Source organism: Micromonospora sp. HK10, assembly GCF_000982955.1.
In the GTDB taxonomy this organism is placed as follows: Bacteria; Actinomycetota; Actinomycetes; order Mycobacteriales; family Micromonosporaceae; genus Micromonospora.
Genome location: NZ_KQ058867.1, coordinates 1 through 49428, shown reverse-complemented (window position 1 = coordinate 49428; position 49428 = coordinate 1). Strand labels below are relative to the sequence as shown.

Here is a 49428-nt window from a genome sequence, read left to right as displayed (position 1 = left end):
CGACTCACGGGGCTTGATGACGGAAACGCAACCCGCCTGATGACGGGAACGATTCACCGGGCGTGATGACGGAAACGACTCACCCGGCCGCTGCTCGTGCGCCCGGGTGAGTCAGCTACGACATCAAGCCGGTAGGCGCTCACCCGTTGGTGGTCGGCCGAGCCGCCGGGTCAGGCCCGGCAGGCCCGCCCCCGCCCCGGTACGGCGCCCGGCAAGCCCCGCCCCCGTACGGCGCCCCGCAAGCCCGCCCCCGCCCCGTACGGCGCCCGGCAAGCCCACCCGCGCCCCGGTACGGCGCCCGGCAAGCCCGCCGCCGCCGGTACGGCGCCCCGCAAGCCGCCCCCGCCCCGTACGGCGCCCGGCAAGCCCCCCGCCGGTACGGCGTCCGGTCAGCGGTCCAGGCGGCAGCAGCAGGCAGACACAGCGGGCCCGTCCACGCTCAGTGGTCGGCGCTGTTCCAGTCCCGGCCCTCGCCGACCGACACCTCCAGCGGCACCGACAGCGGGTACGCCTCGCCCATCTGCGTACGGACCAGGGACTCCAGGGCCTCCCGCTCGCCGGGAGCGACCTCGAAGACCAGTTCGTCGTGCACCTGCAGCAGCATCCGGGAGCGCAGCCCGCCCTCGCGCAGTGCGGTGTCGACGTGCAGCATGGCGACCTTGATGATGTCGGCCGCGGAGCCCTGGATCGGGGCGTTGAGGGCCATCCGCTCGGCGATCTCCCGCCGCTGCCGGTTGTCGCTGACCAGGTCGGGCAGGTAGCGGCGGCGGCCCAGGATGGTGGAGGTGTAGCCGTCCTGACGGGCCCGGGCCACCACCTCGTGCAGGTAGTCGCGCACCCCGCCGAAGCCGGCGAAGTAGTTCTCCATCAGCCCGCGCGCCTCCTCGGTGCTGATCCCGAGCTGCTGGGACAGGCCGAACGCGCTCAGCCCGTACGCCAGGCCGTAGTTCATCGCCTTGATCTTGCGACGCTGGTCGGCGGTGACCTGGTCGACCGGGACGGCGAAGACCGACGAGGCGGTGGCGGCGTGGAAGTCGTGCCCGGAGTTGAACGCCTCGATCAGCGCGTCGTCCGAGGACAGGTGCGCCATGATCCGCATTTCGATCTGGCTGTAGTCGGCGGTGAGCAGGCAGTCGTAGCCCTCGCCGACGATGAAGGCGCGCCGGATCCGCCGCCCCTCCTCGGTGCGGATCGGGATGTTCTGCAGGTTCGGCTCGGTCGAGGAGAGCCGGCCGGTGGCCGCCACCGTCTGGTTGAAGGTGGTGTGGATCCGGGCGTCGTCGGAGACCGACTTGAGCAGCCCGTCGACGGTCGACTTGAGCTTGGCCACGTCGCGGTGGCGCAGCAGGTGCTCGAGCACCGGATGGGGCTGCTGCGCGTAGAGCCACTGCAAGGCGTCCGCGTCGGTGGTGTAGCCGGTCTTGATCTTCTTGGTCTTGGGCAGGCCCAGCTCGCCGAAGAGGATCTCCTGGAGCTGCTTGGGCGAGCCCAGGTTGAACTCCCGCCCGACCGCCGCGTACGCGCCCTGGGCGGCGGCCTTCACCTCGGCGGCGAAGTGCGCCTCCAGCTCGGAGAGGTAGTCGGTGTCGGCGGCGATGCCGGTGCGCTCCATCGCGGCGAGCACCCGCATCAGCGGCAGCTCCACGCCGGCCATCAGCCGGGCGGACTGCTCGCCGTCGCGGGACAGCTCGGCGTCGATCGCGTCGGCCAGGTCGAGGGTGGCCCGGGCCTGGAGCATCAGGTTCTGCTCGGCCTCGCCGTCGTCGCCCAGGCCGTCCAGGGTGAGCTGGCCGGTCTCCGGCGCGTCGACCCGCAGCTCTCGGTGCAGGTAGCGCAGCGCCAGGTCGGTCAGGTCGTAGGAGCGCTGGTCGGGGCGGGCCAGGTAGGCGGCGATCTGGGTGTCGCGGGAGATGCCCCGCAGGTCCCAGCCGTGCGCCGCGAAGGCCAGCACGGCCGGCTTGCTGTCGTGCAGCACCTTGGGCCGGGTGTCGTCGGCCAGCCAGCCGGCCAGCGCGGCCTCGTCGGCGGGGTCGAGGGTCGCCGGGTCGAACCAGGCCGCCGCGCCGCCCGTCGTGGCCAGCGCCATCCCGGTCACGGTGGCGGTGTGCCGGCGGTTCGGGCCGGTGTCGAGCTTGGCGGCCAGCCCGACCGGGGTGCCGGCCGGGGCGTGCGTGCCCAGCCAGCCGGCGAGCGCCCCCGGCTCGGTGAGCTTCTCGCCGGCCAGGTCGAAGCCGGCCTCGGCCTCCGGCTCGACGGCCTCGAGGTACTGGTAGAGCCGGTCGCGCAGGATCCGGAACTGCAGGGTGTCGAAGACCTGGTGCACCGCCTCCCGGTCCCAGCCCGGCCAGCGGGCGTCCTCGGGGCGCAGCGGCAGCTCCAGGTCGGTGACCAGGCAGTTGATCTCGTAGTTGCGGATCACCCGGGACAGCTGGGCGCGCAGGTTGTCGCCGGCCTTGCCCTTGATGTCGTCGGCGTGGGCGACCACGCCCTCGGCCCCGCCGTACAGGTTGATCCACTTTGCGGCGGTCTTCGGGCCGACGTTGTCCACCCCGGAGAGGTTGTCGCTGGTCTCGCCCACCAGGGCGGCCAGGTCCCGGTAGCGCTCGGGGCCCACACCGTACTTCGCCTCGACCGCGGCCGGGTCCATCCGGACCAGGTCGGAGACGCCCTTGCGCGGGTAGAGCACGGTGACCCGGTCGCCGACGAGCTGGAAGGCGTCCCGGTCACCGGTGGTGATCAGCACCTCCATGCCCTGGTCGCGGGCCTGGCAGGCGAGGGTGGCGAGGACGTCGTCGGCCTCGTAGCCCTCCTTCTCCACCACCGGCACGCGCAGCGCGGCGAGGACCTCCTTGACCAGGCTGACCTGGCCCTTGAAGTCGGTCGGGGTCTCGCTGCGGCCGGCCTTGTAGTCGGCGTACTTGTCGGTGCGGAAGGAACGGCGGGAGACGTCGAAGGCCACCACGATGTGGGTGGGCTGCTCGTCGCGGAGCACGTTGATCAGCATGGAGGTGAAGCCGTAGACAGCGTTGGTCGGCTGCCCCGTGGAGGTGGAGAAGTTCTCCACCGGCAGGGCGAAGAACGCCCGGTATGCCAGGGAGTGTCCGTCGACGAGGAGCAGGCGCGGCGTCGTAGCTGTCACGGCAGCGACTCTAGCCCGTACGCCCGACAACCCGGCGGACGGCGGCGCCGGTAAAAGCGGCGGCCGGCCGCCCCCGAAGGGACGGCCGGCCGCCGCCGGTACGACCTCAGGCCACGCCGAGGTACGCCTCCTTGACCGCCGGGTCGTGCAGCAGGTCCCGGCCGGTACCCTCCTTGACGATCCGGCCGGTCTCCAGCACGTAGCCCCGGTGGGCGCGGGAGAGCGCCTGCTGGGCGTTCTGCTCCACCAGCAGGATCGTGGTGCCCTGCTCGTTGATCCGGGTGATGATCTCGAAGATCTGCTGGATCAGCATCGGCGCGAGCCCCATCGAGGGCTCGTCGAGCAGCAGCAGCCGCGGGCGGGCCATCAGCGCCCGGCCCACCGCCAGCATCTGCTGCTCACCGCCGGAGAGCGTCCCACCGTGCTGCTTGCGCCGCTCGGCGAGCCGGGGGAAGAGGTCCATGACCATCTTCATGTCCTCGGCGATGCCTGCCCGGTCCCGCCGGGTGTACGCGCCCATCTCGAGGTTTTCCACGACGGTCATCCCGGGGAAGACGCCCCGCCCCTCGGGCGCCTGCCCGATGCCCCGGACCACCCGCAGATCGGCCCGCATCCGGGTGACGTCGGTGCCGTCGAAGACGATCGAGCCCGACGCCACCGGGCGCAGCCCGGAGATGGCCCGCATGGTGGTGGTCTTGCCGGCGCCGTTCGCGCCGATCAGGGCCACCACCTCGCCCTCGTTGACCGTCAGGCTGATCCCGTGCAGCGCCTGGATCCGCCCGTACAGCAGGGTCAGGTCCTTGATCTCAAGCAGCATCGGTCGGCACCCCCAGGTACGCGGCGATCACCTTCGGATCCTCCCGGACCTCGGCCGGCAGGCCCTCGGCGATCTTCTTGCCGAACTCCAGCACCACGATCCGGTCGGTCACGCCCATGACGAGTCGCATGTCGTGCTCGATCAGCAGCACCGTGGTGCCATTGTCGCGGATCTTCCGGATCAGGCCGAGCAGTTCCTCCTTCTCCGCCGGGGTGAAGCCGGCCGCCGGCTCGTCCAGGCAGAGCAGGGTGGGGTCGGTGGCCAGGGCCCGGGCGATCTCCAGCCGGCGCTGCTCGCCGTACGAGAGGTTGCGGGCCAGGTCCCCGGCGCGGCGCTCGATGCCGACGAAGCGCAGCAGCTCGTACGCCTTGTCGCGGCCCTGCCGCTCCTCCCGCCAGTGCCGCGGCAGCCGCAGCATCGCGGAGATCACGCTGGTCTTGTGGTGGGCGTCCGCGCCCACCATCACGTTCTCCAGCGCGGTCATCTCCGGGAAGAGCCGGATGTTCTGGAACGTCCGGGCGATGCCCGCCTTGGTGATCCAGGACCGGCGCTTGCCGTTGGTCCGCTGCCCCTTGAACCGGATCTCGCCCTCGGTGGGCCGGTAGACCCCCGTCATGGCGTTGAAGCAGGTGGTCTTGCCGGCGCCGTTCGGGCCGATCAGGCCGAGGATCTCCCCCTTGTAGAGGGTGAACGCGACGTCGTTCAGCGCGACCACGCCGCCGAAGCGGAGGGTGACGTGGTCGACCTCCAGCAGCGGCTCCCGCCCGGCCGGCGCGGTCGCGCCGGGGGTGGGCTCCACCGGCGTGTCCGCGCCGGACGCCGGCGGGGTGCCGACGGTGGCGCGACCGTCGTCGGCGATGTCCCGCTCGCTGGTCTCGTCCCGCTCGCTGTGCATCTGCGGCTCACTCATTGGGCACCGTCTCCTGGGGAACCACTTCCTTGCGCCGGTCGGCGAACTCCGCCGCGCGGCGCCGGTTGGGCACCAGACCCTGCGGCCGGAAGATCATCATCACGATGACCACCAGGCCGAAGACCAGGATCCGGTATTCCGCCGCGTCGAACTCGACACCGATCAGGTCGCCCACGCCCCGCAGCCACTCCGGCAGGTACCAGGTGATCGCGCCACCGGCGATCGCGCCCTTGATGTTGCCCGCGCCGCCGAGGATGACCGCGGCGAGCACCAGGATCGAGTTCTCCAGCAGGAAGCTGTCCGAGTTGATGAACGTCTGCTTGCCGGCGAAGATCGCGCCGGTCAGACCGCCGACCGCCGCGCCGATGGCGAACGCCCACAGCTTGTACTTGAACGTCGGCACACCCATGATCTCGGCGGCGTCCTCGTCCTCGCGGATCGCCACCCAGGCCCGGCCGACCCGACTGTTTACCAGGTTCCGCATCGCGAAGATGATCACGATGATCACCGTGAGGATCAGCCAGTAGTAGGGCTTCGAGCTCTCCACGCCGAACAGCGGGTGGCCGTCCGAGCCGGTGCCCGGCGGGTGCGGGATCTGCGGGATGCCCCGCTGGCCCTGCGCGATGCCCTCGTTGCGGGCCGCGTAGAGGCGGATCATCTCGGCGAAGCCGAGGGTCACGATGGCCAGGTAGTCACCGCGCAGCCGCAGCGTCGGGCCACCGAGGATCACCCCGGAGATCATGGCCACCGCGATCGCCACCGGCACCGCCGCCAGCCACGGCCAGTTGGTGCCCAACCGGCTCTCCGGCGAGGTCAGCAGCGCCACCGTGTACGCGCCGACCGCGTAGAAGCCGAAGTAGCCCAGGTCGAGCAGGCCGGCGAAGCCGACCACGACGTTCAGGCCCACCGCCAGCAGCACGAAGACCGAGGTGTCGAAGAGCACCGTCGCGAAGTCGGAGCGGGTGGTGTAGAAGGCGAAGTAGTCGCTGCCGATCGGGAAGCCGAGGTACTCGTAGAACCACCGGTTGGGCAGGATGTAGAGGAAGACCACCAGGGCGGCCAGGCCGACCCAGCGGACCTGCTTCGGCATCGCGTCCCAGCGGGTACGGAACGCCGCCGTGCGGCTCTTCTTGTCCGAGGTGGCGGTCATGCGCGCGCCCTCCCGAGAGACTCGCCGAGCAGGCCGGTCGGCCGGAACATCAACAGCACGATCAGCAGCACGAAACCGGTGAAGTCCTTCCAGTCTCCACCGAACAGGCCGGAGGCGTAGTTCTCCACCACCCCGAGCAGCAGGCCACCGAGCAGCGCGCCGCGCAGGTTGCCGATGCCGCCGAGCACCGCGGCCGAGAAGGCCTTGAGCCCGATCAGGAAGCCGACGTTGAACTTGGTGAAGCCGAACCGGATATCCCACAGCAGCGCGGCCACGCCGGCCATCAGGCCGCCGAGGATGAACACCAGCAGGATGACCCGGTTCTTGTTGACGCCCATCAGGGCGGCGGTGTCCGCGTCCTGGGCCACGGCGCGGATGCCCCGGCCGAGCCGGCTGCGGTTCACGAACTGGTCCAGGCTGATCATCATGATCAACGTGACCCCGAGGATCAGCAGCTGGAGGTTGGTCACGTCGGCCCCGAAGAGGGTGAAGACCGTCTTCTGCGGGATCATGTCCGGCATGCCGAACGGCGCCCGCTCGGTGCCGATGCCGAAGGACTCGGAGAGCACGAACGAGGCGCCGATCGCGGTGATGAGGAAGGCCAGCGGCGGGGCGTTACGGCGCCGCAGTGGCCGGTAGGCGACCAGCTCCACCACCACGGCGGTGGATGCCGAGGCGACCATCGCGACGGCGAGCCCGGCGAGGACCGCCACGATCAGCGGGCCGAACGCGGGGGCAGGGGTGTTCTGGTTGTGACCCAGCGCCTCCCAGGTCCACAGGGCGGTGAAGGTACCGACCATGAAGACCTCGGAGTGGGCAAAGTTGATCAGACGCAGGACGCCGTACACCAGGGTGTAGCCGAGCGCGACGAGCGCGTAGATCGCGCCCTGTTCCAGCCCGGTGATGGTCAGCGCCGGGAAGTTCCCGAAGAGCTCATCGAAGTTCAAGTGGGGGCTCCAACTGTGCGGCCAAGCGGTGCGGCCGGGAGGAAACTCCCGGCCGCACGCCTGGCGTCCCGTGGCGGGACCGGACCAACCCGGTCAGGCCTTGGGGATCTCGATCTCGGGGACGACCTGGCCCGCGTTCACCTTGAACGCCCAGACGATGACCTGGGCCGGGTCCAGCTCGCCGTTGGACTCGAACTTGTAGGTCACGCCGGTGGCACCGCCGGTGCCGCTGTAGCTGCTGATGAAGGCGTTCAGGTCGGCCCGGCTGGACTTACCGGCCTTGATGCCCTCGAGCATGATCTTGGTGATGTCGAAGGACACGTCGGCGTAGGTGCCCGGGTCCACGTTGAACTTCGTCTTGTAGTCGGTCGGGAAGGTGCCCTTGGCCTTGGTGGCCGGGGCGCACGGGCAGGTGAGGATGGTGCCCTCGGCGACCTGCTGACCGGCGACCTTGATGAAGTTGGCGTCGTTCACGCCGTCACCGGCGATCATGGTGCCCTTCCAGCCCGCGCCCTTGAGCTGCTTGAGCAGCAGGCCGGCCTCGGTGTAGTAGCCACCGAAGAAGAGGGCGGTCGCGCCGCTGCTGGTGATCTTGGTGACCACGGCGGAGAAGTTGGTCTGCTTGACCTGGATCTTGTCGTAGCCGGCCGGGGTGCCGATGACCTTCTTGACCTCGTCGGCCAGGCCCGCGCCGTACGCCGACTGGTCGTCGACGACGTACACCTTCTCGGCCTTCAGCACGTCCTTGATGTAGCGACCGGCGGCCGGGCCCTGGGAGGTGTCGTTACCCACGCCGCGGTGGAAGACCTTCCAGCCCTTGCTGCTCAGGCTCGGGCGGGTCGCCGACGGGGTGATGGTCGGCAGGCCGGCCGCGTCGAAGATCGGGTCCGCCACCTCGGACTCGCCGGAGAAGCCGGGGCCGATGATGCCGACGACCTTGCTGTCGCCGACCGCCTGCTGGGCCAGGGCCGGGGCCTTGGCCGGGTCGCCCTGGGAGTCGTACTGCTCCAGCTTGACCTGGCAGTCCTTGTTCTCGCTGTTGTACTGCTCGATGGCCAGCTGGGTGCCGTTGCGCATGTGGATGCCGAGACCCGCAGCGTCACCCGTCAGCGCGCCGAAGAAGCCGATCTTCAGGTCGCAGGCAGCCTTCCCGCCGCCGCCGGCCTCACTGTCGCCGCTGTCGGCCTTGCAGGCCGCGCCACTGAAAACGAGCGCGCCGATGGCCACGCCACCGAGCACCCGAGCGAGCTTCTGCCTCACGGCTCGTACCCTCCTCCGTCCGATGCCCGGACCACCCACCGCGAATTGGACCTTGCGAGGCTGGCCGGACCGACCGCGATCCCGGTCTGGGGCGGGACGTTATCCCACTTCCCGGGCACGCCGGAATAGCTAGGAGGAGGGGTTGACCTAACCGTTACGTTGAGTGGCCGATTTCATGGATGTGCTGTAACACACCCCAGCCCGTCACAGGACAAATCGTACAGTTGATGACGGCAAAGCCCTTGTCGGAAAGCAATCAGTTCGGGTTCCACGGCCCCCGCGCCGACCAGAGCCGCGCTCGCCTGCCATCGTCCACCACCAGCAGAGCAACGTCGCTCGATCCCGTCACCGCCACCGCCCGCTCGGCCCCGCCCGGCACCGCCACCGGCAGGCCGACCGGTGACCAGGAGTCACCGTCGCGGGAGAGCCAGCCGGTCGGGCCGGCGGCCGGCAGCACCAGCACCCCGCCGGCGACCTCGGCCAGCCCCGACACCCCGCCGCCTCCCGCGCCGAACGCGCCGCCGCCCCGCCAGCGCCCGCCCTCCTCCACCCAGGCACCCAACCGGTCACCCCGGCGACCCACCGCCACCGTCCGCTCCCCCACCGGGGCCACCCGTTGCAGATCCGCGCCGCCGTCCGCGGCCGGCAGCACCGCGCGCCGCCAGGTCCGCCCGTCCGCCGAGGCCCACGCCGCCGGCTGAGTGCCGGTACGCCCCGGCGGCAGCATCGAGCCCACCAGCAGCCACCCCGACGGGGTGCCGATGCCGTCCGCCACCCACGGCCGCCCCGCCCCGTCGGCGGCCAGCCCCGGCACCGCGCTGACCAGCGCGAAGTCCGTCCCGTCCGGGGACACCCAGGCCGCCGCCCCGGTGGCCCGGTTGCCCGAGATCAGCCACCCGCGCGGCCCGCCGGCGATCCGCCCCACGTTGACCGCGTCCGGCCCGCCGAAGACCTCGAACTCGGCCGGCACCTCCACCAGGGAGCCGTCGTCGGCCGCCCGCCAGGTGCTGATCCGGGGATTGCCGTGCACCCCGCCGCTCTTGCCCCCCACCGCGGCCAGCCGACCGTCCCGGCAGCCCGCCGCCGTCAGCAGGTTCTCCTCGCCGTACGGGCTGCGCGGCACCGGGCGCAGCGCCGTCCAGGTGACCGCGTCGGGGCTGCTCCAGGCCGCCGGCCGGGTGCCACCAGCGGCATCCACCACCGCACCGACCACGAACCAGCGGCCGGCACACGCCGTGGCGTCGCGCAGCGCCAGCCGGCCCGGGGCACCGGGCGGGACCGGCAGGGTGACCGGTTGCCAGCCCGGCCGGACCGGTGCGGGCGTGGGCACGGGCGCGGCCCGGCCCGCCGGGCGGCAGGCGGCGAGCAGCAGCACGAGCAGGCCGAACACCGCCACACCGCGCCGCATGGCGGCGATCGTATCGACCCCCGCCGACACCGGGGAACCCGCCGCCCGGCGGGTCCGCCGCGGTATCCGGACGGTCATCGTCCCGGCACCGGCGCACCGGTCGGCCCGCCTCGCGGGCCGGCGGAGGTCAGGACGCGGGCTGGGCCACCTCGCCGCCGGCGGTCTCCGCGAGGATCCGCTCGGCGACCTCCTTCATGGTCATCCGGTGGTCCATCGCGGTGCGCTGGATCCACTTGAACGCCTGCGGCTCGGTCATCCCGTAGGTGGTCATCAGCGCGCCCTTGGCCCGCTCGACGGTCTTGCGGATCTCCAGCCGGTCGGTCAGGCCGGCGACCTCGGCCTCCAGCGCGGCGATCTCCGAGTAGCGCGACAGCGCGATCTCCACGGCCGGCACCAGGTCGCTCTTCTGGAACGGCTTGACCAGGTACGCCATCGCGCCGGCCGCCCGGGCGCGCTCCACCAGGTCGCGCTGGCTGAACGCGGTCAGGATGATCACGGGGGCGATCCGGGCGCCGGCGATCCGCTCGGCGGCGGCCAACCCATCCATGATCGGCATCTTGATGTCGAGGATGACCAGATCCGGCTTCAACTCCTCGGCGAGCCGCACGGCGGTCTCGCCGTCACCGGCCTCGCCGGCCACCTCGTAGCCCTCTTCGACCAGCATCTCGGCCAGGTCCAGCCGGATGAGCGCCTCGTCCTCGGCGATCAGAACGCGCTTGCGCTCGGCGTCCGCCTGCATCTCGCCCACGAGCCACTCCCACCGGTTCGAACTCGACACCCGCCCTGCCGGGTGTCGCCGCCCCTAGCCTAGTGGGTAACCTGTTGGAGCCGAACTACAGAAGCCCCTGTAGCCCAACCGGCAGAGGCGCGATTCTCAAAAGATCGACAGTGTGGGTTCGAATCCCACCGGGGGCACAACTTGTCATACGGGTGTACGAAACTGACCTGGTGCATCCACCCGAGATACGCGCTCGCGCACGAAGCCTGTACCTCGCCGGCGCGACGGTCGCCGAGGCCGCCCGCGCTGTCGGATTGTCCTATCCGACCGTCCGGCACTGGTGCAAGGAGCGTCCCGAGCCGAGGCAGCGGAGCACTGCGGAGCGGTGTTTCCGCTGCCGAGCAGGTGTCGACGATCCGCCAGATCCGGCGCAGTATGCCTATCTCCTCGGCCTCTACCTCGGCGACGGTCACCTCGTCGTGGGCCGGGTGCCGGTCCTTCGGGTCTTCTGCGCCGACGCCTGGCCGGACCTGATCGCCGCCTGCGAGGACGCGATGAGGGCGGTCCTGGCCAGGTCCGTGCAGCGGGTCCAGAAGCGAGGGTGCGTCGCCGTGCAGAGTTACGGGATGCACTGGCCCTGCCTGTTCCCGCAGCACGGGCCGGGCAAAAAGCACGACCGCCCGATCGTCCTGGCCGACTGGCAGCGGCCTGTCGTTGAGGCGTACCCCGGCGACTTCCTGCGCGGCCTCTTCCATTCCGACGGCTGCCGGGTCAGCAACCGGGTGACCGTGCGAGGCAAGCGGTACGTCTATCCGCGCTACATGTTCGTCAACGAGTCGACCGACATCATGCGCCTGTGCCAGCAGGCCCTCGACCGGCTCGGCATCGCCTGGCGGATGAACCGCCGCAATTCACTGTCGGTGGCCCGCCGGGAGGCGGTCGCCGCGCTGGACCGCCACGTCGGCCCGAAGTCCTGACCGGACGAGGCCGCTGACGCGCGACCGACAGCGGCAGGCGTCAGATCCGCGACAGCGCCCGCGCGAGATCCGCCCGCAGGTCCTCCGGGTCCTCCAGCCCGACCGAGACGCGCAGCAGCCCGCCGGAGGGCTTGGCGTCGCCCTCGACCGGCCGGTGAGTGAGCGAGGCCGGGTGCTGGATCAGCGTGTCCACGCCGCCGAGCGACACCGCGTGGGTGATCAGCTCGCAGGCGTCGGCGACGGCGGCCGCGGCGGGCGCGCCGCCGCGTACCTCGAAGGCGAGCAGGCTGCCGGGTCCGGCGAGCTGCCGGCCGACGAGCCCGGCCGGGTCGTGCAGCGACGGGTGGTGGACCCGCTCGACGGCCGGGTGGCCGGCCAGCCAGGCGGCGAGCTTCTCGGCGCCGGCCTGCTGGGCGCGGACCCGCAGTGGCAGGGTCTGCAGGCCGCGGTGCAGCAGGTAGGCGCCGAGCGGGTGCAGGACGGCGCCGGTGACGGCGCGGACCTGGCGCAGCCGGGTGGCCCAGGTGGGGTCGCAGGCGACCACGCCGGCCAGGACGTCGCCGTGACCGCCGATGCTCTTGGTGGCGCTGTGCAGGACGAGCGCGGCGCCGTGCCGGGCGGGCTGCTGGAGCACCGGGGTGGCGACGGTGTTGTCGACCAGCAGTGGGACGTCGCCGGCGGCGGTGGCCAGGGCGGCGATGTCGACCAGGTCGAGGGTGGGGTTGGCCGGGGTCTCGACCACCACCAGCGCGGTGTCCGGTCGGATCGCGGCGGCCACCTCGTCGGGTCGGGCCCAGCTGACCTCGGTGCCGAGCAGGCCGGTGGCGAGGACGTGGTCGGTGCCGCCGTAGAGGGGGCGGACGGCGACGACGTGGCGCTTGCCGTCCCGGGTGGCGGCGAGCAGGGTGGCGGTGAGGGCGGCCATGCCGCTGGCGAACGCGACGGCCTCGGCGGTGCCCTCGAGTTCGGCGAGGGCGGTCTCGAAGCGGGCCACCGTGGGGTTCCAGAGCCGCTGGTAGACGGCGCTGGCGCCGGCCGGGAGGGTGCCGCCGGTGGCGAGGGCCTCGTACGCGTCGCCGCCGCCCTGGACCGAGGGCAGCGGGTTGGTGGTGGAGAGGTCGATCGGCGGCACGTGGGCGCCGAGGCCGGCGAGGTCGTCGCGCCCGGCGTGCACGGCTCTGGTGTCCACGGCGGTCATGGCCGGAAGCGTCGAACATCAGCCGTGCTGAGGGCAATAGCAGCGAAGAAGATTCTGCGAAATGCTCTTTTGATGCAGCGAGGTTCGGCGGATGATGCTCGCATGCCCCTCGCACCGAATGATGTACGGCCGCCGTTCGCGGCCCTCGACGACGTGGACCGCGCCATCCTGACCGAGCTGGCGGCGGACGGCCGGCTGCCGAACAACGCCCTGGCCGAACGGGTCGGGGTGGCCCCGTCGACGTGCCTGACCCGGACCCGGGCGCTGCGCGAGTGCGGGGCGATCCGCGGGTTCCACGCGGAGGTCGACCCGGCGGCGGTGGGCCTGCCGTTGCAGGCGCTGGTGTCGGTGCGGCTGACGGCGCACGAGCGGGCGGCGGTGGACGCGTTCCGGGCCCGCTCGGTACGCCTGCCGGGCGTGGTGTCGGTGTTCCACGTGGCCGGCGCGGAGGACTACGTGCTGCACGTGCGGGCCGCCTCGGGGGACGCGCTGCGGGACTTCGTGCTGGACCACCTGGCGGTGGATCCGGCGGTGCAGCACACCCAGACCAGCCTGATCTTCGAGCAGGCCCGGGGAATGGGATAGCCCACCCAGCGGAACAATCCCGGCCCGCGGCGGGTTGCACCACGCTGTGATCGACGTACCCCTGTCTGTTCTTGATCTTGCCCCGGTGGCCGCGAGCGGCAGCGCCGGCGAGGCCCTGCGGCACACCACCGAGCTGGCCCGCCGCACCGAGGAGCTGGGCTACCGCCGGTTCTGGGTGGCCGAGCACCACAACATGCCGGCGATCGCCAGCTCCGCCCCGGCGGTGCTGCTCGCCCACCTCGCCGCGCACACCTCCACGATCCGGCTCGGCTCCGGCGGGGTGATGCTGCCCAACCACGCGCCGCTGGTGGTGGCGGAGCAGTTCGGCACCCTGGAGGCGCTGCACCCGGGCCGGATCGACCTGGGCATCGGTCGGGCGCCCGGCACCGACCAGGTGACCGCGCTGGCGCTGCGCCGCACCATGGAGGGCCTGTCCGCCGAGCACTTCCCGCGCGAGCTGGCCGACCTGATGAACTACTTTAGCGGCGCCGAGCCCGGCCCGATCACCGCCACCCCCGGAAAGGGGCAGTCGCCGCAGGTCTGGCTGCTCGGCTCCAGCGGGTTCAGCGCCCAGCTCGCCGGCCTGCTCGGGCTGCCGTTCTCGTTCGCGCACCACTTCAGCGCGCAGAACACGATCCCCGCCCTCCAGCTCTACCGGCAGCACTTCCGGCCGTCGCAGTGGCTTGATCGGCCGTACGCCATGGTCGCCGTCAACGCGGTCTGCGCGGAGACCGACGAGCGGGCCGAGTGGCTGGCCGGGCCGGCCGGGCTGTCGTTCCTGAAGCTGCGCTCGGGGCGCCCGGAACCGCTCGCCTCGCCCGAGGAGGCGGCGGCCTACCCGTACTCGGAGTTCGAGCGGGAGTTCGTCGCGCAGCGGCGGGAGGGGCAGGCGACCGGCTCGCCGGAGACGGTGGCCCGGCAGCTCGGGGCGCTGCTGGAGCGCACCGGCGCGGACGAGTTGATGCTCACCACGATGGTGTACGACGTCGCCGACCGGGTCCGCTCGTTCGAGCTGATCGCCGAGCAGGTCGCCGGTGGCCTGCGCCAGAGCCGCTGAAACACGCTCTTCATAGCCACGTCACCCCAGCGTCGCCGAGCCGGCCTAACGTGGTGTCCGGTGGTGGTACGGCATTCCCGGTCGGGACGGGTCGGGAATGCCGCGGTGTGGAGCACCGGGCCGCCGGTCGCGGATTCCGCGGCCGGCGGCCCGGTGCCTGCTTTCGTGGGTCCGGCGCCGGCAAGCCGGGCCGGGCCGTCGAGCCGGTCGTGGCCCGGCACCGCCAGGCTGGGCCGGCCCGGCCGGCCTCACGGTCAACGCAGGTAGATGTTCGGCGCGGGCGGGGTCGACATGCCGTCGCCGAGGTGGAACCCGGGGTGCGGCGGCTGGTTGTAGGCGGTGTTCTGCCAGGCGATGGCGACCCGGTACTGCGGGTCGTGCATGAGGGTGGGCAGTCGCACGCCGGTCGGGGTGGGCGTGCTGTAGATGCGTAGCGCGCTGCTGTCGCTGGTGCGCCAGATGACCTCCTCGCGCCAGTCGCCGAGGATGTCGCCGGAGAGCGCCGGGGTGGACTTGGTGCCGTTGTTGGACGCCACCCCGCTGCCGGTGAGCAGCCGGGTCTCGCCGCCCGTGCCGTACTTGTCGATCTTGGTGGCGTCGAGCAGCTCGCGGACCGGATCGCCGTCCCACCAGACCAGGAAGTTGGCCGAGGAGGGCTTGCGGCCCACGTTCTGGCCCCGGGTGTTGAGCAGGCCGTCGACGGCCGAGGACCAGGACTCGGCCCCCGGACTGCCGGCCCAGACATCGTCGGAGACGCCCCGGCCGTTGTCGCCGTTCGGCGCGGTCTGCCACAGGATCTGGCCGGTGCGCGCGTCCGCCATCCAGGAGCTGGGCTTGCTGCCGTCCTCGTCGACCTTGAAAACCTCCAGCCCGGCGCGGGCCGGGTCGAGGTCGCCGACGTGCATGGCGTCGCCGTGGCCGTTGCCGGTCGACCAGAGGATCCGGCCGGTGTCGTCGATGGTGACGGCGCCGTACACGATCTCCTGGCGGCCGTCGTTGTCGACGTCGGCGACGGACAGGTTGTGGTTGCCCTGGCCGGCGGCGGCGCCGTTGCCGCTGGCGTTGGAGTCGAAGGTCCAGCGCTTGCGCAGCGTGCCGTCGCGGAAGTCCCAGGCGGCGATGACCGCGCGGGTGTAGTAGCCACGCGCCATGATCAGCGAGGGGCGCTGCCCGTCCAGGTACGCGGTGGCGGCCAGGAACCGGTCGACCCGGTTGCCGTACGAGTCGCCCCAGGACGAGACGGTGCCGCGCGGCGGGTCGTAGTCGACGGTGGAGAGGGCCGCGCCGGTGCGGCCGTCGAACATGGTCAGGTACTCGGGGCCGGCGAGCACGTAGCCGCTGGAGTTGCGGTAGTCGGCGGAGCCGGAGCCGATCATCTGGCCGGTGCCGGAGCGGGTGCCGTCGGCGGTCTTCATGGCCACCTCGGCGTCGCCGTCGCCGTCGTAGTCGTACACCTGGAACTGGGTGTAGTGGGCGCCGGCGCGGATGTTGCGGCCGAGGTCGATGCGCCACAGCCGGGCGCCGGCGAGGGTGTACGCGTCGACGTAGACGTTGCCGGTGTAGCCGGACTGGGAGTTGTCCTTGGCGTTGGACGGGTCCCACTTGAGCACGATCTCGTACCGGCCGTCGCCGTCGAGGTCACCGACGCTGGCGTCGTTCGCCGAGTAGCTGTAGGCCTCCCCGGCCGGCGTGGTGCCCCCGGGCGGGGCCTGGATCGGCACGTCCAGGTAGCCGTTGGTGAACTGCAGCGCCGGGGCGGACGCCGCCTGCTCCGCGCCGTCGACCACCGGCCGGACGGTGTACGCCGTTCCGGCGACGGCGCCGCTGTCGAGGTAGCTGGTGGCGCCGGTGATCGGGCTGCTGTTGACCTTCGTGGCGCCGCGGTAGAGGTTGAACGACACCCCGGCGGTCTCGGTGCCGAGCAGCCGCCAGGAGACCAGGTTGCCGCTGCCGGAGCGGACGCTGATCAGCCCCCGGTCGAGCTTCTCCATCTGCTTGGCGCCTGCCGGCGGGGTGGTGGGTGGCGGCGTGGTGGGGGGCGGCGTCGTCGGAGGCGGCGTGGTGGGAGGCGGCGTGGTGGTGGGCGGGGCACTGGTCGGTGTGGTCGCGCCGGTGCAGGTGGTGCCGTTGAGCGCGAAGCTCGCCGGGGCCGGGTTGCTGGCGTTGTTCCAGGAGGCGTTGAAGCCGAAGTTCGCGGTGCCGCCGGTACCGATCGTGGCGTTGTAGCCGGCGTCGCGCGCGGAGACCTGGCTGCCGGACTGGCTGACGGTGGCGTTCCAGGCCTGACCGACCTGCTGGCCGGCGGCGAAGGCCCAGGTGAGCGTCCAGCCGTTCACCGGGTCGCCGAGGTTGGTGATGGTGACGTCGGCGCCGAAGCCGCCGCCCCACTGGTTGGTGACCCGGTAGTCGACCCGGCAACCGGCGGCGGCGGCCGAGGCGGCCACCGTGGTGAGGGTGCCGGTGACGAGGGCGGTCGCCGCGACCGCGGCGAGCAGCGCGGTCCGGCGACGGGGTGTGATGGGGTGCACGGGGATGCCTTTCGCGGAGATCGAGCCCGCGACGCAGCGCGCCGGCCTGCCCGGGCCGGCGGGAGCGGTGCGTCGCGCTGACGGGACGCCACTGATCGACGTCGGTGATTCGACTCCGCGCGGGACCAGCCTAGGACAACGCTTTCCGGCCGCACAACCGGCCCCGCCCTGGCCCCCGGCTGCCGGATGCGGCCCGAACCGCGCCCCGAGCCGGTCAGCCGTCGACGGCGGCGGCCAGCGACCGCGACCCGACACCCCCGGACGCCGGGTCCTCGGCGGCGCTCACGCCACCCGGACCGGGCACGGCACTCACGGCGGTGGCCGGGTCGGCGGTGGCCGGGTTGGCGGACGCCGGCGCGGCGGCCGCGACGACGGCTCGGGCCCGGCGGGTCCGGCGCAGTGCCCGGGCCGCCAGCGCCAGCGCGGCCAGCCAGCCGGCGCCGAGCACCGCGTAGACCAGCGCCGGCACGGGACCGCCCAACTCGCCCGCGCGCAGCAGGGTCCGGGCGTTGGTCAGCACGATCACCCCGCCGATGGCGGCGCCGAGCAGCTGCGCGGGCACGATGCGGACCAGCCAGGCGGCGATCGGGGCGGCGATCAGGCCGCCGATCAGCAGCGCCGCCACGGTGGGCAGCAGGAACCCCTCGGTGCCGAGACCGATGAGGAACCCGGCGCTGGCCGCACCGGCGACCACGAACTCCGCGGTGTCCACCGAGCCGATCACGGTACGCGGGGCCAGCCGGCCGGAGACCAGCAGCGCCGGGGTGGCGACCGGGCCCCAGCCCCCGCCGCCGGTGGCGTCGACGAAGCCGGCGACCAGGCCGAGCGGGGCGAGGAAGCGGCCCCGCAGCCGGCCGGCCGCCCGGTGCGGTCGCAGCGGCCGGGCGAAGCGGATCAGCAGGTAGCCACCGAGCGTGCACAGGATGGCGGCCATCCAGGGCGCGGCGGCTTCGGTCGAGACGGAGCTGAGCACGGTGGCACCGGCGAACGCGCCGGCCGCACCGGGCAGCGCGATCCGGGCGACCACCCGCCAGTCGACGTTGCCGAACCGCCAGTGCGAGATTCCGGCCGCGAGGGTGGTGCCGATCTCGGCCAGGTGCACCGAGGCGGACGCGGCGGCCGGCGCGACCCCGGCGAAGAGCAGCAGCGTCGAGGAGGTCAGCCCGTACGCCATGCCGAGCGCGCCGTCGACCAGCTGCGCGGCGAGCCCGACCAGGGCGAGGATCAGCAGCTTGCGCACCGGGGCCCCCGAACTTTTCGGTATCTCCTATCGACTTGGTCGACAATGCGGCACGGGGGGCGCTCCGGTCAAGTACCTGATCGGTGGGTGGGACGGGCCGGGTCGGTCAGCTCCAGGCGGCCGGGTCGGCGGCCAGCTCGTTCACCCGGGCCGGCAGCGTGCCGGCGGCCACGTCGGCGAGGGTGACCAGCTCCAGGATCTCCCGCTCGCTGGCCCGCAGCGCGATCCACACGTCCTGCAGCGAACGGGCCGCGCCGTGGTAGCCGAGCTGCTCCGGGCGCTGGCCACGGATGTGCGCGAGCGGGCCGTCGATCACCCGGATCACCTCGGCCAGGGAGATCTCCGCCGCCGCCCGGGCCAGCCAGTAGCCACCCTCGGGGCCGCGCTGCGCGTGCACGATCCCGCCCCGGCGCAGCTGCAACAGGATGCTCTCGAGGAACTTCGGGGGGATGTCCTGGGCGCGGGCGATCTGCTCGGCCGTCACCGGTCGGCGTCGTCCGGTCGCCGCCCCCTCGGCCGTCGAGGCCAGCTCGGCAGCCGCACGGAGGGCGTAGTCGACCCGGGCGGAGAGACGCATGCCGGACAGGTTAGTCGGCTGATCGTCCGGCCGGTGCCGCGGCCCTCGACCGAACGGCCACGGCCGCGCCGGGCCGCCCGGTCAGGCGCCCACCCGGCGCAGCAGCCCCTCCTGCACGGCGCTGGCGATGTGCCGGCCGTCGGTGGTGAACATGCGGCCGGTGGCCAGGCCACGGGCGCCGGAGGCGGACGGGCTCCAGCAGTCGTAGAGGAACCACTCGTCGGCACGGAAGGGCCGGTGGAACCAGAGCGCGTGGTCCAGGCTCGCGCCGACCACCCCGCCGGGGCCCCAGACCTCGCCGTGCACCGACAGCACCGAGTCGAGCAGGGTGAGGTCGGAGGCGTACGCCAGGGCGCAGGCGTGCAGCAGCGGATCGTCGGGCAGCTTGCCGTCGAGGCGCATCCAGACCCGCTGGTGCGGCTCGGCGGGCCGGTCGCCGGGGCGTACCCAGCCGGGCTCGCCGACGTAGCGCACATCGATCGGGCGCGGGATCTGTCCCCAGATGCCGAGCCGCTCCGGATAGCGGGCGAGCCGGTCGGCCATGGTGGGGACCTCGTCCGGGGCGGGCACGTCCGGCGGCACCGGCGCGTGATGGTCCAGCCCTTCCTCCTGCCGCTGGAACGAGGCCGACATGAAGAAGATCGGCTTGTCGTGCTGGAGGGCGACCGCACGGCGCACCGAGAAGGAGCGGCCGTCCCGGACGTTCTCCACCTGGTACTCGATCGGCTCGGCGGGGTCGCCGGGACGGACGAAGTAGCCGTGCAGGGAATGCACGAAGCGCTCCGGATCGACGGTCCGTCCGGCGGCGACCAGGGCCTGGCCGGCGACCTGCCCGCCGTACACCCGCTGCGGACCGACCGGAGGACTCATCCCCCGGAAGGTCATCTCGCCGGTGTGCGCGAGGTCCAGCACCTCCAGCAGCTGGTCGACCGCGGCCTGACCGGTCGCCACCGGGCGTTCGCTCACCGCGCCGCCCCGGGTCGCGGGCACGCGGCCCGCCCGGCCGGCGCGCTGCCCGCACTCAGCGCAGCGCCCGCACTCAGCGCAACACCCGCGGTCAGCGCAGCGCCCGCACTCATTGCAGCGCCCGCGCTCGGCGCAGCGCCCGCACTCATTGCAGCGCCCGCACTCATTGCAGCGCCCGTGCGGAGGCGGCGTCGACCAGCGAGCCGAGCTGGTGCACGCGCAGCGTGTTGGTGGAGCCGGGGGTGCCGGGCGGGCTGCCCGCCACGATCACCACGTAGTCGCCGGGGTTGGCCCGGTTGAGCCCGAGCAGCGCCTGGTCGACCTGACGGAACATGTCGTCGGTGTGCTCGACGAACGGCATCAGGAACGTCTCGACGCCCCAGGAGAGGGCGAGCTGGTTACGCACCTCGGGCACCGGGGTGAAGGCCAGCAGCGGCAGGTCGCAGTGCAGCCGGGCGAGCCGCTTGACGGTGTCGCCGGTCTGCGAGAAGGCGACCATGGCCTTCGCGCCGATGGCGCGGGCGATCGAGGAGGCGGCGACGGTGAGCGCGCCGCCGTGCGTACGCGGGTCGTGCTGGAGCCGGGGCACGCCGATCGAGCCGGACTCGGTGGTCTGGATGATCTTCGCCATGGTGCTGACGGTGAGCACCGGGTACTTGCCGACGCTGGTCTCGCCGGAGAGCATCACCGCGTCGGCGCCGTCGAGCACCGCGTTGGCCACGTCGGAGGCCTCGGCGCGGGTCGGCCGCGAGTTCTCGATCATCGAGTCGAGCATCTGGGTGGCCACGATGACCGGCTTGGCGTTCTCCCGGCACAGCTGCACGGCGCGCTTCTGCACCAGCGGCACCTGGTCCAGCGGCAGCTCGACGCCGAGGTCGCCGCGGGCGACCATGACCCCGTCGAAGGCGAGCACGATCGCCTCCAGGTGGTCGACCGCCTCGGGCTTCTCGACCTTGGCCAGCACCGGGCGCTGCACGCCCTCCTCGGCCATGATCGAGTGCACCAGCTTGATGTCGTCGGCCGAGCGGACGAAGGACAGGGCGATCAGATCCACCCCCAGGCCGAGCGCGAAACGCAGGTCCTCGGCGTCCTTGTCCGACATGGCCGGGACGCTGACCGCCACGTTCGGCAGCGAGACGCCCTTGTTGTTGGAGACCGGGCCGCCCTCGGTGACCAGGACCCGGATGTCGTTGCCGGTGACGTCGCTGACCTCCACGGCCACCCGGCCGTCGTCGATCAGCAGCCGGTCACCCGGCTTCACCTCCTGCGGCAGCTTCCGATAGGTGCAGGAGACCCGCTCCTTGCTGCCCACGATGTCGTCGCTGGTGATCACCACGGAGTCGCCGGTGCGCCACTCGTGCGGGCCGTCGGCGAACCGGCCGAGACGGATCTTGGGGCCCTGCAGGTCGGCGAGCACCGCCACCGGCTGCCCGGCGGCGTCGGCCGCCTCGCGCACCAGCCGGTACACCGTCTCGTGGTCGGCGTGACTGCCGTGGCTGAAGTTGAGCCTCGCTACGTTCATGCCCGCCTCGACCAGACCCCGGATGCGCTCCGGGGACGAGGTGGCGGGACCGAGGGTGCAGACGATCTTCGCGCGGCGTGTCACGCCCATCAGGCTAGTCTCTCCTCCGGATCGACCCGGCGGCCGACCCCTTTCGGACTGCGGAACAGTTGTCCGACGACGCGCGACTCGCGCGCGGTGGGCGGTGAACAACCGCACCGGAACGTCGTGTGGGTGGCGGGCATCGGCGACCGCGCGGCGGAAATCGTACCGCCCGCCGTCAGGTCCCTGGCCGGGTGCTCCCGGTGATCGACCGGGGTCGGGCGGCCGACGACCGGCACGGGCCACGGGCGGGCCGGGCACGGGCGGGCCGGGCACGGGCGGGCCGGGCACGGGCGGGCCGGGCCGGCGACTCCGCTCAGCGTTGCTTGGCGGCCAGCGGGAACTCCAGCGAGCCGGCCGGGCAGAGGAAGGTCAGCACGTCCACCCGGTAGAGCCCGGCCTGCACGGCCGGGTCGGCCTCCATCACGCTGCGGACGTCGTCCACCGAGCCGGTGCGGGCCAGGCCGAAGCCGATCGGCGGGTCCGGCTCGCGGGCCGGCCCGTCGACTGAGCCGTCGACCAGGATGAAGCCGCGCCGTTGCAGCGCCTGCATGTGGTGCAGGTGCTCGGCCTGCAGCCGCTGCACGGTCTCCTCGGGCAGCGCCCGACCGGACGGCCCCGGATAGAGCACGATGCACTCGTAGGTGTCGAGCGCGAAGTCGACCTGCGGCGTCGCGGCCATGGCGCACCTCCTTCACGTCCGTCCCGCCTCCGGCACAGCGTCGCACGGCACGCACCGCCCCCGGGGCCGCTCGGTGCAACTGCCCCGTACCGGCCGGACCGCCGGCCCGACGGAGCCGGCGGCGGCCCGGGACGACCGGCAGCGGACCGGCGGCTCGGGACGACCGGCAGCGGACCGGCGGGCGTACGCGGGCCGCCCGCCGGTCCGGGACCGATCAGAGGGCGAAGCAGTTGGGGCGGATCGCGGCGCCCGCGAGCGCCTGCCGGACGATCGAGTACGTGGTGCCGTCGAGGACCAGGCCGAGGTGGCCGACCACCCGCAGCGGGCACGCGCCCTGCACCAGGACGTTGGTCGCGCCGTCGAGGAGGGTGGCGGTGCCGATCGGCTGCACCAGTTCGTCCTGCCAGGTCCGCACGGTGGTCCAGCGCACCGCGCCCGGGGTGTCGTCGCCGGCGTTGAGTTCGGCCAGGAAGGCCGACCCGGCGCTCATCTGCTGGCAGGCGACGATGCCGACGCAGCTACCCAGGCCGAGGAAGTTGATGAGGTTGGCGACGTAGGTGCCCCGCTGCGGGGTGCCCAGGCTGATGTAGTGGTCGACCTTGTCGGCGCCGCCGAGGAAGTTGATGTACCAGCGGCTGACTAGGCCGCCCTCCGAGTGGGTCACCAGGTCCACCTTGGCGGCCCCGGTGGCGGCCCGGACCTGGTCCAGGTAGTACGACAGGGCGCGGGCGGACTCGCGGATGTCGCCGAAGCCGAGGTTCGGCAGTTGGTAGATCGACACCCGGTAGCCGTCGGCCCGCAGCCGGGCGGCGATCGGCTCGTACGCGATGGAGATGCCGATCAGGCCGCCGACCACGACGACCGGATTGGCGCCGGCCGCGGCGAGCGGCAGGTCGGCCGGATCGGCGGCTGTGGGGACGGTGGTCGTGGTGGCGGCTGCGCGCTGGGGCGACGCGGCCTGGGCGGCGACGGCGGGAACCAGCAGGGCGGTGACGGCGGTGGTGGCGGCGAGGATCGTTCGGAGCAGCATGGCTGCACCTCCGGTGGGAGGCACCCGGGTTGACCGGGAGGAGACGGGTGGGATCCGATCGATCGTGGGAACGATGATGCGTGTCCGATTTCACACACGTCAATGAAAAGTTACGCGCGGGTAACCCGTTGTCGCGCGGGAGGCACAAACCGGCGAATCGGCACGGCCTGCGGGCCCGCCCGGCAGCCGCCGGCCCTGGCCGGCCCGCAGGGCGCGCTCAGGCGGGCCGGCTGTGAGGGCGTCCCGGCGGGCCGGCCGTGCGGCGCGCTCAGGCGGGCGGCCGTGGGGCGCGCTCAGGCGGGCCGGCCGTCCCCGTCCTGGCCGGACCGGGGCAGCGCGCGGGTCGCCTGCTCCAGCAGCTTTCCGGCATCGGTGCGGCCGTTGACCTGGAGCTCCACCTCGGCGTCGCCCACCTGCAGGCGCACGCTGACCTCGGTGCGCTGCTGATCGACCCAGGACTGGAGCAGATTGAACAGTCCCGGCAGCAGGCCCTGGGCCACCACCGCGATGATCACCGCGTCGCTGAAGCCCGGTCGGCCGCCCCGGCCCGCCGCCGGGTCCCGTACCGCCGCGCGGAACTCCGGGCGACGGTGCAGCCAGGCCAGCAGCGGCACGGCCGGCGGGCGGCCGGCACGCGGCGCCAGCAGCAGGCGGACCGGCTCTCCGGGGCGGGGCGACGATCCGGTCACCGGTCTCCTCTCCGCGGTCATCCGGCGTCCGGGCGGAACGTCGGCTTGCCGTCCACCAGGGTCAGCACGCCCCGGACCCGGAAGGTCACGTCTTCGGCGAAGGAACGGTTGCCGGTGAAGTAATTCTCCTCCACCCCGGTCGCCCGGGCCGAGCCCTGCCCGCCGTCCACCGTGGAGACCACGGCCACCGGCTTACCGCCCTCGTCGGAGAGCTCGACCTGAAGCTCCGGCACCTTCTCGATCTTCCAGGCGATCCGCTTCACGGTGTTGCCGCTGTAGTACGTGAAGGGACAGCCGGACGGATTGACCACCCGCTGCGCGGCGCAGCCGTCCAGCCAGGCCCGCACGCCCTCCTCGGCGGCCGCCTGCGCGCCCGGCGCGAGGGTCGGCCGCAGCAGGTCCGCGCCGGCCACCTGCCCCGCACCGGGCAGCGCCAGGACGACCTGCGGCGGGATCTCGGTCAGCGCGTCACGTGGGCCGGCGACCGGGTAGCTCCCGGGCAGCAGCGCCACCCGACCGCCCTCCGGGCCGGCGACCGCCGGCACCCCTGCGACGGTCAGCCCGGCCGGCCCGCCCGGCACGGAGAGCCCGGCCGGCGCGGCGGCGACCCGCCAGCGGTGGAAGAGCCCGAGGGTGGCCCGGTCGTCGCGGCGCAACGGCAGCTGCGCGGTCGCCCGCGTGCCGGCCAGGACGTAGGAGATCGTGGCGGTCGCCTCGTCGCCGTCGCGCTCGACCGCGGTCACCCGCACGTCGGTCGGCGGCTGGTAGTCCTTCGCCCCGACCATCCGGACCAGCTGTTCCTCGTTGCCGACCTCCGCACGGGCGTCCGCGGTCAGCGACCCGAGGGCGTCCCGGGCGTCGCGGTCGCCCAGGGCGTCGAAGTAGCCGTCGACCGCCGCTTCCGGCCGGTAGAACATCCACTGGGCGGCCGTGAGCGCGCCACCACCGAGGCAGCTCGCCACCACGAGCACCGCCGCCACCAGCCAGGCCCGCCGGGGTCCCGGCGACGCCGGCGCCCCGAACAGCTCGCGCCGGCGGGCCGCGCCGTCGTCGGTCGCCGCCTCGCCGACCCCGTCCGGGCCGGTGAGCTGCTCCAACCGGTCCAGGCGCAGCTCCGCCGGCGGGTGGGTGGCACAGACCGCCTCGTCCCAGCCGCTGCGTCCGGTCTCGAACGAGCGGCGCCGCTCCAGCAGGGCGCGCATGCCGGCGGCGTGGCCGGCGAGCACGGCGCCCTCGTCGGCGCGGTACTCGGCGGCGCGGACGTCGCGCCGGTGGGCGGGCAGCACCAGGAACCGCATGGTCACCAGCACCGGCCAGAAGACCAGGAAGACCACGAAGTCGGTGGCCGGATGCGGGAACCGTCGCATCAGCCAGCTGGGGATCGCGTGCACCAGCACGAGCGGCAGCCCGACCCCCCGGATGAACGCGCCGGTCACCTCGTCCCCGGTCCGCCAGTGCACCAGCTCGTGACTGAGCAGCGCCGCGATGTTCTCGTCCGGTTCGTCGAGCAGGGCGGTGCTCACCACCACGTGCCGGGCGTACGCCCGGGCGTTGGTCAGCACCGGGTCGTCCTCGATCAGCAGGCGGGGCACGTTGGGCAGGTCGAGCCGGCGGGCGCAGTCCGCGAGGAGGGGTCGCAGCCGGTCGGCCTCCCGCCGGCTGAGCCGGCGGGCGCCGGACACGGCCAGGAACCACGGCTCCAGGACCACCCGGGCCAGGGTGTAGAGGAGACCGACCAGGACGGCGGCCAGCACCACCCCGGCCAGCCCGGTCAGCAGGTTGGCCGGCTCGTCGAACGCGCCGCGCCAGGGCAGCACCAGCACGGCCAGGAAACCGACCAGGAAACCCAGCAGGAAGCAGAGGAAACCGCCGGTCAGCCCGCCCGAGCGGGTGAGGAAGGCGTCGAGCAGCGGACCGACCAGCGGCGCGTCGCGCAGCACGGCCGGCACCTGGTCGCCGGTCTGGCCGCCGCCGACGAAGAGCCCCGCCAGGCCACCCACGATGCCGAGCCAGACGGCGGCGAGCAGGGCCAGCGGCACGTAGAACCAGGTGGCCACGAACGCGCCGAGCACCCCGCGCCAGTCCCGCAGCATGCCGGCGCGCAGCCAGACCAGCGCGTTCGGATAGCCGAGCGGACGGTCGGCGAACCGCCGCTCCCACCCGGGGGTCTCCGGTTCGCCGGTGTCCGGCACGTCCGCCGGCCGGATCAGCCGTTGCTCCTCGGTGGACACTCGGGCTCCTCGTCTGGTGCGACCGACGCGGCGGGCGTGGTGCGGGAACGGTGGATCCGACGGACGGCCGGGCCGGCCCGTCGGGAGGATGCGATCGCGACAACGGCGCCGAACAGCGGAAGCGGTTACGACGACGCAGCACATTACCGTCCGCGAATGGGTGCCGCCACCACGTACCCTCCGGGTGGCGCATCGCGGCAGGTCCGGCCGGGCGGGTGTCGGATAGTTGTCCGCCGCTCCCCGGGCCCGGTCGCCGGTGCCCGGTCGGTCAGCTGCCCAGCGCGCGCACCCGGGCGATGGTCTCCTGGAGGTGCTGGCGGGCCGGCTCGCCGCCCTGCGCGGCCTGCGCGAGCGCCTGCCGGTAGGCGTCGATGACGCCGATCAGCGGCCCGGCCGCCACCCCTTCCAGAGCGCCGGCGACCAGCGCCCGCGCCTCAGCGGCGTCCTGCGCCGCCGCGGCGGCCTTGGCCTTCGCCTCGTCCAGCTTCTGGGCGGCCGCCGCCAGCCGCGTGATGATCTGCGCCGCGCTCACGCGTCCTCCCCTGCTCGCCTGCCCCGCAGCCTACGCGAGCCGGCCGGCGGCCCACGGCGGCGCGAGCAGCCTACGCGAGCCGGCCGGCAGCGCTCGGCGCGAGCGGGCCGGCACGGGTCAACGCAACAGGCGGAAGGCCACCAGGTAGAGGCAGAACAGGCCGGAGGAGAGCAGGGCACAGAGGACGAAGCCGAGCGGCACGTACCGCGCCGGCGGGGGGTCACCGCCGAGCACCGGTCGGCCCCACCGGGCCAGCACGAGCTGTCCGACGAGGAAGGACAGCAGCGGCACCCCGGCGCACGCGCCGGCGGCCACCAGGTCCAGCCCACTCACCGGCAGCGGCGAGCCGACCAGGGTGGCGAGCATCAGCACCGAGCCGGTCAGCGCGCAGGCGACGTATACCCCGACGGCGCGGCCGAGCGGCGACCAGGTGGGCAGCAGCACGGGCCGGTGCGCCAGCGCCTCGGCCTGCTGGCCGTACCGGTCGGCCTCGTCGGCGAGCTGCCGGGCCGCCGCCAGCTCCGTCGCCGCGTCACCCGCCCGGGGCCCGGGCAGCGACCCCTGGGGGTACGCCCCGACCTCCGGCCGCCCCGGCGCGGCGGCTGCGCCGCCGGTCGCCCCCGCCCCGGTAGCCGGCGGTTGCGCGGGCGACCCCGTAGCAGGCGGTTGCGCGGGCAACCCGGTAGCTGGCGGTTGCGCAGGCGACCCGGTAGCTGGCGGTTGCGCAGGCGACCTGGTAGCTGGCGGTTGCCCGGGCGACCCGGTGGCCGGCGGTCGCGCGCGCGACCCGGTGGCCGGCGGTTGCGACCCGGGCGTCGAGGGCTGCCCGGCTGACCCGGGGGCGCCGGCCGACCCGCCGGGCGGGGCGGCCACCGGGGCGGGCCGGTCCACCGGCTCCGCGGTGGTCGCCGGCGGGGCCGCTCCGATGGCCCGGCCGAGCTGCTCGAGGCGCTGCCCCTGCGCGGCGAGCCGCTGGCCGAGCTGGTCGACACCGGCCCGCAGGGCGCGCCGCTGTTCCGCCTCGGCGGCGATCGCCTGCTCCCCGCCGCGCTGCCGGGCGGACAGTTCCCGGGCCAGGGCCGCGTACTCCGGGTAGCTCACCGCTCGTCCCCGTCCCCGTCATCGTCTCCGGCGAACGGCACGATCAGGGTGGTGCGCTGGTCGTGCCGGTCGACCAGCAACGCCCGCCCGTCCCGGTGCGCGTACGCGAGATCGTGCGCGCCGAGGTGGAGTCCGAGGTCGGCGCCGGGCACGTTCAGCGCGACCAGGCAGGCCACGTCGTCGCGGTGCTGGCTGCCACCCAGGTCGTCGCCGAGCCGGCGCAGTCCACGCCACCAGCCGAGCAGGTGCACGCCGTGCGTCGGCCCGTCGCGCAGCACCGCGCGCAGGTCGTCGTGCCCGGAGCGGAACGTGACCGGGTCGGCCGCGGCCAGCACGCCCGCAGCGGCGTCCACCCCGAACACCACCAGGTAGGTCCGGATCGCGGCCAGCGGCGCCCCGCCCAGGTCGCCGGCCGCCGCACCCTTGTCCCCGGCCGCCCGGTCCGGGTCGTCGCCGGCCACCCCGCCCGGGTCGCCGACCGTCGCGGCTCGATCGCTGGCCGTCGCGGTTGGCGGGCCGGCCAGCTCGGCCAGGCAGGCGCGGAACCCGGCGGCGTCCAGGCGGCGCACCGGGTGGCCGGCCGCGGCCAGGGTCATGGCCAGGTCGTCGGCGGTGTCGGTGGTGCCCGGGACCAGCGGCGCGAAGAGGAAGCGCGCCGTGTTCGGGGCGTGCTGGCGGGCCAGGCTGAGGGTGGCCGAGCGGAGCACCTGCGCGCCGGTCGCGGCGGTGCCCACCACGGCGAGGTGCCGGCCGGGGGTGGCGTCCAGCCGGAACCCGGCGGGGCTGCCGGCCACGTCCACGGTCCGGCCCAGCAGGGCCAGCGGCGCCCCGGCGCCCGGGCGCAGCGCCGCCCAGGCGGGGTCGTCGGCGAGCCGGGGTGACTCGTACCCCCGGAAGACCGTGGGTGGCGCCGAGCCGGCCGGGCGGGCCTGGAACAGCTCGTGCCGCAGCGCGGCGAGGTCGGCGGCGGCGGCGTGCGCGTCGGGGAACCGGACCTGGGTGTTCGCGCCGGCCGCGCCGCCGGCGGTGTTGACCACGGCGGTGCCGATCGGCAGCGCCCCGGCGGGATCGCCCGACGGGTCCAGCACGGCCGCCCCGCCGGGCAGCGCCACCCGCAGCGGGAACTGGCCGAAGATCGCCTCGGCGCGGCCGTAGAGCGCCTCGATGCCGGTGGTGCTCTGGCTGGCCAGCACCAGGTGCAGGCCGTACGAGCGGCCCTTGCGGGCCACCTCCTCGAGCAGGTCGACGGCCTGCCGGGCGAGCGCGTCGTGGCCGGCGACGAGCACCTGGAACTCGTCGATCACGGTGACGATCCGGGGTGGCCGGCGCGCGGCGGGCAGGTCGGCGAGCTTGGTGACCCCGAACCGCTTGAGCAGGTCGGCCCGCCGGGTCAGCTCGTCGCTCAGCTCGCGCAGCACGGCCACGCCGTACTCGCGGTCGGACTCGATGCCGACCGCCCGGGCGTGCGGCAGCCAGGACGGATCGTGCCCGGTCGGCACGAACTCGGCGAAGCTGACCCCCTCCTTGAAGTCCAGCAGGAACAGTTGCAGCTCGGTGGGGGCGTAGCGGGCGGCCAGCCCGTAGAGCACGTCGAGCAGCAGCACCGTCTTGCCCGCGCCGGTGCGCCCGCCGACCAGCCAGTGCGGGGTGGCGTCGTCAAAGGCCACCACGACCGGTTCCCGGCCGGCACCCGGTGACGCCACCGCCGGACCGCCGGGCCCCGGCACCCGCACCGCCCGGCCGAGCACGGTACGCAGCCCCGGGCCGGATGACTCGGTCCAGCGCCGCGCCGGCAGCAGGTCGGCGAAGGTGACCGCCTCGGCCGCCCGGGTGGCCGCCGCGAGCCGGCGGGCCAGCGCCGTGACGGTGGCGTGCGACGGGTCGCCGTCGAACACCACCGGAGCGGCCAGGCCGGTGCCGTCCACACTGAACGGCGCGCCGGGCGGGTCACCGACCCGCGCGTACCGCTCGCCCAGCCGCAGCTGGGTGGTGGCGCCCAGCGGCGGCGGCGCGTCGGCCGGTCCGGCGGCCGGATAGCCGGCGAGCAGCACGCAGACGGCGGCGGCCGGCCCGGCGTGGGTGAGCGCGGCGAGCCGGGCCAGCTCGCGCGGCGGCGGTGCCGACGCGGCCACCACGAGCAGCAGTTCCTGGTCGTCCCGGACGGCCTGCTGGGCGGCGCGGGCATGCCGCTCCGCCTCGTCGAGCAGGGCGGCCATCTCGGTGACGGTGGTGGCGGTGGGGGCGAGCGCACCGGCGTCCAGCAGCGGGCGCAGCGGCAGGAAGGCGGCGCCGAACGCGGCCGGGTCGATGCCGGCGACCCGGACCGTGCCGGGCGGCGCGGCGGCGAGCAGCCGGGTCACCACGGCCCGCAGCAGCTCGCCGACGCGCGGGTCGCGGGCGTCGGCGTCGACCGCCAGGTGGGTGCCGCCGCCCAGCGGGACCAGCACCGGGAAGCCGCCGTCGAAGGTGGTCGCCTCGCCGACCCGTACCGGCACCGGGATGGCGGCGGGCCGGGCGGTGGCGGGATCGGCGGCGGCCAGGTCGGTGCCGAGCCGGGCCAGCCGGGCCACCAGTTCGGGGCTGCCGGGTGCCACCGGCGCGGCACCCGTGACCAGCCGTCGGGCGGCCTCCCAGCGGCGCACGGCCTGCCGGTGCAGGGCCAGCGCCTGCCCGTACGCCGTCGCGAGCCTGCCCACGCCTCCGCCCTCCGACGCCGTCGCGCTTGTCGATCGAGGGGAACCCTAACGGACGCCCGCCGGCCCGGCACAGTACGCGCCCGCACGCAGCGTTGGCGCACTGTTCACCCTCCGGCGGCCGTTTCCGCCGGCCGCCGTTCCCCTGGCCCGGCTTGCCTGCTCAACACAGGCAAGCGAACAGGAAGGCAAGGACGTGACCTCCTCCCCCATCTCCCGCCGCGCGGTGCTGCGCGGGGGTGCCGCCGGCGGCCTCGGCATCGTGGTGGCCGGCAGCCTGGACGCGATCGCGGGGCCGGCTGCGGCGCGGGCCGCGGTCCGCCCGGCGGTCGGCTACGGCGACCTCGTCCCGGACCCGGCCGGCCTGCTGGCCCTGCCGCCCGGCTTCTCGTACACCATCGTGGCCCAGGCGGGCGTGACCCTGCTCGAATCGGGGCAGGCCACCCCGAGCGACGCCGACGGCACCGGCTGCTTCCGCGGCCCGCACGGCTCGGTGCTGGTGAACAACCACGAGATCGGCGGCAGCGAGCCGTACCCGGTGCCGGCGCTGGCCGGGCTGACCTACGACCCGGGCGCCCGGGGCGGCACCACCACCATCGAGGTGGACGGGCAGGGCCGGCGGCTGCGCGAGTACGTCAGCGTGGCCGGCACGCACAACAACTGCGCGGGCGGTATCACCCCGTGGGGCACCTGGCTGACCTGCGAGGAGACCGAGCAGCGGGCCGGCGGCAGCTACCTGAAGGACCACGGGTACGTCTTCGAGGTGGACCCGCACGACCGGTCCGCCAACCAGAACCCGGTGCCGCTGAAGTTCCTCGGCCGCTACTCCCACGAGGCGGTGGCGGTCGACCCGTACACCCACGCGATCTACCTGACCGAGGACGCGGGCGGCCCGAACGGCCTCTACTTCCGGTGGACCCCGCCGGCCGGTTTCCGGGGCGGCAAGGGCGCGCTGCGCGCCCTGGCCCAGCGGCCCGACGGTGACACCGCGGGCCGCCTCCAGGCGATGCGCTGCCGGCGCGGCAGCCAGCACGTCGCGGACCTGTCCGAGGCCACCACCCCGGGCACCCGGTACCAGGTGGAGTGGGTGGACGTGCCCGACCGGGACGCCCGGACCGTCTCGGTGCGCAAGCAGTTCACCGACGGGCAGGTGACCCGCAGCCGCAAGCTGGAGGGCGCCTGGTGGGCCGACGGCGGGGCGTACTTCGTAGCCAGCTTCGCCCGGCACGACGACGGCAGCGTCCACGAGCACGACGGCCAGGTCTGGTACTACGACCCGCGGACCGAGACGGTGACGCTGAAGACCATCTTCGGGGTGAACAACGACCCGGACGCGGACCACGGCAACTTCGACGGCCCGGACAACATCACCGTGTCGCCGTACGGCGGGGTGATCCTGGCCGAGGACGGCGAGGGCGTGTCGCACCTGGTCGGCGTCACCGAGCAGGGCAAGGCGTACCCGCTGGCCCGCAACGAACTCAACGACAGCGAGTTCACCGGCCCGACGTTCAGCGCGGACGGGAAGATCCTGTTCGCCAACATCCAGTCGCCGGGCTACGTCTTCGCGATCACCGGCCCGTGGGGCCGGCCGAGCAACGCGCACAGCTGACCGGGGGGCGAGCGGCCGGCGGCTCCACGGGGGTCGCCGGCCGCTCGCCCGGCACTCGGCCGGACGCCACTGGTCATCCGGCCTCCAGCCGTGCCCGGCAGCGGCGGTGCGCTGTTTCCTCAGTCCTCGACCGCACAGTGGCGGTGCGCGGTTTCATCAGTCCTCGACCGCACAGTGGCGGTGCGCCATTTCATCAGTCCTCGACCGCACCGCCGGGCGACCGCCGGACGCCCTCGACAATCGCGCGGAGACCGTCCGCGTCGGCCGTGTCCGGGTCGACGAGCACGTTGACCGCGACTCCGGTTCCGGCGAGCCAGAACGCTTCGGCGTCACCGATCAGGCCCGGCCCGTCCGGGTGGGCGAAGTCGACAAGCTCCCAGGCTGCGGCGTCGCGCTCGTGGTACTCGGCGAGGAACTCACGGACCGCGGCCAGCTCGGTGAGCCGCTCACCGTGGAGCACGTGCACGCGCAGGTCAACCCGGTAGCCGTCCTCGACCTGGCGCTCCCAGACCCGGCTGACGAAGCGGACGTCCTCCCACTCGGTGGCGAAGTCCGAGGCCAGCTCCCCGATCCCGGGCGGCAGGTATCCGATGCGGAAACCGGCCAGCTCCCCGCCGTCGCGCGCCATCCTGCCTCCCGGTGCAACTCAGCCGCAGATCTTGGAAGGAAACGGCCCTCAGGAGGGCCCTCCGCTTCCAAGATCTCGCATTCTCCGGATCACCGCGACTCGGGGCGCTCCGCGACAAACACGCCGAGGCCGTGCACGCCCTCCACCCATCCCTGCGTCTGGAGCACGAGGATGGCCTGGCGAACCACTGTCGTCGAGACACCGTGCTCCGCCGTGAGCTGAGCCGTGGATGGCAACTTGTCTCCCGGCGCGAGTTCTCCTGATTCGATCTGAGTGCGGAGCTGGTCCGCGAGCTGTTCCCACTTCGGCTTGACGGGCATATGGACTCCCAGGTCTGCCCCGCCATTCGATCACGCACGACTACTCATGACAAGCAACGTGTTGTCGTCCTTGCTTTACGTGACTAGTTGTTTAAAGCTCCACCTGACCGGCTCCCAGGTCTGCAAGCCCGGAGTTGGTCTGTTCCCACGGCGCAGAGCGCTCGGCCGGCCAATCCCCGGACGGCCGAGCGTGCGTACCTGTCACCCGCACGTCGTACCCGACGGGAGGCCCGATGGGCGAGCGCACCGACGACACGTTCCCCGGTGAGCCCTTCGCTTCGGCGCAGGACATCGAGGACGCCGACGACATCCTCTTCGCGCACCCGCCGCGCCGCGTCGTCCGCTGGCTGTGCGGCTGCGGCGAGGACTACCCATGCCCGGAGGTGGCCTTCGCGCGCCTGGTCAAGGCCGCCGTGATCAATCCCGATGAGCCGGCGTGACGGCTGCCGAACTCGCGTCCTGAGCGCCGACTGCGCGTCGACGTCTCCGAGCGGTTCGGCACGCGCGCCGAACCGACGCCGCCACTCGATGATGGAGAAACGGCGGCGTGGGTCGCCCGAGCATGAGGGCCGTCGGTAGGCTCATGCCAGGGCCGACGAGGGAGGTGAACGGGATGGCAACGGCGCACGATGTCGCCGCGGCGGTGCTCTCTCACGTCGGCCAGGTCACGGCGATGAAGCTGCAGAAGCTCGTGTACTACTGCCAGGGGTGGCATCTGGCCCGGACCGGCTCGCCGTTGTTCGCCGACGCCATCGAGGCGTGGCGGGAGGGGCCGGTCGTGCCTCAGCTCTACCGGCACCACCGGAGGCAACTTCACGTCTCGGAATGGCCGCTCGGCGACGCCTCCCAGCTCACCGACGACCAGCAGGAATCAGTCCGTTGGGTGGCCCGCGAGTACGGCCGGTTCTCCGCGACCGAGCTGTCTGACATGACACACAACGAGCTGCCGTGGCGAGCGGCACGGGGGCCGCTGCCCGAGTCGGCAAGCTCCTCCGAGCCCTTGAACATCGAGCTGATGAGGACCTACTACGCACGACAGATCGCCAACACGGAGACGGCTGTCGTGCTGGCCACCGCGAACGCGTCGATCGAGGGCGAGGAGTTCGACCAGGACTGGCAGGACCGGCTGCGGGACGTCGCGTCGGGCGTGGTCAGCGCAGAAGAGCTGATCGCCGAGGAGATTGCCCGCCTGCGCGGTGACTGATCCGTACTGCCTGCCCGGCACGGACTGTCTCGTCAACAAGCTGGGCATCGAGGATCGAGCGGTCCTGCTGCCGCGCGGCCGTCACCCCGGTCCACGGCAGCCGGGGTCGGGGCCGCCGTCGGCCACCCCGCAGTGGAAGACCTCGACCGGCGCGGCCGCGACGTCGGGCACCCGGGCCACGGTGAGCAGGGCGATCCGCTTGGCCAGCGGCTCGCCGGAGTCCGGGGCGTACCGGATCAGGCCGGCCACCCCCGGGTAGCCGCCGGCCGCGTTCTGCCGCAGCACCTCGGCGTGCACCCCGGCCGGGTTGACCGCGCGGGGCTCCCAGCGGCGGCCGGTGTCGGCGTGCCGGAGCCGGGCGGCGAGGCTCTCCAGCGCCCGCACCAGCATCATCGACGCGTCGTAGGCGAGGCTCACCCGCTCGCCCACCGCCGGGCCGGCGCCGTCGCGGCAGCGCGGCGGGTCGAGCAGGTCGTCGGAGCCGATCCAGGTGAGGAAGCTGCCCCGGGCGTCGTCGCGCCGGGCCTGCGCGGCCCGCAGCGCGGCGCAGGTGGCCAGGGACGCCTTCGACACGTACGTGACCGGCAGGTTGCCGGGCGCGCTGGCGCGCAGCCCCGGGTTGGCCAGGTAGCGGTTGAACGAGTCGTCGGCGAGCAGGTGCCGGGGCGGGTCGGCGCCGCACTCGCGCAGCGCGCGCAGGAAGCCGTCCACCTCGGACCAGCGGCCGGCGAAGATGAGCACGCCCCGGTAGCCGCACTCCTGGACCAGGCGGCGGCCGGTACGCCACTCCTCGAGCCGGGTCAGCCGCGCGCCGAACCGCTCCCGCAGCCCGTCGACCAGGGTGGACACGTAGAGGTCCTCGGCCAGCGAGCTGCGCTCGCCGGTGGTCCAGTAGACGTGCGCCTCGGTCACCCGCAGCACCTGCCGGGCGTACGCCTCGAGCATCCGGGCCTGGTCCCGGTTGGGCGCGGAGATCTGCAGGTAGAGGCTGGAGTTGGTGTCCATCCGGTCGGCCGACAGGGTGGGCGCGAGCACCGGCAGGCCGACCCGGTTGAGCTCGCGCAGCGCCGCCGCGGTGCTGGTCCGGCTGTCCACCATACCGACCACGCCGAGCAGGGTCGGGTCGTCGCGGGCCAGCCCTTCGAGCATCCGGACCGCCTCGCCGGCGTGCCGCATCTGCCGGCCGGCGTTGGCCACCACGATGTGCAGCAGCGCCGCGCCGTCCGCCGCGGCGGACTCCTTGAGCAGGGCGTACTGGGCGGTCGCCATGCCCTCCAGTTCCTCGCGCTCGGAGACGTACGACTCCTCGTCGGTGCGGGTCCGGTTGCCGGTGAGGCTGCCGAGGTAGACCAGGGTCAGGTAGGGGCGGCGCCGGTCGCTGCGCCGCCACACCTCCTCCGCGGCCCGGTTCTGCGCGAAGATCCGCCGCTGTACGGCGCGCAGCCGCTGCTGGCCGGGTTCGCTGTTGAACACCTGGCCCGCGGTGTCGCTGTAGCCGACGCACTCCCCCGCGACCACCCGCACCCGCACCTGGTCGGTGGGCCAGGGACGGCAGTCCGCCGCCCAGCGCCCGTGCGCCCACAGGCCGAGCCCGGCGAGCAGGAGCAGGGCCACCGCCGCCGGCAGGAACCGCCGGGACCACCACGGCGGGTCCGGCGCCACCAGCGCCGGTGGGGCGATGCCCGGCGGGGACGCGACATCGTCGCCGTCGCTGCGCAGCACGACGAGCCAGGTACCGGCCCGGCGCAGCCGGCGGATCTCCGGCAGCGCCTCGGCCCAGTCGTCGTACGCCTCCTCGGCCTCGCGAACCGAGCGCACGGCCGCCGGTTCCGGCGGCGGGACGGCCGCTACCGCCACCACCAGCAGCGGATCGTTGCGGCCGGTCTCGTTGCGTACCTCGTCGAGCAGCCGGACCAGGGTGTGCCCGACGCCGTCGCCGGTCATCCCGTCCAGCAGCAGCACCGGGTAGGCGGTCCGCCGCCAGTCGCCGGGCCGCCAGAACCGGCGCCGGTACGCCACCCGCAGGTCCTCCAGGAACGCGTGCAGCAGCAGCTTCTCCACCTGCGCCGGATGCTCGCCGTCGCGCCAGCCGGCGGTGAGCCGCTCGGCGAAGCCGAGGAAGGTCACCGACTGCCGGGGGGCGAGATACTGCTGCCGCATGAACCAGCGGTACTGCCGGCCGACCAGTGGCACCCGGCCGGAGACCGCGATCCGGAACACCACGCTCGGCATCGCCCGGCGCAGCAGCCAGAGCAGCACCTGCAGCGCGGTGCCCAGCCCGGAGTCGCCACCGACCTGCGGGTCCTCGGTGACGCCCCGGCCCCGCCAGTCGCGCAGCCGGCGGACCAGCGCGGCCCGGCCGCTCTGCTGCGCGTCCAACCCGACCGCCAGGCTCTGGTGCATCAGCCAGTCCGCCAGCGGATAGTGCCGGAACCGCAGGCGGGCGGCGCCGAAGGCCTCCACCGACAGCTGCCGGTGCAGCTCGCGCAGCGCCGCCGGGACGTCGTCGCCGGCGGGGCGGGTGCTCAGGTCGAGGACGGCGTGCGGCACCCGCCGCCCGGCGCCCCGGCCGACGAAGCGGCGCAGCAGGGCGCCCAGCGCGCCGTCACCGGCCGGGTGGACCAGCCAGAGCAGGGGCAGCCAGCGGTCGCCGCGGCGGGGCCGCCGCAGCAGCCGGGCCAGCAGGGCGAGCAGGTCGAGGCTGCCGGCCGGCAGCCGCTCGCCCGCCGGCCGGGGCCGGGACCGGGCGGCCGGTTCACGCATGGTCACCTCCGCGTCACGACACGTACGCTCCATTGTCCGCGCGGGCGCAACGCCGGCAGGCCGTGACGGTCCAGACTGGAGGGTGGGGGCGAAGGGGCGGCCGGGGTCAGCGGGGGGCGGCGGGGTGGCGCAGCCCGTCCAGGGCGATGGCCAGCACCCGGTCGCGCTGGGCCGGCTCCGGGAACTGGTACGCCATGATCCCGCTGACCAGCCGGACCACGTCGTCGAAGCTGGCGTCCGGCCGGGCCGCCCCGGCCTGCTGGGCGCGGCGCAGCAGCGGCTCGCCCGCGGCGTAGATCTCGGTGCGGCAGCTGCGGAACACCTCGGAGTCGTGGACCAGCTCCTCGGCGAGGGCCCGCTTGGTGCCGACGTAGGCGACGAACCGGTGCAGCCAGCCGACCAGGGCGTCCCACGGCGACAGGTCCGCCAGGTCGGCGGCGGAGGCGCTGAGCGCGCGGACCTCCTCGACGTAGACCGCCTCGAACAGGTCCCGCCGGGTCGGGAAGTTGCGGTAGAGGGTGCCGATGCCGACCCCGGCGCGCCGGGCGATCTCCTCCAGCGACGCGCCGACGCCGCAGTCGCCGAAGACCTGCCGGGCGGCGGCGATCAGGGCGTCGTAGTTGCGCCGGGCGTCGGCCCGCTTCGGGCGGCGCGCGAAGACCTCTCCGAGCCGGTCGGCGCTGGCCATGACGTACGTCACCCCTCTCCCCTTGCAACCGGAGGCACCCCTCCACTACGTTAGTGGAGGCACCCCTCCGGAACTGACCGGAGCCCTGCCTCCGGATAGCGTACCCCGGATTCCGGCCGGTCCCACCCGATGGACCCGGCGCACCAGACACCGGACCCAGGAGGTCCCACCATGCCCGTCATCCGCTGATCACCGGCGATCTCGGGCCGCCACCGTCGCCAGTTCGTCCACCACGCCCCACCCGGCGCGGCGGATCCGCGCGAGCGGCCCCGGCGGGCCGATCCGGCGGCACCCCGACGGGGAGCGCCGTCGCCCGCCAGACCCTTTCCTCGTACCCGAACGGGAGCTTTTCCGTGTCCGAAACCGCCCGGCGCGACTCGCGCCGGTTGACCTTCCTCGTCCTCGCCGCCGGCGCCGGCTTCTTCGCCATGCTCCAGTCGCTGATCACGCCGGTGCTGCCCACCATCCAGCACGACCTGCACACCTCCCAGAACACCGTGACCTGGGTGCTGACCGCGTACCTCCTCTCCGCCTCGATCTTCACCCCGGTCCTCGGCCGGGTCGGCGACATGGTCGGCAAGGAGCGGACGCTGGTCGTCTCCCTCGCCGCGCTGGCGTTGGGCTGCCTGCTGGCCGCCGTGGCGCCGAGCATCGGCGTGCTCATCGCCGCCCGGGTCGTGCAGGGCATCGGCGGCGCCGTCTTCCCGCTCTCCTTCGGCATCATCCGCGACGAGTTCCCCGCCGCCCGGGTCAGCTCGGCGGTCGCCGCGATCTCGGCGATCGTCGCCGCCGGTGGCGGCCTCGGGGTCGTCCTGGCCGGCCCGATCGTCGCCACCCTCGGATACCGCTGGCTGTTCTGGATCCCGATGGTCGTGGTCGGCCTCACCGCGCTCGCGGCCCACCGTTTCGTGCCGGAGTCGCCGGTCCGTACGCCCGGCCGGATCAACTGGCTCGGCACTCTGCTGCTCTCCGGCTGGCTGGTGGCACTGCTGCTGCCGATCAGCAAGGGCGCGGCGTGGGGCTGGACGTCGGGCCGGGTCACCGGCCTGCTGCTGCTCGCCGCCGTCATCCTGGTCGGCTGGCTGGTCACCGAGACCCGCTCGGCGAACCCGCTGATCGACATGCGGATGATGCGCCTGCCCGCCGTCTGGACGACCAACCTGGTCGCCCTGCTCTACGGCGCCTCGATGTTCTCCGTCTACGCCTTCCTGCCGCAGTTCGTGCAGATCCCGCCCAGCGCCGGGTACGGCTTCGGCGCCAGCGTCACCCAGGCCGGGCTGCTGATGCTGCCCATGCTGGTCGGCATGTTCGTCGCCGGGCTCGCCGCCGGCCGGCTGGCCAGCCGGTTCAGCGCCAAAGCCCAGCTGGCCACCGGGGCCGCGTTCAACGTGCTCGCCGCGGCCATGCTGACCGTCGCGCACGACACCCGCTGGGAGATCGGCGTGGCCGGCGCGCTGGTGGGAATCGGCATCGGCCTGGCGTTCGCCTCGATGGCCAACCTGATCGTGGCCAACGTGCCGGCCGGCCAGACCGGCGTGGCGACGGGCATGAACGCCAACATCCGCACCATCGGCGGCGCGCTCGGCGCGGCGGTGGCCAGCAGCGTGATCACGGCGCACCCGCAGGCCGGCGGCCTGCCCCGGGAGGCCGGCTTCACCACCGGCTTCCTGCTGCTCACCGGCATCTCACTGGCCGCCGCGCTGGCCGCCCTGGCCGTCCCCGCCACCCGCCGGCCGACCCCGACCCGGCACGCCGAACCAACCACCCCACCCACCGGGCCCGGCCACGCGCACAACCTCGCCGCGGCCACCTCCTGACCCCTCCCACCCCACGGCGCCGCCCCCCATCACGTGGGCACCCGCGGGAGCCTCAGGCGTGCGGGCAGCCCTCGTGGTGCGGGGCCCCCCGGGCGGCGCCCGTCAGCCGGGAGCGGCGCGGCGCCCGATGAGGCGCGCAGGCCGCGCAGTCCTGGGCCGCACGGGCGGCCCGACGCGACCGGAACCGGCCGGTGCCGGGGCGGGCCACCGGGGACGGGCCGCGTCCGGCCAGCGACGACGGACCGGCCAGCGGTACGGCGGCGGCCACTGGCAGCACGCCGGACAACCCTGCCGGCCCGGGCCCGGACACGCGGCGCGCGGCGGCGAAACCGATCCGCGCCGGACGGACCACCCGGGCGGCCCTGGAGGCGACCCGGCCTACCGGACGGCGTACCGCGGGGGCGGCCAGCACCAGGGCGAGCCGGTGCCCCAGCCGGCGTTCCCGCAGCCGGTCCAGCGTGACCCCGGCGACCGCGGTGGCCACCGCGGTGATGGTGCCGGCCAGTACCAGGGTCTGCCGGGGGCCGGCGTGCTCGGAGAGCCAGCCGAGCAGGGGCGCGCCCACGGCGGCGGAGACGGAGCCGGTGACCGCGACGGCAGCCAGCACCCGGCCCCGCATGAGGTAGTCGGTGTCGAGCTGGGCCCGGGTGCCGACCGTGGTGTCGATGATCACGGCGGCGGCCGCCACCGGCAGGATCACGGCGGCGAAACTGACCGTGCCCGGCACCAGGCCGGCGACGATCTGCAGGGTGCTGGCCAGCAGGCCGGCCCCGACCAGGATGCCGTAGCCCAGCTCACGGCGGCGGGCGGCGAGCAGCGCGCCGACCACCGTGCCGACGGCGAAGACCGTGGACAGCAGGCCGTAGCCGGAGGCGCCGGCGCGCAGCGGGCCCTCGCTCATCGCCGCCATGGTCACCTGGTAGTTGCGGCCCAGGCTGCCGAGCACGAACGACAGCCCCAACGCGACCAGCACCACCGGCTGGCCGAGCAGGTAGCGGAAGCCGGCCCGGATGCCGCCGTCCGCCCGGTCCGGGCCGGTCGCCGCCGGCCCGCCGGGGTGCCGCTCCCCCTCCCGTACGGCGAACAGGGCGACGACGACCGCGACGAAGCTGGCGGCGTTGCTCGCGAAGAGCAGCGCCGGCCCGACGGCCGCCACCACGACGGCGCCCAGGCTCATGCCGAGGATCCGGCCCGCGGAGTTGGTGAGCGAACCGAGCGCCAGGGCATTGCCCAGGCTCTCCCGGTCCACCAGGGTCGAGGACCAGCGGCCCGACACCGGCCCCTCGATCGCCGAGACCGCCCCGGTGACCAGGGAGATCACGTAGATCGCCGGCAACCCGCCGGCACCGGTCACGGCGACCACGGCCAGCCCGGCCGCGAGGGCCGCGTGGGTCGCCTGGGCGGCGATCAGCAGCGGCTTGGCCGGCACCCGGTCGGCCAGCGCGCCGCCCCAGACGGAGAGCACCAGGGTGGGCAGCGCCTGGAGCAGGACGGTGAGCCCCATGGAGGTCGCCGACCCGGTGGCCGACATGACGTACCAGTTGACGCCCAGCACCTGCATCCAGGTCCCGATGACCGACACGAAGCCGGCACCGGCCCAGATCCGGTAGTTGCGGTGGCGCAGCGCGGCGAACGTGGCGCCGAGGGCCATGAGGATTTCCCGTCCAGGAGATGACACGACGAAGCCGGACCCGCACGGGTCCGGCCAGCGCACAAGTCTGGCGAGGGTCAAACCTCTTGACGACAGTTGGTGAGAGGGTTCACCGGCAGGGCCGGGCGTCGGGAACGGGCCGGCACGAACCGGACCCGGCCGGCCGACCCGAACCAGCCGGACGCGGCAGCGCGGCCCGGACCTCGGGTGCCGGTCCGGGCCGCGCTGCCGCTCGTCAGTGGGCCGCGAGCGGCTGCCGCGCCGGGTCGACCGGAGCGGGCAGGCGCCCCGTCCCACCCAGGTACGCGTGGATGGCCGCCGCGGCGGCCCGCCCCTCGGCGATCGCCCAGACGATCAGCGACGCGCCCTTGTGCATGTCGCCGGCGACGAAGACGCCGTCGGCGCCGGTCTGCCAGTCGGGTCGGGCGTCGACCGCGCCCCGCGCGTTGCGGCTCACCCCGAGCTGGGCCAGCAGCGGCTGCTCCTCGGTGCCCTCGAAGCCGATCGCCAACAGCACCAGGTCGGCCGGCAGCTCCCGCTCGGAGCCGGGCAGCACCGTGACGATCCGCCGGCCGTCGACCTTCTCCACCGTCACCTCGGCGATCCGGACCGCCCGGACCTGGCCGGTGCCGTCGTCGACGAACTCCTGCACCGCCACGGCGAAGACCCGCTCGCCGCCCTCCTCGTGCGCCGGATAGTTGCGCAGCACCCACGGCCAGGTCGGCCACGGGTCGCGGGTGCCGTCCCGCTCGGCCGGCGGCTCCGGGTAGAGATCCAGCTGGTGCACACCGGCCGCGCCCTGCCGGTGCGCCACGCCCAGGCAGTCCGCCGCGGTGTCGCCGCCGCCGATGATCACGACGTGCTTGCCGGCCGCGTCGATCGGGGTGCCGTCCGGCAGGGTGGCCAGCGCCGGCCGGCCCGCCCCGGCCGCCGCGACCACCCGGTTGGCCGCCACCAGGTGCGCCATGGCCTGGTGTACGCCGCGCAGCGCCCGCCCCGGGGTCGCCGGGGTGTCCCGGCCCTGCAGCGCGCCGCAGGCGAGCAGCACCGCGTCGTGCTCGGCGCGCAGCTGATCGGCGGTCACGTCCACGCCGACGTTCACCCCGGTCCGGAAGCGCACCCCCTCGGCGGCGAGCTGCGCCAGCCGCCGGTCGACGTGCTGCTTCTCCAGCTTGAAGTCGGGGATGCCGTACCGGAGCAGGCCGCCGAGGGCGTCGTCGCGCTCGTACACCGTGACGGTGTGCCCGGCACGGGCCAACTGCTGCGCGGCGGCCAGCCCGGCGGGGCCGGAACCGACCACGGCGACGGACCGTCCGGTGGCGACCGGCGCCGGCCGGGGCCGCAGCCCGCCACCGGCCACCGCCGCGTCGGCGATCTCCACCTCGACCTGCTTGATGGTGACCGGCTGCTGGCCGCCGAGACCGAGCACGCACGCCGCCTCGCAGGGCGCCGGGCAGAGCCGGCCGGTGAACTCGGGGAAGTTGTTGGTGGCGTGCAGCGACTCCACCGCCGCGTCCCAGTTGCCCGTACGGACCAGGTCGTTCCAGTCCGGGATGCGGTTGCCCAGCGGGCAGCCGTCGTGGCAGAACGGGACGCCGCAGTCCATGCAGCGGGTGGCCTGCTCGCGGATCAGCTCCTCGCCCGCCGGCGGGTACACCTCCCGCCAGTCCATGATCCGCACCGGCACCGGCCGGCGCGCGGGCAGCCGCCGGTCGTAGCGCAGGAAACCGTTCGGGTCAGGCACGAGCCACCTCCTGGGCGGCCGTCCGCGGGGCGGGCGGCACCGGCGCGGCCGAGGGTGCCGTGAGGGCACTCATCACCGCGTCGTCGACGTCGTGGCCGGCGGCTTCGGCGGCCCGCATGATCTCCAGCACCCGGCGGTAGTCCCGGGGCACCACGGCGGTGAACTCCTCCACCGCCTCCGGCCAGCGCTTGAGCAGCGCCTCGGCGACCGCCGAGTCGGTCTCGGCGAAGTGCCGCTGGACCAGCTCGTGCAGGCGGTCCCGCTCCTCGTCGCGCAGCGGCGACAGGTCGACCAGCTCGGTGTTGACCAGGCTGCGGTCCAGGTCGTGCACGAAGGCGGTCCCCCCGGACATGCCGGCGGCGAAGTTACGGCCGGTCGGGCCGAGCACCACCACCGCGCCGCCGGTCATGTACTCGCAGCCGTGGTCGCCGACGCCCTCGACGACGGCCGACGCGCCGGAGTTGCGCACCGCGAACCGCTCACCGACCCGACCCCGCAGGAACACCTCGCCGCCGGTCGCCCCGTACAGGATGGTGTTGCCGGCGATGATCTGGTCCTCGGCCCGCTCCCCCGGACCGGCCGCGTGATCGACGAACGGCGCGGCGGCGGCCGGACGCACCACGAGCCGGCCGCCGGAGAGGCCCTTGCCCACGTAGTCGTTGGCGTCGCCGTGCAGGCGCAGGGTCACCCCGCGCGGCAGGAACGCGCCGAACGACTGGCCGGCGGTGCCGCGCAGCAGGAACTCGATGGTGTCGTCGGGCAGGCCCGTCCCGCCGAACCGGCGGGTCACCTCGCCGCCGAGCATCGCCCCGACGCTGCGGTGCTCGTTGCGCACCGCCACCTCCACCCGGACCGGGGTGCCGTCCCGCAGCGCCGGCTTGGCCAGGGCGATGAGCTGGTTGTCCAGGGCGGCCTCCAGGCCGTGGTCCTGGGCCCGGATGCCGCGCCGGGCCGCGCCCTCGGGCAGCTCGGGCAGGTGCAGCACCCGGCTCAGGTCGAGACCGTGGCCCTTCCAGTGGTCGATCGCGCCGGTCACGTCGAGCAGCTCGGTGTGCCCGATCGCCTCCTCGATGCTGCGGAAGCCCAGCTCGGCCAGGTAGCCGCGGACCTCCTCGGCGAGGAAGAGGAAGAAGTTCTCCACGAACTCCGGCTTGCCGGTGAAGCGCTCGCGCAGCACCGGGTTCTGGGTGGCGATGCCGACCGGGCAGGTGTCCAGGTGGCAGACCCGCATCATCACGCAGCCCTCGACGATCAGCGGGGCGGTGGCGAAACCGAACTCCTCGGCGCCGAGCAGCGCCGCGATCAGCACGTCCCGGCCGGTCTTGAGCTGCCCGTCGACCTGCACGGTGACCCGGTCGCGCAGCTTGTTCAGCAGCAGCGTCTGCTGCGCCTCGGCCAGGCCCAGCTCCCAGGGGGTGCCGGCGTGCTTGAGCGAGTTGAGCGGGGACGCGCCGGTGCCGCCGTCGTGCCCGGAGATCAGGATGACGTCGGCCTTGAGCTTGGCCACGCCGGCCGCGACCGTGCCCACGCCGACCTCGCTGACCAGCTTGACGTGCACCCGGGCGGCCGGGTTGACGCACTTGAGGTCGTGCACGAGCTGGGCCAGGTCCTCGATGGAGTAGATGTCGTGGTGCGGCGGCGGGGAGATCAGGCCGACGCCCGGGGTGGCGTGCCGGGTCCGGGCGATCCACGGCCAGACCTTGTTGCCGGGCAGCTGGCCGCCCTCGCCGGGCTTGGCGCCCTGGGCCATCTTGATCTGGAGGTCGTCGGCGTTGACCAGGTATTCGCTGGTCACGCCGAACCGGCCGCTGGCGATCTGCTTGACCGCCGAGCGGCGCCGCGGGTCGTACAGCCGGTCGACGTCCTCGCCGCCCTCGCCGGTGTTGGACTTGCCACCGAGGCGGTTCATCGCGATGGCCAGGGTCTCGTGCGCCTCCGCCGAGATCGACCCGTACGACATGGCGCCGGTGGCGAACCGCTTGACGATCTCGGCGGCCGGCTCCACCTCGTCCAGCGGCACCGGCGGGCGTACGCCGGTGCGCAGGGTGAACAGGCCGCGCAGCGAGCCGGCCCGGGCGGCCAGCTCGTCGACCTTGGCGGTGTACCGCCGGAAGACGTCGTACTGCCGGCTGCGGGTGGCGTGCTGGAGCAGGAAGACCGTCTCCGGGTTGAACAGGTGCAGCTCGCCCTCGCGGCGCCACTGGTACTCGCCGCCGACGTCCAGCCGGTCGGTGACCTGCCCGCCGGGGGCCGGCCAGGCCAGCGCGTGCCGGGCGGCCACCTCGGCGTGGATCTCGGCCAGCCCGATCCCGCCGATCGTGCTCGGGGTGCCCCGGAAGTAGCGCTCGACCAGCCGGGTGTCCAGGCCGACCGCCTCGAAGACCTGCGCGCCGCAGTACGACGAGACCGTCGAGATGCCCATCTTGGACATGATCTTCAGGACGCCCTTGCCGAGCGCCTTGACGTAATTGCGGACCGCCTTCACCCGGTCGACGCCGGCCAGCACGCCGGTGGAGATCATGTCCTCGACCGACTCGAAGGCCAGGTACGGGTTGACCGCCGCGGCGCCGTACCCGATCAGCACGGCCGCGTGGTGCACCTCGCGGCAGTCGCCGGACTCGACGATCAGCGCCACCTGGGTCCGCGTCTGCTCCCGGACGAGGTGCTGGTGGACCGCGGCGGTGAGCAGCAGCGACGGGATCGGGGCGAGGTCGCCGTTGGAGTCCCGGTCGGAGAGGACCAGGATGCGTACGCCGTCCTCGATCGCCTCCGAGACGTGCCGGCAGATCTCGGTGAGCCGGGCCTTGATCCCGGCGCCGCCGTCACGGATCCGGTAGAGCCCGGAGACCCGGACCGCCTTGAAGCCGGGCAGGTCGCCGTCCTCGTCGATGGAGAGGATCTTCGCCAGCTCGTCGTTGTCGATCACCGGGTAGGGCAGCACGATCTGCCGGCAGCTCGCCGGGCCCGGGTCGAGCAGGTTGCCCTCCGGCCCGATGGTGGACGCCAGGCTGGTCACCAGCTCCTCCCGGATGGCGTCCAGCGGCGGGTTGGTGACCTGCGCGAAGAGCTGATGGAAGTAGTCGTAGAGCAGCCTCGGCCGGGTGGACAGCGGGGCGATCGGGGTGTCGGTGCCCATCGAGCCGATCGGCTCCGCGCCGGTGCGGGCCATCGGGGCGAGCAGGATCTTCAGCTCCTCCTCGGTGTAGCCGAAGGTCTGCTGCCGGCGGCGCACCGAGTCGTGGGTGTAGACGATGTGCTCGCGCGGCGGCAGCTCGTCCAGTTCGATCAGGCCCGCGTGCAGCCACTCGTCGTACGGCCGGGCGGCGGCCAGCTCGGCCTTGATCTCGTCGTCGGAGACGATCCGCCCGTTGACCGTGTCGACCAGGAACATCCGGCCCGGCTGGAGGCGGCCCTTGGCCACCACGGCGGCCGGGTCGAGGTCGAGCACGCCCGCCTCGCTGCCGAGCACCACCAGGCCGTCGGCGGTACGCCACCAGCGGCCCGGGCGCAGCCCGTTGCGGTCCAGCACCGCGCCGACGATCTCGCCGTCGGTGAAGGCGACCGAGGCGGGGCCGTCCCACGGCTCCATCAGGCTGGCGTGGAACCGGTAGAAGGAGCGCTTGTCGGCGCGCATCTGCGGGTCGTTCTCCCACGCCTCGGGGATCATCATGAGCACCGCGTGCGGCAGGCTCCGCCCGGCCAGGTGCAGCAGCTCGAGGACCTCGTCGAAGTTGGCGGAGTCGGAGGCGCCCGGGGTGCAGACCGGGAACACCCGGCGGATGTTGCCGGGCAGGTTGGGGCTGCGCAGCAGCGCCTCGCGGGCCTGCATCCAGTTCCGGTTGCCGCGGATCGTGTTGATCTCGCCGTTGTGCGCGATGAACCGGTACGGGTGGGCCAGCGGCCAGGACGGGAAGGTGTTGGTGGAGAACCGCGAGTGCACCAGCGCGATGGCGCTGACCACCCGCTCGTCGGTCAGCTCCGGGTAGAACTCGGGGAGCTGGTCGGGGGTGAGCATGCCCTTCCAGACCATGGTCCGCCCGGACAGCGACGGGAAGTACGCCGGCACGCCCCGCTCGGCGGTCTCCCGCTCGACCTGCTTGCGCAGGCAGAACGCCACCCGGTCCAGGTCGAGCCCGGTCAGCGGCGAGCCGGCCGGGCCGGCCGGCGAGTCGGTGAGCCGGTGCGCGGCCAGGAAGAGCTGCCGGACCCGGGGCAGCACCGCGAGGGCGGTCTCGCCGAGCCCGGCCGGATTGGTGGGCACCTCCCGCCAGCCGAGCACGTCGGCCCCCTCGACCAGCGCGTACTTCTCCACCACCCGGCGGGCGCGCGCCTCGGCGGCGTCGTCGTCGGGAAGGAAGACCAGACCGGTGGCGTACTGCCCGGCGGGCGGCAGGGGGAAGTCGACGACCGCGCGGAGGAAGCCGTCCGGCACCTGGATCATGATCCCGGCGCCGTCACCGGTGTTGTGCTCCGCGCCACGGGCGCCCCGGTGGTCCAACCGGCAGAGCGCCCCGAGGCCGTTCGCGACGACCTCGTGCGACCGGCGTCCGTGCAGGTCGGCCACGAACGCGACACCGCAGGCGTCGTGCTCGTACGCGGGGTCGTAGAGCCCGGCCTGCGGGGCCGACTGCGGGCTGTGAGGGTACGGAAAGGCCACCGGGCCTCCTGTCGTCACTCAGGTTGGATCATGATCGGGACGACGTCGGCCCTCTGGGGATTATTGAGTCTACGTTAGGGCGTCGGGCACAAGGCCAGTTCAGATTGATCACACTTCCAGTATCTGGGACATGTAGTCTCGCGCGGTGGATGTCGTACGCGCTGACGTGCTCGACCGGTTGGAGCGGTTCTACGACGCGGTGCCCCGGGATGCGGCCCGTGCGGAGGAATACGGCCCGCTGGTGCTCTTCGTCCGGGACGGCGACGGTTGGCCGTTCTATGCCCGGCCCCGGCGGGACGCCACCGAGCCGCCGTCGCTCGCCGACGTGACCGCGGTCCGGGCCCGGCAGCGGGAGTTGGGCCTGCCGGAGGCGTTCGAGTGGGTGCACGAGGTCACCCCGGACCTGCTCGCGGTGGCCCGCTCGGCCGGGCTGTCGGTGCTGGAGGCGCCGCTGATGGTGCTCGACCCGGCGAACCTGCCCGATCCGGCGACGCTCAGCGACGTACCGGTGCGGGTCCTCGATCCGGCGGCGCCCGGTTTCCCGGCCGACGTGGCGGTCCGTCGGGCCGTCGCGGCGGTGGGTTTCGCCAACGGCGGCACCACGCGCGGCGACGCCGGACCGGCCGACCGGGACGCCGCGATCGCCCGTCTCGACGTGGCCGCGCTGGAGGAGGAGGCCGTCCGGATCGGCGACGGCCGACGCATCTCGGTGCTCGCCGAGGCCCCGGAGCAGGGGGCGCTGGCCAGCGGGATGGCGATGCGGGTCGACGACGTCGCCGAGATCGCCGGGGTGGCCACCCTGCCGGCCGCCCGCCGGCGCGGCCTGGGCGCGGCGGTCACCGCCACCCTCGCCCACCGGCTCCGCGCGGCCGGCACCGACCTGGTCTTCCTCTCCGCGGGCAGCGAGGAGATCGCCCGGGTCTATCTGCGGGTCGGTTTCCGCCGGGTGGGCACCGCCTGCATCGCCGAGCCGGCCGCCGTGCTCGTCTGAGCCCGCCGGGTCAGGCGGGTGGCTGCCAGGAGGCCGCGGCGGAGGCGGCGGTGCTGCGCAGCCGAGGGCTGATCGTGCCGAGCGCGGCGTCGCGGGCCCGCAGCGCCAGCCGGCCCCGGGCCTGCAGCACCGCCGACATCCGGCGGGTCTGCCGGACCATGGTCGCCGCGCGGGGCCGGCGCAACCGGTCGTACGCGGTCACCGCGTCGGGGAGCCGGGATTCGCGCAGCAGCGAGGCGAGGGTGGCCGCGTCCTCGAAGGCGAGGCAGGCGCCCTGCCCGAGGTGCGGGGGCATGGCGTGCGCGGCGTCGCCGAGCAGCACCAACCCGCCCGGCCCGGCCGGGAAGCCGTACGCCCGGGGCAGCGGGCGCAGCTCGCGGATCTCCTGCTGCACCAGGTCCGCCGGGTCGGTGGCGTCGAGCAGCTCGGCGATGGGCGACGGCCAGTCCGCGTACCAGCGCTTGAGCAGGGCCAGCTGGGTCTCCGGCGGCTCCGGGCGGGGCGCGCCCGCCGCGGTGGCCACCCAGTAGACGCCGCCGCGGCTGGAGCCGCCGGCCGCGCCGCGCTCACCGAGGGAGGCCGCCACGAACCGGTAGCCGGCGCCGAGCACCTCCCCGCCGACCTGCTGCTCGGCGGCCAGCCGGGGCACCCGGTACCAGGGGATCACCGCCCGCCACGCGGCGCAGCCGGAGCTGACCACCTGCGCCTCGGGCGCCAGCCGGCGCCGGAGTTCGCTGTCCGTGCCGTCGGCGGCGACGACCAGGTCGGCCTCGACGGTGTGCCGCCCGTCACCGACCGCGGGGCGCTCGCCGGAGGCCGCGCGGACCGTCCGCACCGTCACTCCGGTCCGCAACTCCACCTGGTCGCCGAGCCCGGCGATGAGCGCGTCGTGCAGGTCCTCGCGGTGCACCACGACCGGCATCCGCTCGGCCGGGGCGGGGCGGGGCTGGACCAGCCAGTGCCCGTCGGGGCGGCGTACCCCGCCGTCGGGCAGCGGGGTGGCGATCGCGTCCAGGCCGGCACCGAGCCCGAGGGCCCGGAGCGCGCGTACCCCGTTGGGCCAGAGCACCACGGCGGTCGGTTCCGGGCGGACCCGGTCGGCGCGTTCGAGGAGGGTGACCCGCCAGCCGGAGCGGGCCAGCACGCCGGCGACCGCCAGCCCGCCGAGGCCGGCGCCGACCACCACCGCGCTACGCATCGTCGCCCCGCTCAGCTGTCCCGGTCGGTGGGGCGGGCGCCGCCGGCGCCGGCCCGTTCGCCGTCGCCCGGCATCGCCGGGCCGGCTCCGTCGTCGATCCGTTCGCCGTCGCCCGGCGGC

At 74.0% G+C, this 49428-nt stretch carries 37 protein-coding genes, 1 tRNA gene and 1 pseudogene; 10 read left to right on the top strand and 29 right to left on the bottom strand.

From position 1 onward, the window contains the following. Window positions 1-439 precede the first annotated feature (439 nt). The 8 genes from polA to LQ51_RS23860 all read right to left on the bottom strand — a co-directional run bounded on the left by polA (window position 440) and on the right by LQ51_RS23860 (window position 10379). Window positions 440-3139 carry a DNA polymerase I gene (gene polA, locus LQ51_RS23895; RefSeq protein ID WP_046569333.1) on the bottom strand — a complete coding sequence of 900 codons (2700 nt, stop codon included), beginning with the start codon at window positions 3137-3139 and terminating at the stop codon, window positions 440-442. A 106-nt stretch (window positions 3140-3245) separates the two neighbouring features. Next, window positions 3246-3956, bottom strand: a complete 711-nt coding sequence (locus tag LQ51_RS23890; RefSeq protein WP_046569331.1) for an ABC transporter ATP-binding protein — start codon at window positions 3954-3956, stop codon at window positions 3246-3248. Beyond that, window positions 3946-4866: an ABC transporter ATP-binding protein gene (locus LQ51_RS23885; protein ID WP_197087893.1), complete on the bottom strand. Its 921-nt coding sequence runs from the start codon at window positions 4864-4866 to the stop codon at window positions 3946-3948. The genes LQ51_RS23890 and LQ51_RS23885 overlap by 11 nt, the downstream gene beginning before the upstream one ends. After that, the gene (locus LQ51_RS23880) at window positions 4859-6016 is read right to left on the bottom strand and encodes a branched-chain amino acid ABC transporter permease (protein ID WP_046569329.1); all 1158 of its coding nucleotides are present in this window, start codon (window positions 6014-6016) and stop codon (window positions 4859-4861) included. Before LQ51_RS23880 ends, LQ51_RS23885 begins: the two co-directional genes overlap by 8 nt. Further along, window positions 6013-6963 (bottom strand): branched-chain amino acid ABC transporter permease, encoded by a 951-nt coding sequence (locus LQ51_RS23875; protein ID WP_046569327.1) that lies wholly within the window; start codon window positions 6961-6963, stop codon window positions 6013-6015. Before LQ51_RS23875 ends, LQ51_RS23880 begins: the two co-directional genes overlap by 4 nt. Before the next feature lie 93 nt (window positions 6964-7056). Next, window positions 7057-8223, bottom strand: a complete 1167-nt coding sequence (locus LQ51_RS23870; RefSeq protein WP_046569325.1) for a branched-chain amino acid ABC transporter substrate-binding protein — start codon at window positions 8221-8223, stop codon at window positions 7057-7059. Window positions 8224-8479: 256 nt separating this feature from the next. Then, window positions 8480-9631, bottom strand: coding sequence for a hypothetical protein (locus LQ51_RS23865; protein ID WP_046569348.1), 1152 nt, complete (start codon window positions 9629-9631; stop codon window positions 8480-8482). 127 nt (window positions 9632-9758) lie between these two features. Further along, window positions 9759-10379, bottom strand: coding sequence for an ANTAR domain-containing response regulator (locus tag LQ51_RS23860; RefSeq protein WP_046569323.1), 621 nt, complete (start codon window positions 10377-10379; stop codon window positions 9759-9761). A 93-nt stretch (window positions 10380-10472) separates the two neighbouring features. Between LQ51_RS23860 and LQ51_RS23855 the strand changes: the two genes are divergently transcribed. From LQ51_RS23855 to LQ51_RS23850, 3 genes and pseudogenes are all read left to right on the top strand, one after another. Further along, window positions 10473-10546 (top strand) — tRNA-Leu (locus tag LQ51_RS23855). Continuing rightward, window positions 10520-10687: pseudogene (locus LQ51_RS34600) on the top strand (hypothetical protein); the annotation flags it as partial. The gene LQ51_RS23855 and the pseudogene LQ51_RS34600, both read left to right, overlap by 27 nt. 150 nt (window positions 10688-10837) lie before the next feature. Next, on the top strand, window positions 10838-11326 hold the full coding sequence (locus LQ51_RS23850; protein ID WP_231605853.1) for an LAGLIDADG family homing endonuclease: 489 nt from the start codon (window positions 10838-10840) through the stop codon (window positions 11324-11326). Window positions 11327-11366: 40 nt separating this feature from the next. On the opposite strand, the gene LQ51_RS23845 is transcribed toward LQ51_RS23850, so the two are convergent. Continuing rightward, window positions 11367-12524, bottom strand: coding sequence for a trans-sulfuration enzyme family protein (locus LQ51_RS23845; protein WP_046569321.1), 1158 nt, complete (start codon window positions 12522-12524; stop codon window positions 11367-11369). Between the two features lie 102 nt (window positions 12525-12626). Here LQ51_RS23845 and LQ51_RS23840 point away from each other — a divergent pair, with 102 nt between their 5' ends. Together LQ51_RS23840 and LQ51_RS23835 are read left to right on the top strand one after the other, a co-directional pair. Next, on the top strand, window positions 12627-13109 hold the full coding sequence (locus LQ51_RS23840; protein ID WP_046569320.1) for an Lrp/AsnC family transcriptional regulator: 483 nt from the start codon (window positions 12627-12629) through the stop codon (window positions 13107-13109). 46 nt (window positions 13110-13155) lie between these two features. Continuing rightward, the gene (locus LQ51_RS23835; protein ID WP_231605851.1) at window positions 13156-14166 is read left to right on the top strand and encodes an LLM class flavin-dependent oxidoreductase; all 1011 of its coding nucleotides are present in this window, start codon (window positions 13156-13158) and stop codon (window positions 14164-14166) included. Window positions 14167-14420: 254 nt separating this feature from the next. Here LQ51_RS23835 and LQ51_RS23830 read toward each other — a convergent pair whose 3' ends face one another. The 12 genes from LQ51_RS23830 to LQ51_RS34405 all read right to left on the bottom strand — a co-directional run bounded on the left by LQ51_RS23830 (window position 14421) and on the right by LQ51_RS34405 (window position 30041). Further along, a complete protein-coding gene (locus tag LQ51_RS23830; protein WP_046569317.1) occupies window positions 14421-16694 on the bottom strand; it encodes a rhamnogalacturonan lyase family protein in 2274 nt (757 codons plus the stop codon). 214 nt (window positions 16695-16908) lie between these two features. Then, window positions 16909-17934 (bottom strand): sulfite exporter TauE/SafE family protein, encoded by a 1026-nt coding sequence (locus LQ51_RS23825; RefSeq protein ID WP_046569315.1) that lies wholly within the window; start codon window positions 17932-17934, stop codon window positions 16909-16911. A 106-nt stretch (window positions 17935-18040) separates the two neighbouring features. Next, window positions 18041-18511: an RrF2 family transcriptional regulator gene (locus tag LQ51_RS23820; protein WP_046569313.1), complete on the bottom strand. Its 471-nt coding sequence runs from the start codon at window positions 18509-18511 to the stop codon at window positions 18041-18043. Between the two features lie 81 nt (window positions 18512-18592). Further along, window positions 18593-19462 carry an acyl-CoA thioesterase gene (locus LQ51_RS23815; RefSeq protein WP_046569344.1) on the bottom strand — a complete coding sequence of 290 codons (870 nt, stop codon included), beginning with the start codon at window positions 19460-19462 and terminating at the stop codon, window positions 18593-18595. A gap of 178 nt (window positions 19463-19640) precedes the next feature. Beyond that, window positions 19641-21089: a pyruvate kinase gene (gene pyk, locus LQ51_RS23810; RefSeq protein ID WP_046569312.1), complete on the bottom strand. Its 1449-nt coding sequence runs from the start codon at window positions 21087-21089 to the stop codon at window positions 19641-19643. A gap of 307 nt (window positions 21090-21396) precedes the next feature. Next, window positions 21397-21762 carry a YciI family protein gene (locus LQ51_RS23805; protein WP_046569310.1) on the bottom strand — a complete coding sequence of 122 codons (366 nt, stop codon included), beginning with the start codon at window positions 21760-21762 and terminating at the stop codon, window positions 21397-21399. 214 nt (window positions 21763-21976) lie between these two features. Beyond that, window positions 21977-22792, bottom strand: coding sequence for a lipase family alpha/beta hydrolase (locus LQ51_RS23800; RefSeq protein ID WP_046569308.1), 816 nt, complete (start codon window positions 22790-22792; stop codon window positions 21977-21979). A 293-nt stretch (window positions 22793-23085) separates the two neighbouring features. Next, window positions 23086-23481 carry an effector-associated constant component EACC1 gene (locus LQ51_RS23795; RefSeq protein WP_046569306.1) on the bottom strand — a complete coding sequence of 132 codons (396 nt, stop codon included), beginning with the start codon at window positions 23479-23481 and terminating at the stop codon, window positions 23086-23088. A gap of 17 nt (window positions 23482-23498) precedes the next feature. Next, on the bottom strand, window positions 23499-25712 hold the full coding sequence (locus LQ51_RS31480) for a M48 family metalloprotease (RefSeq protein WP_052745039.1): 2214 nt from the start codon (window positions 25710-25712) through the stop codon (window positions 23499-23501). 268 nt (window positions 25713-25980) lie between these two features. Further along, window positions 25981-26244, bottom strand: a complete 264-nt coding sequence (locus tag LQ51_RS23785) for a DUF6244 family protein (RefSeq protein ID WP_046569305.1) — start codon at window positions 26242-26244, stop codon at window positions 25981-25983. 117 nt (window positions 26245-26361) lie between these two features. Further along, window positions 26362-27345: a hypothetical protein gene (locus LQ51_RS34080; protein WP_046569303.1), complete on the bottom strand. Its 984-nt coding sequence runs from the start codon at window positions 27343-27345 to the stop codon at window positions 26362-26364. Beyond that, a complete protein-coding gene (locus LQ51_RS34405; RefSeq protein ID WP_046569301.1) occupies window positions 27342-30041 on the bottom strand; it encodes an FtsK/SpoIIIE domain-containing protein in 2700 nt (899 codons plus the stop codon). Before LQ51_RS34405 ends, LQ51_RS34080 begins: the two co-directional genes overlap by 4 nt. A 193-nt stretch (window positions 30042-30234) precedes the next feature. Here LQ51_RS34405 and LQ51_RS23770 point away from each other — a divergent pair, with 193 nt between their 5' ends. Further along, on the top strand, window positions 30235-31647 hold the full coding sequence (locus tag LQ51_RS23770) for an alkaline phosphatase PhoX (protein ID WP_046569300.1): 1413 nt from the start codon (window positions 30235-30237) through the stop codon (window positions 31645-31647). A gap of 193 nt (window positions 31648-31840) precedes the next feature. Here LQ51_RS23770 and LQ51_RS23765 read toward each other — a convergent pair whose 3' ends face one another. Then, window positions 31841-32275, bottom strand: a complete 435-nt coding sequence (locus LQ51_RS23765) for a hypothetical protein (RefSeq protein WP_046569297.1) — start codon at window positions 32273-32275, stop codon at window positions 31841-31843. An 89-nt stretch (window positions 32276-32364) separates the two neighbouring features. Then, window positions 32365-32595, bottom strand: coding sequence for a winged helix-turn-helix domain-containing protein (locus LQ51_RS23760; RefSeq protein WP_046569296.1), 231 nt, complete (start codon window positions 32593-32595; stop codon window positions 32365-32367). 233 nt (window positions 32596-32828) lie between these two features. On the opposite strand from LQ51_RS23760, the gene LQ51_RS23755 reads away from it, so the two are divergent. Both LQ51_RS23755 and LQ51_RS23750 read left to right on the top strand, forming a co-directional pair. Next, window positions 32829-33035 carry a hypothetical protein gene (locus LQ51_RS23755; protein ID WP_046569294.1) on the top strand — a complete coding sequence of 69 codons (207 nt, stop codon included), beginning with the start codon at window positions 32829-32831 and terminating at the stop codon, window positions 33033-33035. A 173-nt stretch (window positions 33036-33208) separates the two neighbouring features. After that, window positions 33209-33799 (top strand): Panacea domain-containing protein, encoded by a 591-nt coding sequence (locus tag LQ51_RS23750; RefSeq protein ID WP_046569340.1) that lies wholly within the window; start codon window positions 33209-33211, stop codon window positions 33797-33799. A gap of 81 nt (window positions 33800-33880) precedes the next feature. Here LQ51_RS23750 and LQ51_RS23745 read toward each other — a convergent pair whose 3' ends face one another. Together LQ51_RS23745 and LQ51_RS23740 are read right to left on the bottom strand one after the other, a co-directional pair. Then, a complete protein-coding gene (locus LQ51_RS23745; protein ID WP_046569338.1) occupies window positions 33881-36562 on the bottom strand; it encodes a type 1 periplasmic-binding domain-containing protein in 2682 nt (893 codons plus the stop codon). A 106-nt stretch (window positions 36563-36668) separates the two neighbouring features. Further along, window positions 36669-37262: a TetR/AcrR family transcriptional regulator gene (locus tag LQ51_RS23740; protein WP_082159609.1), complete on the bottom strand. Its 594-nt coding sequence runs from the start codon at window positions 37260-37262 to the stop codon at window positions 36669-36671. Between the two features lie 341 nt (window positions 37263-37603). Between LQ51_RS23740 and LQ51_RS23735 the strand changes: the two genes are divergently transcribed. Next, window positions 37604-39067 (top strand): MFS transporter, encoded by a 1464-nt coding sequence (locus LQ51_RS23735; protein WP_046569292.1) that lies wholly within the window; start codon window positions 37604-37606, stop codon window positions 39065-39067. 52 nt (window positions 39068-39119) lie between these two features. Here LQ51_RS23735 and LQ51_RS23730 read toward each other — a convergent pair whose 3' ends face one another. The 3 genes from LQ51_RS23730 to gltB all read right to left on the bottom strand — a co-directional run bounded on the left by LQ51_RS23730 (window position 39120) and on the right by gltB (window position 47119). After that, window positions 39120-40718, bottom strand: coding sequence for an MFS transporter (locus LQ51_RS23730; protein WP_082159608.1), 1599 nt, complete (start codon window positions 40716-40718; stop codon window positions 39120-39122). A 235-nt stretch (window positions 40719-40953) separates the two neighbouring features. Continuing rightward, window positions 40954-42462 carry a glutamate synthase subunit beta gene (locus tag LQ51_RS23725; protein WP_046569290.1) on the bottom strand — a complete coding sequence of 503 codons (1509 nt, stop codon included), beginning with the start codon at window positions 42460-42462 and terminating at the stop codon, window positions 40954-40956. Next, window positions 42455-47119, bottom strand: coding sequence for a glutamate synthase large subunit (gene gltB / locus LQ51_RS23720; RefSeq protein ID WP_046569288.1), 4665 nt, complete (start codon window positions 47117-47119; stop codon window positions 42455-42457). The genes LQ51_RS23725 and gltB overlap by 8 nt, the downstream gene beginning before the upstream one ends. Before the next feature lie 145 nt (window positions 47120-47264). On the opposite strand from gltB, the gene LQ51_RS23715 reads away from it, so the two are divergent. Next, a complete protein-coding gene (locus LQ51_RS23715; protein ID WP_046569287.1) occupies window positions 47265-48110 on the top strand; it encodes a GNAT family N-acetyltransferase in 846 nt (281 codons plus the stop codon). Window positions 48111-48120: 10 nt separating this feature from the next. On the opposite strand, the gene LQ51_RS23710 is transcribed toward LQ51_RS23715, so the two are convergent. After that, a complete protein-coding gene (locus LQ51_RS23710) occupies window positions 48121-49308 on the bottom strand; it encodes an FAD-dependent oxidoreductase (RefSeq protein WP_046569285.1) in 1188 nt (395 codons plus the stop codon). Between the last annotated feature and the right edge of the window lie 120 nt (window positions 49309-49428).

Excerpts from the sequence above, each read along its gene's own strand:
- LQ51_RS23890 (WP_046569331.1), bottom strand. The coding sequence starts at position 3,956 with ATGCTGCTTGAGATCAAGGACCTGACCCTGCTGTACGGGCGGATCCAG.
- LQ51_RS23885 (WP_197087893.1), bottom strand. The coding sequence starts at position 4,866 with ATGAGTGAGCCGCAGATGCACAGCGAGCGGGACGAGACCAGCGAGCGG.
- LQ51_RS23880 (WP_046569329.1), bottom strand. The coding sequence starts at position 6,016 with ATGACCGCCACCTCGGACAAGAAGAGCCGCACGGCGGCGTTCCGTACC.
- LQ51_RS23865 (WP_046569348.1), bottom strand. The coding sequence starts at position 9,631 with ATGCGGCGCGGTGTGGCGGTGTTCGGCCTGCTCGTGCTGCTGCTCGCC.
- LQ51_RS23845 (WP_046569321.1), bottom strand. The coding sequence starts at position 12,524 with ATGACCGCCGTGGACACCAGAGCCGTGCACGCCGGGCGCGACGACCTC.
- LQ51_RS23840 (WP_046569320.1), top strand. The coding sequence starts at position 12,627 with ATGCCCCTCGCACCGAATGATGTACGGCCGCCGTTCGCGGCCCTCGAC.
- LQ51_RS23820 (WP_046569313.1), bottom strand. The coding sequence starts at position 18,511 with ATGCGTCTCTCCGCCCGGGTCGACTACGCCCTCCGTGCGGCTGCCGAG.
- pyk (WP_046569312.1), bottom strand. The coding sequence starts at position 21,089 with ATGGGCGTGACACGCCGCGCGAAGATCGTCTGCACCCTCGGTCCCGCC.
- LQ51_RS23805 (WP_046569310.1), bottom strand. The coding sequence starts at position 21,762 with ATGGCCGCGACGCCGCAGGTCGACTTCGCGCTCGACACCTACGAGTGC.
- LQ51_RS23800 (WP_046569308.1), bottom strand. The coding sequence starts at position 22,792 with ATGCTGCTCCGAACGATCCTCGCCGCCACCACCGCCGTCACCGCCCTG.
- LQ51_RS23765 (WP_046569297.1), bottom strand. The coding sequence starts at position 32,275 with ATGGCGCGCGACGGCGGGGAGCTGGCCGGTTTCCGCATCGGATACCTG.
- LQ51_RS23760 (WP_046569296.1), bottom strand. The coding sequence starts at position 32,595 with ATGCCCGTCAAGCCGAAGTGGGAACAGCTCGCGGACCAGCTCCGCACT.
- LQ51_RS23755 (WP_046569294.1), top strand. The coding sequence starts at position 32,829 with ATGGGCGAGCGCACCGACGACACGTTCCCCGGTGAGCCCTTCGCTTCG.
- LQ51_RS23750 (WP_046569340.1), top strand. The coding sequence starts at position 33,209 with ATGGCAACGGCGCACGATGTCGCCGCGGCGGTGCTCTCTCACGTCGGC.
- LQ51_RS23745 (WP_046569338.1), bottom strand. The coding sequence starts at position 36,562 with ATGCGTGAACCGGCCGCCCGGTCCCGGCCCCGGCCGGCGGGCGAGCGG.
- LQ51_RS23730 (WP_082159608.1), bottom strand. The coding sequence starts at position 40,718 with ATGGCCCTCGGCGCCACGTTCGCCGCGCTGCGCCACCGCAACTACCGG.
- LQ51_RS23710 (WP_046569285.1), bottom strand. The coding sequence starts at position 49,308 with ATGCGTAGCGCGGTGGTGGTCGGCGCCGGCCTCGGCGGGCTGGCGGTC.